General features: G+C 60.2%; 39 protein-coding genes and 1 other RNA gene. 31 read left to right on the plus strand and 9 right to left on the minus strand.

All coding sequences use genetic code 11. The features are described from left to right. The 19 genes from rnpB to VMV64_RS03955 form a co-directional block, all read left to right on the plus strand. Nucleotides 1-145: RNase P RNA component class A (gene rnpB, locus VMV64_RS03865), an RNA gene on the plus strand; the annotation flags it as partial. Between the two features lie 317 nt (nucleotides 146-462). Continuing rightward, nucleotides 463-906, plus strand: a complete 444-nt coding sequence (gene mraZ, locus VMV64_RS03870) for a division/cell wall cluster transcriptional repressor MraZ (protein WP_325328638.1) — start codon at nucleotides 463-465, stop codon at nucleotides 904-906. Then, the gene (gene rsmH, locus VMV64_RS03875) at nucleotides 903-1841 is read left to right on the plus strand and encodes a 16S rRNA (cytosine(1402)-N(4))-methyltransferase RsmH (protein WP_325328639.1); all 939 of its coding nucleotides are present in this window, start codon (nucleotides 903-905) and stop codon (nucleotides 1839-1841) included. Before mraZ ends, rsmH begins: the two co-directional genes overlap by 4 nt. Nucleotides 1842-2004: 163 nt before the next feature. Next, complete coding sequence (gene ftsL / locus VMV64_RS03880) at nucleotides 2005-2289, plus strand: cell division protein FtsL (protein WP_325328640.1); 285 nt, start codon at nucleotides 2005-2007, stop codon at nucleotides 2287-2289. Next, entirely contained in the window at nucleotides 2286-4034 is a 1749-nt protein-coding gene (locus tag VMV64_RS03885; protein WP_325328641.1) for a penicillin-binding protein 2, read from the plus strand. Before ftsL ends, VMV64_RS03885 begins: the two co-directional genes overlap by 4 nt. Continuing rightward, the gene (locus tag VMV64_RS03890) at nucleotides 4031-5551 is read left to right on the plus strand and encodes a UDP-N-acetylmuramoyl-L-alanyl-D-glutamate--2,6-diaminopimelate ligase (protein WP_325328642.1); all 1521 of its coding nucleotides are present in this window, start codon (nucleotides 4031-4033) and stop codon (nucleotides 5549-5551) included. The genes VMV64_RS03885 and VMV64_RS03890 overlap by 4 nt, the downstream gene beginning before the upstream one ends. A 34-nt stretch (nucleotides 5552-5585) precedes the next feature. Next, on the plus strand, nucleotides 5586-6947 hold the full coding sequence (locus VMV64_RS03895; RefSeq protein WP_325328643.1) for a UDP-N-acetylmuramoyl-tripeptide--D-alanyl-D-alanine ligase: 1362 nt from the start codon (nucleotides 5586-5588) through the stop codon (nucleotides 6945-6947). 87 nt (nucleotides 6948-7034) lie between these two features. Beyond that, nucleotides 7035-8120 carry a phospho-N-acetylmuramoyl-pentapeptide-transferase gene (mraY, locus tag VMV64_RS03900; protein ID WP_325328644.1) on the plus strand — a complete coding sequence of 362 codons (1086 nt, stop codon included), beginning with the start codon at nucleotides 7035-7037 and terminating at the stop codon, nucleotides 8118-8120. Nucleotides 8121-8208: 88 nt separating this feature from the next. Further along, nucleotides 8209-9597 carry a UDP-N-acetylmuramoyl-L-alanine--D-glutamate ligase gene (gene murD / locus VMV64_RS03905; RefSeq protein WP_325328645.1) on the plus strand — a complete coding sequence of 463 codons (1389 nt, stop codon included), beginning with the start codon at nucleotides 8209-8211 and terminating at the stop codon, nucleotides 9595-9597. Further along, complete coding sequence (gene ftsW / locus VMV64_RS03910) at nucleotides 9594-10757, plus strand: putative lipid II flippase FtsW (RefSeq protein ID WP_325328646.1); 1164 nt, start codon at nucleotides 9594-9596, stop codon at nucleotides 10755-10757. The genes murD and ftsW overlap by 4 nt, the downstream gene beginning before the upstream one ends. A gap of 17 nt (nucleotides 10758-10774) precedes the next feature. Beyond that, nucleotides 10775-11923 (plus strand): undecaprenyldiphospho-muramoylpentapeptide beta-N-acetylglucosaminyltransferase, encoded by a 1149-nt coding sequence (murG, locus tag VMV64_RS03915; protein ID WP_325328675.1) that lies wholly within the window; start codon nucleotides 10775-10777, stop codon nucleotides 11921-11923. Between the two features lie 98 nt (nucleotides 11924-12021). Further along, a complete protein-coding gene (murC, locus tag VMV64_RS03920) occupies nucleotides 12022-13410 on the plus strand; it encodes a UDP-N-acetylmuramate--L-alanine ligase (protein WP_325328647.1) in 1389 nt (462 codons plus the stop codon). A gap of 20 nt (nucleotides 13411-13430) precedes the next feature. Next, complete coding sequence (gene murB, locus VMV64_RS03925; RefSeq protein WP_325328648.1) at nucleotides 13431-14360, plus strand: UDP-N-acetylmuramate dehydrogenase; 930 nt, start codon at nucleotides 13431-13433, stop codon at nucleotides 14358-14360. A 103-nt stretch (nucleotides 14361-14463) separates the two neighbouring features. Then, on the plus strand, nucleotides 14464-15381 hold the full coding sequence (locus VMV64_RS03930) for a D-alanine--D-alanine ligase (RefSeq protein WP_325328649.1): 918 nt from the start codon (nucleotides 14464-14466) through the stop codon (nucleotides 15379-15381). A 38-nt stretch (nucleotides 15382-15419) separates the two neighbouring features. After that, nucleotides 15420-16226, plus strand: a complete 807-nt coding sequence (locus VMV64_RS03935; protein ID WP_325328650.1) for a cell division protein FtsQ/DivIB — start codon at nucleotides 15420-15422, stop codon at nucleotides 16224-16226. A 15-nt stretch (nucleotides 16227-16241) separates the two neighbouring features. After that, nucleotides 16242-17480 carry a cell division protein FtsA gene (gene ftsA, locus VMV64_RS03940; RefSeq protein ID WP_325328651.1) on the plus strand — a complete coding sequence of 413 codons (1239 nt, stop codon included), beginning with the start codon at nucleotides 16242-16244 and terminating at the stop codon, nucleotides 17478-17480. A gap of 46 nt (nucleotides 17481-17526) precedes the next feature. Then, nucleotides 17527-18675, plus strand: a complete 1149-nt coding sequence (gene ftsZ, locus VMV64_RS03945) for a cell division protein FtsZ (RefSeq protein WP_325328652.1) — start codon at nucleotides 17527-17529, stop codon at nucleotides 18673-18675. Nucleotides 18676-18809: 134 nt separating this feature from the next. Continuing rightward, on the plus strand, nucleotides 18810-19724 hold the full coding sequence (lpxC, locus tag VMV64_RS03950; RefSeq protein WP_325328653.1) for a UDP-3-O-acyl-N-acetylglucosamine deacetylase: 915 nt from the start codon (nucleotides 18810-18812) through the stop codon (nucleotides 19722-19724). 28 nt (nucleotides 19725-19752) lie between these two features. Continuing rightward, nucleotides 19753-19941, plus strand: a complete 189-nt coding sequence (locus tag VMV64_RS03955) for a hypothetical protein (protein ID WP_325328654.1) — start codon at nucleotides 19753-19755, stop codon at nucleotides 19939-19941. On the opposite strand, the gene VMV64_RS03960 is transcribed toward VMV64_RS03955, so the two are convergent. Next, nucleotides 19921-20361, minus strand: a complete 441-nt coding sequence (locus tag VMV64_RS03960; protein ID WP_325328655.1) for a DUF721 domain-containing protein — start codon at nucleotides 20359-20361, stop codon at nucleotides 19921-19923. The genes VMV64_RS03955 and VMV64_RS03960 overlap by 21 nt on opposite strands. A gap of 28 nt (nucleotides 20362-20389) precedes the next feature. On the opposite strand from VMV64_RS03960, the gene VMV64_RS03965 reads away from it, so the two are divergent. From VMV64_RS03965 to VMV64_RS03985, 5 genes are all read left to right on the plus strand, one after another. Further along, complete coding sequence (locus VMV64_RS03965; RefSeq protein ID WP_325328656.1) at nucleotides 20390-21304, plus strand: M23 family metallopeptidase; 915 nt, start codon at nucleotides 20390-20392, stop codon at nucleotides 21302-21304. Between the two features lie 119 nt (nucleotides 21305-21423). Continuing rightward, complete coding sequence (secA, locus tag VMV64_RS03970; protein WP_325328657.1) at nucleotides 21424-24144, plus strand: preprotein translocase subunit SecA; 2721 nt, start codon at nucleotides 21424-21426, stop codon at nucleotides 24142-24144. A gap of 301 nt (nucleotides 24145-24445) precedes the next feature. Next, nucleotides 24446-25675, plus strand: a complete 1230-nt coding sequence (argJ, locus tag VMV64_RS03975) for a bifunctional glutamate N-acetyltransferase/amino-acid acetyltransferase ArgJ (protein ID WP_325328658.1) — start codon at nucleotides 24446-24448, stop codon at nucleotides 25673-25675. A 9-nt stretch (nucleotides 25676-25684) separates the two neighbouring features. After that, nucleotides 25685-26623 (plus strand): Nudix family hydrolase, encoded by a 939-nt coding sequence (locus VMV64_RS03980; RefSeq protein ID WP_325328659.1) that lies wholly within the window; start codon nucleotides 25685-25687, stop codon nucleotides 26621-26623. Nucleotides 26624-26818: 195 nt separating this feature from the next. Further along, nucleotides 26819-27244 carry a hypothetical protein gene (locus VMV64_RS03985; RefSeq protein ID WP_325328660.1) on the plus strand — a complete coding sequence of 142 codons (426 nt, stop codon included), beginning with the start codon at nucleotides 26819-26821 and terminating at the stop codon, nucleotides 27242-27244. A 16-nt stretch (nucleotides 27245-27260) separates the two neighbouring features. Here VMV64_RS03985 and VMV64_RS03990 read toward each other — a convergent pair whose 3' ends face one another. The 8 genes from VMV64_RS03990 to VMV64_RS04025 all read right to left on the minus strand — a co-directional run bounded on the left by VMV64_RS03990 (nucleotide 27261) and on the right by VMV64_RS04025 (nucleotide 35227). Continuing rightward, nucleotides 27261-27458 carry a DNA gyrase inhibitor YacG gene (locus tag VMV64_RS03990; protein WP_325328661.1) on the minus strand — a complete coding sequence of 66 codons (198 nt, stop codon included), beginning with the start codon at nucleotides 27456-27458 and terminating at the stop codon, nucleotides 27261-27263. Nucleotides 27459-27489: 31 nt separating this feature from the next. Beyond that, entirely contained in the window at nucleotides 27490-28245 is a 756-nt protein-coding gene (zapD, locus tag VMV64_RS03995; protein ID WP_325328676.1) for a cell division protein ZapD, read from the minus strand. Between the two features lie 117 nt (nucleotides 28246-28362). After that, nucleotides 28363-28971, minus strand: coding sequence for a dephospho-CoA kinase (gene coaE, locus VMV64_RS04000; protein ID WP_325328662.1), 609 nt, complete (start codon nucleotides 28969-28971; stop codon nucleotides 28363-28365). 162 nt (nucleotides 28972-29133) lie between these two features. Further along, nucleotides 29134-29988: an A24 family peptidase gene (locus tag VMV64_RS04005; RefSeq protein ID WP_325328663.1), complete on the minus strand. Its 855-nt coding sequence runs from the start codon at nucleotides 29986-29988 to the stop codon at nucleotides 29134-29136. Nucleotides 29989-29994: 6 nt separating this feature from the next. After that, nucleotides 29995-31218: a type II secretion system F family protein gene (locus VMV64_RS04010; protein ID WP_325328664.1), complete on the minus strand. Its 1224-nt coding sequence runs from the start codon at nucleotides 31216-31218 to the stop codon at nucleotides 29995-29997. A gap of 10 nt (nucleotides 31219-31228) precedes the next feature. Continuing rightward, nucleotides 31229-32944 carry a type IV-A pilus assembly ATPase PilB gene (pilB, locus tag VMV64_RS04015; protein WP_325328665.1) on the minus strand — a complete coding sequence of 572 codons (1716 nt, stop codon included), beginning with the start codon at nucleotides 32942-32944 and terminating at the stop codon, nucleotides 31229-31231. A gap of 75 nt (nucleotides 32945-33019) precedes the next feature. Then, complete coding sequence (locus VMV64_RS04020; RefSeq protein WP_325328666.1) at nucleotides 33020-34288, minus strand: HlyC/CorC family transporter; 1269 nt, start codon at nucleotides 34286-34288, stop codon at nucleotides 33020-33022. A gap of 111 nt (nucleotides 34289-34399) precedes the next feature. Then, the gene (locus VMV64_RS04025) at nucleotides 34400-35227 is read right to left on the minus strand and encodes a cytochrome C assembly family protein (RefSeq protein ID WP_325328667.1); all 828 of its coding nucleotides are present in this window, start codon (nucleotides 35225-35227) and stop codon (nucleotides 34400-34402) included. 92 nt (nucleotides 35228-35319) lie between these two features. Here VMV64_RS04025 and ffh point away from each other — a divergent pair, with 92 nt between their 5' ends. From ffh to xerD, 7 genes are all read left to right on the plus strand, one after another. Further along, a complete protein-coding gene (gene ffh / locus VMV64_RS04030) occupies nucleotides 35320-36663 on the plus strand; it encodes a signal recognition particle protein (protein WP_325328668.1) in 1344 nt (447 codons plus the stop codon). Between the two features lie 351 nt (nucleotides 36664-37014). Beyond that, nucleotides 37015-37257: a 30S ribosomal protein S16 gene (rpsP, locus tag VMV64_RS04035; protein WP_325328669.1), complete on the plus strand. Its 243-nt coding sequence runs from the start codon at nucleotides 37015-37017 to the stop codon at nucleotides 37255-37257. A 13-nt stretch (nucleotides 37258-37270) separates the two neighbouring features. Then, the gene (rimM, locus tag VMV64_RS04040; protein ID WP_325328670.1) at nucleotides 37271-37750 is read left to right on the plus strand and encodes a ribosome maturation factor RimM; all 480 of its coding nucleotides are present in this window, start codon (nucleotides 37271-37273) and stop codon (nucleotides 37748-37750) included. After that, nucleotides 37747-38517, plus strand: a complete 771-nt coding sequence (gene trmD, locus VMV64_RS04045; RefSeq protein WP_325328671.1) for a tRNA (guanosine(37)-N1)-methyltransferase TrmD — start codon at nucleotides 37747-37749, stop codon at nucleotides 38515-38517. Before rimM ends, trmD begins: the two co-directional genes overlap by 4 nt. Before the next feature lie 18 nt (nucleotides 38518-38535). Beyond that, a complete protein-coding gene (gene rplS / locus VMV64_RS04050; protein WP_325328672.1) occupies nucleotides 38536-38919 on the plus strand; it encodes a 50S ribosomal protein L19 in 384 nt (127 codons plus the stop codon). A gap of 152 nt (nucleotides 38920-39071) precedes the next feature. Then, nucleotides 39072-39530: a methylated-DNA--[protein]-cysteine S-methyltransferase gene (locus tag VMV64_RS04055; RefSeq protein ID WP_325328673.1), complete on the plus strand. Its 459-nt coding sequence runs from the start codon at nucleotides 39072-39074 to the stop codon at nucleotides 39528-39530. Beyond that, entirely contained in the window at nucleotides 39520-40422 is a 903-nt protein-coding gene (gene xerD / locus VMV64_RS04060; RefSeq protein ID WP_325328674.1) for a site-specific tyrosine recombinase XerD, read from the plus strand. The genes VMV64_RS04055 and xerD overlap by 11 nt, the downstream gene beginning before the upstream one ends. Nucleotides 40423-40664: the final 242 nt, after the last annotated feature.

A 40664-nucleotide genomic window follows, 5' to 3' on the forward strand; every position in this document is an offset into this window, starting at 1 on the left:
AAACCCCATCCGGAGCAAGACCAAATAGGCAGGCGTTGAGGCGGCTCGTCGAGCCTGCGGGTAGGTTGCTTGAGTTCACGGGTAACCGTGCGCCTAGAGGAATGACTGTCCACGACAGAACCCGGCTTATCGGCCAGCTTCACCCCAATCAAAATAAGTGCCTTTCACCATTGCCCCTTCTCCCTCCGGGAGAAGGTTGGATGAGGGTTGCTTCCCTCCTTGCTCCACCCTTCACTCCACACCTCAAAGTCCTAATAATTTACTTTCGGTATTTTACGTATCTATTTGCTTTTTAAGCATATTGGTTTTTTGATGAATTGTTAATTAACTCGTTGTCACAAAAGAGAAAAACCCGAAGTTTAGCTTGACCCTCCGCTTTTTTTTGCCTATAGTGCAAAAAAGTGGTGAGAAGTGGGGATTTGTGGGAGCCTGCTTCGCCAATATGAATCTAAAGGGGGCGTCATGTTTCGCGGTGCAACAGCTTTGAATCTCGATGCGAAAGGACGCCTGGCAGTGCCAAGCAAGCATCGTGACGCGCTGCTGGTCCAGTCCGCCGGGCGGCTGGTAATGACCGCACACCCCCATCGCTGTGTGCTGCTCTATCCTCAGCCTGCCTGGCTGCCCATCGAAGAAAAAATCAATTCATTGCCGAGTTTCGATCCCGTGTCGAGTTCCTGGAAGCGCCTGCTGTTAGGCCATGCCGAGGAGCTGGAACTGGACGCATCCGGCCGCCTGCTGGTTTCCCCCGTGCTGCGTCAACTTGCCGGACTGGAGAAAGAAGCCATGCTGATCGGCCAGGGCGGATATTTCGAGCTGTGGAGCATGGAGGGCTGGCGTGCCCAGATGGAGCAGGCGCTGTCTCCCGACAATGCCATTCCGACCGCGCTGGAAAACTTCTCGCTGTGAGCGAGGGATTTCGCCACAAGACGGTTCTGCTGGACGAGGCGGTCGACAGTCTGAACATCCGGCCGGACGGGGTCTACGTGGACTGCACCTTCGGCCGTGGCGGCCACAGCCGGCTGATCCTGGAAAAGCTGGGCGAGCGGGGCCGGTTGATCGCATTGGACAGGGATTTGGCCGGTGTGGAAGAGGCCCGAAAAATAACCGACCCGCGCTTCCAGATCGTGCACAGCAGCTTCAGCCGCTTGCGCGATGTGTTGAAGGAACTGGGGGTGGCGCACGTCGATGGGGTTTTGCTTGACCTGGGGATTTCATCCCCGCAGATCGACGAAGCGGCACGCGGCTTCAGTTTTCGTTTTGATGGGCCGCTCGATATGCGCATGGACACGAGCCATGGACAAACCGCTGCGGAATGGTTGGCTGACGTAACTGAACAACAACTCGGGGAGGTGATAAAAAATTATGGTGAAGAACGGTATGCTAAACAGATTGCAAGAGCGATTGTTGCGGCTCGATCGGGGGAGCCTATCGTTACCACTCGCCAACTTTCCCAGATCGTGGCAAAGGCCTTCAAAAGCCGCGAGCCACATCAAGACCCGGCGACGCGCACCTTTCAAGCTATACGGATTTACCTCAATCAGGAGCTTGAGGAGTTGTCGCTAGTGTTACCTCAGTGCGTCGAGGTTCTGGCGCCGTTCGGCCGCCTCGTAGTCATCAGCTTTCATTCCCTCGAAGATCGTGTCGTCAAGCGCTTCATGCGTGATGGCGCGCAACCGTCTGTTTATCCGGCCAGGCTGCCGTTGCGCGCTGCGCAGCTACCGGCGCCGCGTTTGCGCCTGGTGGGCAAGGCCGCTCGACCTTCCGAGGCGGAAGTCTCCGCCAACCCGCGCTCGCGTAGCGCGACGATGCGCGTGGCTGAGCGTACGGAGGCAGCGGCATGAGCAGGGAGCAGTGCCTTCCGCAGGAAGGTGCGACCAGCCACGATTGCCCCACAAGGGGACTCCGACCCGCTGCGAGCCATGAAACCGGCTCGTGCGGGATCGTATGCAGCCGGGCGCTGACATACAGTCTTGCTGGTTCGTGCTGTCCGTTTGAGGGGGCGCCATGATCAAGCTCAACTTGCTGCTGGTGCTGGTTTTGGTGATGTGCGCGCTGGGGATTGTTACCGCCCAGCACAAGGCGCGCAAGATTTTCATCGAGCTGCAGCAGGAGCAGGAGCTGGCGAAAAAGATGGAAGTGGAGTGGGGGCAGCTACAGCTGGAGCAAAGCACCTGGGCGATGCACACCCGTATCGAGAAAATCGCAACTGCCTACCTGCAGATGCAGGTGCCTGACGCCTCGCGCATTCAGGTGGTGCCGCCGGCGACTAACAAGGCGGTGCGGCCATGAGCTACGGGCTGAACGGGGCTACGCGCGGACGCAGCGTGCCGATGCTGAAGCTGCCGACCGGGCGTGCGCGCATCCTGATCTGGCTGCTGCTGGCGTGGTTTCTGGCCTTGATTGTGCGAGCCCTTTACCTGCAGGGTCTGAACAACGACTTCCTGCGGCAGAAGGGCGACGCGCGCTACAGTCGGGTGATCGAACTGACTGCGCACCGCGGCATGATCACCGACCGCAACGGCGAACCGCTGGCGATCAGCACGCCGGTGGAGTCGGTGTGGGTCAGCCCGAAGGATTTTGAGATCACGCCGGAACGTATCCGTCAGTTGAGCAAGATTCTGGAAATGAGCGAAAGCGATGTGAAGAGCCGCTTCACTCACAGCCAGCGCGATTTCATCTACCTCAAGCGCCAGGTGCCGCCGGAAACCGCGGCGCGGGTGATGCAGGTCGATGCGCCGGGCGTGTTCCTGCAGCGCGAATATCGTCGCTATTACCCTGCAGGGGATGTGGTGGCCCATCTGCTCGGCTTTACCGGCGTCGACGACAACGGCCAGGAAGGGCTAGAACTGACCTACCAGGACTGGCTCGCCGGCAAACCGGGCAGCCGCCACGTGATCAAGGATCGCCTCGGACGCATCGTCGAGGACGTGGAAAGCATTCGCGCTCCGCAGGACGGTCACGACCTGGCGCTCAGCATCGACCGCAAGATCCAGTACCTGGCCTATCGCGAGTTGAAAGCGGCAGTCACCGAACACAAGGCCAAGGCCGGCGCGATCGTGGTGCTCGACGCGAAAACCGGCGAAATCCTGGCGCTGGCCAACCTGCCTGCCTACAACCCCAACAACCGTGCCAAGCTGAATCGCAACAGCACGCGCAACCGCGCGGTAACCGACACCTTCGAGCCGGGCTCGACGATGAAGCCGTTCACTGCCGCGGCAGTGCTGGAGTCGGGGAAATTCAAGCCTGATTCACTGGTTCAGACCGCGCCCGGCACCTTCACTATCGGTTCGGCGACAATACACGACGCCCATCCCAATGGCGTGCTGACGGTGGCGCAGGTGATCCAGAAGTCGAGCAACGTCGGCGCTGCCAAAATGGCGCTGGCACTGGAGCCGGAATACCTGTGGAATGCCTTCGACCATTTCGGGTTCGGCAAGCCGCCCCATGCGGGCTTCCCCGGCGAGGCGGCAGGCAGGCTGCGCCCCTACAAGACTTGGCGGCCGATCGAGCAGGCCACTATGGCTTACGGCCACGGCATTTCCGTCAGCCTGCTGCAACTGGCGCGTTCCTATATGGTGTTTGCCGGAGACGGCGAAATCAGGCCGGTCTCCTTGCTCAAGCTGGATGCCCCGCCGACAGGGGCGAAGGTGATCGCGGCGGAAACCTCGCAAGCAGTGCGCAGCATGCTGGAACTGGTGGTGATGCCAGGCGGCACGGCGCCGCGCGCCCAAGTGATGGGCTATCGCGTGGCGGGCAAGACCGGTACGGCGCACAAGGAAGAAAATGGCCATTACTCGTCGGATCGATATATCGCTTCATTCGTCGGCCTGGCGCCGGCGTCCAATCCGCGCCTGATCGTGGCGGTGATGATCGATGAACCTTCCAATGGCCAGTATTACGGTGGCGCTGTGGCCGCACCGGTATTCAGCCAGGTGATGTCGGGCGCGCTGCGCCTGCTCTCCGTGCCGCCCGATGCGCCGACCGGCAATATCCTGCCGCCGGAAGGCACTCCCGAAGTGAAGGAGGTGGTATGAGTGCTTCGGTGAGGGGTGAGGCGTCAGGGGTGAGGGGTGGCGTGGAAGCTTCTGTCCTTACTCAACTGGGCACAGAGGTGAAGCATCTGGTTGTCGATAGCCGACAAGCCCGGCAGGGAGATACCTTCGCCGCCTACCCCGGCGAGCGGCTGGATGGGCGCAAGTTCATTGCACAGGCGGTTGCCGCCGGCGCCAATGCGGTGCTGTGGGAGCGCGAGGGGTTCGAGTGGAATGACGAATGGAAAGTGCCGAATCTTCCGGTCGAGGGTTTGCGCGACAAAATAGGCGAGATTGCCAGCCAGGTTTACGGCGAGCCGTCGCGCCAATTGCGGACGATCGGCATTACCGGCACCAACGGCAAGACTTCGTGCTGCCACTGGATTGCTCAATGCCTGACCGATCTGGGCAGAAAAACCGCCATGGTCGGCACGCTCGGCAACGGTTTTCCCGGCGTGCTGGCGCCTTCCGCCAACACCACGCCGGATGCGGTCAGTCTGCATGCGTTGTTGCGCGACTACCTGGCTGAGGGCGCGGAGTGCGTGGCGATGGAAGTGTCGTCCCATGGTCTGAATCAAGGCCGGGTCAACGGCGTGCATTTTGACATCGCCGTGCTCACCAACCTGTCGCGCGACCATCTGGATTACCACGGCGACATGGCGTCCTACGCCGCCGCCAAGGCCGGCCTGTTTGCGTGGCCGGAGCTGCAATACGCGGTGCTCAATATGGATGACCCGTTCGGCGTCGAACTGGCTGGCAGGCTCGGTTGCAGCGGCGTGCAGACGGTGGGCTACAGCCTGGAAGGGAAGCATGAGGGCTGCCGCTTTGCCGTTCTGGCGCGCGATCTGGTGGCGGATGCGGACGGCATCCGCTTCAAGGTGGTTACGCCATGGGGAACGGCACAGCTGAGCAGCAAGATGCTCGGCCGCTTCAACGCTTCCAACCTGCTGGCTGCGCTGGCGGTACTGCTGGTGAGCGGCATCGCACTGGAAGACGCGGTGCGCGAACTGGGCAAGGTTGAATCGGTTGCGGGCCGCATGCAGCGCCTGGGCGGCGAGGGCAAGCCGCTGGTGGTGGTGGACTACGCTCACACCCCGGATGCGCTGGAAAAGGTACTTGGCACCCTGCGCGAAATCATGGGCGGCAAAAACAAGTTGATTTGCGTGTTCGGCTGCGGCGGCGAGCGCGACCGCGGCAAGCGCCCGCTGATGGGCGAGGTGGCATCGCGTCTCGCGGACAGCGTGATCGTGACCAGCGACAACCCGCGCGGCGAGGATGCCCACGCCATCATCGACGAAATCATCGCCGGCATGGGTGCCAACTACCATGTGATCGATGACCGCGCTGCCGCCATAGACGCCGCAGTGCGCGGGGCGCAGCTGGATGACGTGGTGCTGATCGCCGGCAAGGGTCACGAGGATTACCAGGAAATCAAGGGCGTGAAACTGCCCTTTGCCGATGCCGAGGTGGCTCGGCAAGTCTTGTCCCAAATCGGGACTCCGACTTTAGCGATGCGCTGAAGCGCATGAAAGATCGTATGCAAGGATATGCAACATGTTAAGTCTGAGTGCAGCAGCCAAGGCCCTGAACGCTGAAACCAGCGGTGCGGATGTGACGTTCTCCGGTGTCACCACCGACAGTCGTGCGGTGGCTGCCGGTGATTTGTTTGTGGCGCTGAAGGGTGAGCGTTTCGATGGCCATAATTACGTCAAACAGGTAATGGAACAGGGCGCAGTCGCAGCGCTGGTGGAGCGGCGCGACCCGTCCTGGGGCGATTTCCCGCTGCTGGTTGTCAAGGATGCGCGCCTTGCTCTGGGTGAACTGGCCGGTCACTGGCGCAGCCGATTCACCATTCCCGTGGTGGCACTTACTGGCAGCAGCGGCAAGACCACGGTGAAGGAAATGATCGCCGCGATCCTGCGGGCTCAGGTTGGCGCGGACGACCAAGTGCTTGCGACCAAGGGTAACCTGAATAACGACATCGGCATGCCGCTGACGCTGCTCGAATTGCGCGATACCCATCGCTACGCCGTGATCGAGATGGGCATGAACCATCCGGGTGAGATCGCACATCTGTCCATGATCGCCAGGCCCGATGTGGCGCTGATCATCAATGCCCAGGCCGCCCATCTGGCAGGTTTGGGCACGGTGGAGGCGGTGGCTCGCGCCAAGGGAGAGATTTTCGAGGGTTTGGCCGCTAACGGCACCGCCGTGATCAACGCCGACGACCCGCATGCGGCACTGTGGCAGGAACTGGCCGGGGCTCATCGCGCCATTCGCTTCGGCCTCGAGCAGTCAGCAGAAGTGTCGGCCAGCTTCAAATTGCAGCCCTTCGGCAGCGAAATCGAGATGACCACGCCCACCGGTAAATTTGCCGTCGCATTGCCGGTGCCGGGCGAGCACAACGTGCGCAACGCCCTGGCGGCAGCTGCCGTGACTCAGGCCCTGGGGGTCGATAACGCAATCGTTGCCGAAGGCCTGGCAAAGGTTTCCAGCGTCAAGGGCCGGCTGCAGAAAAATCCCTGCCTGCATGGCGCCACCCTGATCGACGATACCTACAACGCCAATCCCGGCTCGGTGCGGGCGGCGATCGCCGTGCTCGCCGGCTTGCCGGGCAAGAAGGTGCTGGTGCTCGGCGACATGGGCGAACTGGGCGAAAACGCGCGTGCGCTGCATGCCGAAATTGGCGCGGCGGCGAAGGCGGCCGGGATCGACTGGCTGCTCACCCTGGGCGATCTGAGTGCCGCAGCTGCACAGGCTTTCGGCGCGGGCGGACGGCATTTCGAATATATCGAGGACCTGCTGCACGATATCGAAAACCTGCTGGCGCCGGATGTGACGGTACTGGTGAAAGGGTCGCGTTTCATGCAGATGGAGCGGGTGGTTAAAAGCTTTGAGGTAAGGGGTGATGAGTAAGTGGTATGAGGCATTGGCGAGCATCGCGCGAGGTGTTTCACTCATTGCCCATCCCTCATTACCCTTCACCATCAAGAGGGAGAAGACATGCTGCTCGCACTGACCCAGTGGCTGGGGCACGACATTCGCGCCTTCAACGTGTTTGGTTACATCACGCTGCGTGCGGTGCTGGCGATGCTGACCGCGCTGATGATCTCGTTCATCATCGGTCCGACCATGATCCGCAAGCTCACCGCCTACAAGATCGGCCAGTCGGTGCGCGACGACGGCCCGCAGACGCACCTGGTCAAGGCGGGAACGCCGACCATGGGGGGTGCGCTGATCCTGGTTGCGATGGCAATTTCCACCCTGCTCTGGGCGGACCTGAGAAACCCTTATGTCTGGGTAGTGCTGGCCACCACGTTGGGATTCGGTGCAATCGGCTGGGTCGATGACTGGCGCAAGGTGGTGCATCGCAATCCCAAGGGGCTGTCGGCCAAGGCCAAGTATTTCTGGCAGTCGCTGATCGGTGCCGGTGTTGCCGTGTTCCTTGCCATGACTGCCACGCTGCCGGCCCATACCGAACTGATCGTGCCCTTCTTCAAGCTGCTGACGATTCCTCTCGGCGGAGTGGGCTTCGTCGTGCTGACCTATTTCGTCATCGTCGGCAGCAGCAACGCGGTCAACCTCACCGACGGGTTGGACGGCCTGGCGATCATGCCGACGGTGATGGTGGCGGGTGCGCTGGCGCTATTCGCCTACGTTGCCGGTCACTTCGTTTTTTCGCGTTACCTCGGTGTTCCTTACGTGCCCGGCGCCGGTGAATTGGCCGTGTTCTGCACCGCCCTGGCCGGAGCCGGCCTGGGTTTTCTCTGGTTCAATGCCTACCCCGCCGAAGTGTTCATGGGCGATGTGGGCGCGCTGGCGCTGGGTGCGGCGATCGGCGTGGTGGCGGTGATCGTGCGGCAGGAGATCGTCCTGTTCGTGATGGGCGGGGTGTTCGTGGTGGAAACCCTGTCGGTGGTGCTCCAGGTGGGGTCGTTCAAACTCACCGGCAAGCGCATCTTCCGCATGGCGCCGCTGCATCACCATTATGAGTTGAAGGGCTGGAAAGAGAATCAGGTTGTGGTTCGCTTCTGGATCATATCGATGATGCTGGTACTGGTTGGGCTTTCGACGTTGAAGTTGAGATGAAAGTGAATAACCGCAAAGACGCAGAGACGCAAAGAAATTCAAAGTCTTCACACCTTTGCGCCTTTGCGTCTTTGCGGTTAAGAAAAAAATGATAAACCTAGAACATAAAAAAGTGCTGGTGGTGGGGCTGGGCGACACCGGCCTCTCCATGGCGCGCTGGCTGGATGCGAGAGGCGCGGTGGTGGCTGTCGCCGACTCGCGCGACCATCCGCCCCATGCCGCACACCTTCAGGCTGAACTGCCTGGTGTGCCGCTGTTCACCGGCAAGCTCAGGGAAGAGGTCTTTCGCAATGCCGACCTGCTTGCGGTCAGTCCGGGCGTTTCCTTGCGCGAACCGGCTGTTGCCGATGCGCTGGCGCACGGCGTGGAGGTGGTCGGGGATATCGAGTTATTCGCCCAGGCGCTCAGCACTCAGGATTTGACGCTCAGGACCCAGGTGATCGCCATCACCGGCGCCAACGGCAAGAGCACGGTGACCGAGATGGTCGGTGCGATGTGCAGGAAGGCCGGCCTGCATACGGTAGTGGCGGGAAACATCGGCCTGCCGGTGCTGGATGCATTGAGCGATCTGGATCGGCGCGGCGAGACTGCCGACGTGTTCGTGATCGAACTCTCCAGTTTCCAACTGGAAACCACGCACACCCTGCATCCGGCTGTAGCAACCGTGCTCAACGTGACCGAAGACCACATGGACCGCTACCGCGACATGGATGAGTACGCCGCAGCCAAGGCGCGCATTTTTGCCGGCAACGGCGTCCAGGTACTGAACCGGGAAGACCGCTACAGCTTGGCGATGGCGAAGCCCGATCGCAGGGTGATGACATTTGGCCTGGACGCGCCACAAAAACCCGAGGACTGGGGGGTGCAGGAAGGCGAGAACGGTCCATGGCTGGCGCAGGGCGGGAACCGGCTGATGTCGGTAGCCGATCTGCCGCTTGCCGGCTTGCACAACGCCGCCAATGCGCTGGCTGCTCTGGCCTTGTGCCGCGCCATCGACCTGCCGATCCAGCCCCTGCTCGAGGCGCTGCGCGAATTCAAGGGGCTGCCGCACCGGGTGGAGAAAGTGGCGGAGATTCATGGGGTTACTTTCTATGACGATTCCAAGGGAACCAATGTAGGGGCCACGGTGGCGGCGCTCAACGGCATGCCGTGCAAAGTGGTGCTGATTGCCGGCGGCGATGGCAAGGGCCAGGATTTCAGCCCGCTAGCACCGGCGGTGTCTGCCCATGCCCGTGCCGTCGTGCTGATTGGCCGCGACGGCCCAATAATCGGCGCTGCCCTGGCTGGCTGTGGCGTGCCTCTGCTCACCGCGGCGAACATGGAGGAGGCGGTGATCCTGGGGTTTGAGCAGGCCCAGTCGGGTGATGCGGTGCTGCTGTCGCCGGCCTGCGCCAGTTTCGACATGTTCCGCAACTACGAACATCGCGCCCAGGTATTCATCGCCGCAGTCAAAAAACTGGAGGGGGACGAAGCATGAACTCCTATTCGCCAGTAGCCGCCCAGCACGCCAGACCTGACTACGACCGCACTTTGCTGTGGCTGGCGATCCTGCTGCTCGGCTTCGGGCTGGTGATGGTGTATTCGTCCTCGATCGCCATCGCCGCGGCGGATAAGCACGCCAATTTTCAGGAAAGCTATTACCTGGTGCGCCAGGCGGTTTACCTCGGTGTCGGCACCCTGTTCGGCCTGTTTGCCTTCCAGGTGCCGAACAAGGTGTTGCAGGAAATCGCGCCCTATTTGTTCCTTTCCGGCCTGGTGCTGCTGGTGCTGGTGCTGATTCCCGGCATCGGCCGCGAGGTCAACGGCAGCCGGCGCTGGCTGTCGCTGTTGGTGATCAATTTGCAGCCGTCCGAGTTCATGAAGCTGTTCGCAGTGCTCTACGCCGCCGATTACACGGTGCGTAAGGCGGCTTACATGGACAACATCAAGAAGGGCTTCATGCCGATGTTCATGGTGATGCTGCTGGTCGGCGGCCTGCTGCTGCGCGAACCGGACTTCGGCGCCTTTGCCGTGATCACCAGCATCGCCATGGCGATTCTGTTCCTCGGCGGCATGAACTGGCGGCTGTTCGCCGGACTCATCGCCATGCTGCTGATAGGCTTCCTGGTACTGATCTGGACCTCGCCCTACCGCATGCAGCGCATTATCGGCTTCATGGACCCCTGGGCCGACCCCTTCGGCAAGGGCTACCAGCTTTCCCACGCGCTGATCGCCTTCGGCCGCGGCGAATGGTACGGCGTCGGTCTGGGCGCGAGTGTCGAAAAACTGTTCTATCTGCCGGAAGCGCACACCGACTTCCTGCTCGCTGTGATCGCCGAAGAGCTCGGGTTCGCCGGCGTGGCAGTGGTGATCCTGCTGTTTGTCTGGCTGACTGTCCGTGCTTTCTCCATCGGCCGCCAGGCGGCCGGGATCGACCGTCATTTTGCCGCACTGGTGGCCTATGGCATCGGCATCTGGCTGGCGGTGCAGGCGATCATCAACATGGGCGTGAACATGGGCCTGTTGCCGACCAAGGGCCTGACCCTGCCCCTGCTGTCATTCGGCGGCAGCGGAATCGCCGCAAATTGCACCGCGATCGGAGTGCTGCTGCGGGTGGATTGGGAGAACCGGCAGGTTATGAAGGGGTACTCCGTATGAGTAATGGGTCAGGGGTGATGAGTGATGAAAGGCGCATCGGTGTTGATCCATCGCCCATCGCCCATCACCCATCACGCACCATCCTGATCATGGCGGGCGGCACCGGTGGGCATGTGTTCCCGGCCCTGGCCGTGGCCGACTACCTGCGGCAGAAGGATTGGAAAGTGGTGTGGCTGGGCACCCGCGCCGGCATGGAAGCGCGGTTGGTGCCGGAAAAAGGTTACGAAATGGCCTGGGTCAAGTTCGCCGGCATGCGCGGCAAGGGCGTGCTGCGCTGGGCGGCACTGCCGCTCATGCTGCTGTTGGCGATGTGGCAGAGCGCGGCGGCGATTTTGCGCGTCCGCCCCGATGTGGTGCTCGGCATGGGCGGTTTCACGGCTTTTCCCGGTGGCCTGATGGCTTCCCTGCTGGTCAAGCCCCTGGTGATCCACGAGCAGAACTCGGTGGCCGGTCTGACCAACCGGGTGCTGGCCTGCCTCGCCGATCGTGTCCTGGTGGCCTTCCCGTCGGCCTTCAATAATCCCGGCGACAAGCCGATCGGCTGTCGCAAACCGGCTTTTGGCTGGTGTGGCAACCCGGTGCGCGCCGATATCGCCGCCCTGCCTGCACCGGAACAACGGCTGGCCGGCCGTCAGGGCAAGCTGCGCTTGCTGGTGGTGGGCGGCAGCCTGGGTGCGGCGGCGTTGAACGATGCGGTGCCGCAAGCGCTGGCGCTGATCGCAGAAGCCGACCGCCCCGAGGTAATCCATCAGTCCGGCGCCAGGAACCTGGATAAGCTCAGTGCCAACTATGCCGCTGCCGGCGTCGCCGCCGACGCCCGCGCTTTCATCGACGACATGGCCCAGATGTATGCCTGGTGCGACGTGATCGTGTGCCGGGCGGGCGCGCTGACCCTGGCCGAAGTGACTGCCGCCGGTGTGGCCAGCGTGCTGGTGCCTTATCCGCACGCGGTGGACGATCACCAGACCGGCAACGCCCGCTTCCTGAGCGAGAATGGCGCGGCGGTGCTGCTGCCACAGCAGGACCTGACCCCAGCGGGGCTGGCTGATTTGTTAACGGGTTTCAGCCGCGAAAAGCTGCTGGCGATGGCGCAGGCGGCGAAAAAATTGGCCAAGCCAGAAGCCACGGCGGACGTGGCGAGGGTGTGCATGGAGCTGGCGAAATGAATATTTACTTGAACCGCAGAGACGCGGAGGCGCAGAGGATTCTCATGAGGAAAGGATTTTATCCGCGTCTCCGCGCCTCTGCGGTGAAAGGTTTATAGATGAAACATAAAGTCAAACACGTTCATTTCGTAGGCATCGGCGGCGTTGGTATGAGCGGAATCGCCGAAGTACTGCTCAATCTGGGTTACGAGGTGAGCGGTTCCGATCTGGGCGACAACGTCGCCACGCGCCGGCTGAAGAGTCTGGGTGCGCAGGTGTATCAGGGCCACGCCACCGAGAATCTGGAGCGCGCCGATGTGGTGGTGATCTCCACCGCGGTCCAGGCCGACAACCCGGAAGTCGCGGCAGCGCGGGAGCGCAACATCCCGGTGGTGCCGCGCGCCATGATGCTGGCGGAGCTGATGCGCTTCAAGCAGGGCATTGCGGTGGCCGGTACCCACGGCAAGACCACGACCACCAGCCTGATCGCCAGCATACTCGGCGAGGCGGGCATGGACCCGACCTTCGTGATTGGCGGCAAGCTGGAGGCGGCCGGCGCCAATGCGCGGCTGGGCCAGGGCGAATTCATCGTCGCCGAGGCGGACGAGTCCGATGCCTCCTTCCTCTACCTGACTCCGGTGATGGCAGTGGTGACGAACATCGACGCCGACCACATGGAAACCTACGGCCACGATTTCGGCAGGCTGAAGCAGGCCTTTGTCGATTTCATCCAGCGCCTGCCGTTCTACGGCATGGCGGTGCTGTGCGCCGACGACGCCAACGTGCGCGAGATCATGCCGCGCATCACCAAGCAGGTAACCACCTACGGCGTGTCGGAAACGGCGCAGGTGCGCGCTACCGACATCAGCCATTGCGGTGGCCAGATGTGCTTCAAGGTGCAGCGCGCCGGCCAGCCGGAACTGGCGGTCAGGCTCAATTTTCCCGGCCAGCACAACGTCCTGAATGCGCTGGCGGCGATCGCAGTAGCGATGGAAGTGGGCGCGCCGGATGCGGCCATCGTCAAGGGATTGGCCGAATTCCGCGGCGTCGGCAGGCGTTTCGAACGGTATGGCGAGGTTTTCCTGCCGGGCGGCGGCAGCTTCACCCTGATCGACGATTACGGTCACCACCCGGTGGAAATGGCGGCAACGCTGGCGGCTGCGCGCGGCGCCTTCCCGGGCCGGCGGCTGGTGTTGGCATTCCAGCCGCACCGTTACACCCGCACTCGCGATTTGTTCGAGGATTTCGTCAGGGTGCTGTCTACCGTCGACGCCCTGCTGCTGACCGAAGTCTACCCGGCCGGCGAAGTGCCGATCGTGGCCGCAGACGGTAGAGCATTGGCGCGTGCCATCCGAGTAGTGGGCAAGGTCGAACCGATTTTCGTGGAAACGGTGGCGGAACTGCCGCAAGAAATTCTGAATGTGGTGCGTGACGGCGATGTGGTGCTGACCATGGGGGCCGGCTCGATCGGCCAGATACCAGGCCAGCTGGCGCGGGGCGGTGCGTGAACGGTGAGGAGGACAAGGACATGAATACGGCATTGGCGCTTGCGCCTCAAAAGTTGCGTGGCATGTTGAAGTACAACGAGCCGATGAGCAAGCACACCAGCTGGCGCGTCGGCGGGCCGGCTGAGCGTTTTTATATTCCGGCGGATATCGCCGATTTGTCGCAGTTTTTGCAGGGGCTGGCGGCTGACGAGCCGGTGTACTTCATCGGCCTGGGCAGCAATTTGCTGGTGCGCGACGGCGGGGTGCGCGGCACGGTGGTGCTTTTGCACAGTGCACTCAACCAGATCACGCTTTGGTACGAAAAGCCGGGCGCGCCGGCCGGTGTTTACGCCGAGGCGGGCGTGGCCAGTCCCAAGGTGGCGCGATTTGCAGCCCTGAACGGTTTCGAGGGTGCCGAGTTTCTCGCCGGCATTCCCGGCACGGTGGGCGGTGCGCTGGCGATGAATGCCGGCTGCTACGGCGCCGAAACCTGGCAACACGTGACCGAAGTGCTGACCATCGACTGTTTCGGCGAGTTGCGCCGCCGCACACCGCAGGATTTCGATATTGGCTACCGCCACGTGGCGCTCCAGGCGGGGATCGGCAGCGAGTGGTTCGTCGCCTCCTGGTTCGCTTTCAAGCACGGCAACGGTGAGGAATCGCGGAAAAAGATCAAGGGCCTGCTGGAAAAGCGGGTGGCGAGCCAGCCGATCGGCACGCCCAATGCCGGCTCGGTGTTCCGTAACCCGCCCGGCGATCATGCGGCGCGGCTGATCGAGGCGTGCGGCCTGAAGGGAACGACGATCGGCGGGGCGATGGTGTCGCCCAAGCACGCCAATTTCATCGTCAACGCCGGCGGAGCCACGGCGGCGGACATCGAGGCGCTGATCGCCAGGGTGCGGCAAACGGTCAAGGAGCAGCACGGCGTGGAATTGGTCACGGAAGTGCGGGTTATTGGAGAAGCAAAATAATGTTTTCACCGCAAAGGACGCAAAGTAACGCGAAGGAAACCCCTTGCTTTGCTTTCCTTTGCGCCCATCGCGTCCTTTGCGGTGAAGAAAAGGTTTTCGAATAATGCAAACACACAATTTTGGAAAAGTCGCAGTGCTGCTGGGCGGAAAATCCGCCGAGCGCGAGGTGTCGCTGAAGAGCGGCAATGCGGTACTGGCTGCGCTGAAGCGCAGCGGCGTCGATGCGCATGCGTTCGACCCGGCCGAGCGGGAGCTGGGTGAGCTGAAGCGGGATGGCTTCGAACGTGTCTTTATCACCCTGCATGGCGGCCAGGGCGAGGACGGTACGGTGCAGGGCGCGCTGGCCCTGCTGGGCATTCCCTATACCGGCAGCGGTGTGCTGGCGTCTGCCCTGGCGATGGACAAATGGCGCAGCAAGCTGGTTTGGCAGGCGGCGGGGTTGCCGGTTCCCGCCTACGAGCTGCTCGATGCCGGCAGCGATTTTACGGCGGTCGCCGCGCGCCTCGGCTTGCCGTTGTTCGTCAAGCCGGCTAACGAAGGCTCCAGCGTCGGCATCAGCAAGGTGAAGACAGTCGCAGATCTGCGTGCCGCTTACGAATTGGCGGCGCGCTACGACGATCTGGTGATTGCCGAACAGTTCGTCGGCGGCGGCGAGTACACCGTCGCGATCCTCGGCGAAGAAGCGCTGCCGGTGATCAAGATTGAGCCGGCCAACGAGTTCTACGATTACGAGGCGAAATACCTGCGCGACGACACTCGCTACCTTTGCCCGTGCGGGCTGACGGCAGAACAGGAGAGCGAAATCCAGCGTCTGGCAAAGCGGGGCTACGCGGTGATCGGCGGCGCCGGTTGGGGGCGGGTGGATTTCCTGCTCGACGCGGCGGGCAAGCCGTACCTGCTGGAAGCCAACACCTCGCCCGGAATGACCGACCATAGCCTGGTGCCGATGGCGGCGCAGGCAGCGGGCCTGAGCTTTGAAGATTTGGTGATCAAGGTTCTTGAGCTGGCTAGCGCGGGATGAGCGCCATGAACTCTGCACTCAGGAACTGGAACTGAACCGTGTGGGATAAAACGCAGATGACCTTGTGGCTGGCAAACATGCTTTACGCCCTGGCGGCAGTGCTGCTGGTGTATGCCGTGCTGTTCATGGTGGTGCATCTGCCGGTGTTTCCGCTGCGCAAGGTGGACGTCAAGGGAGAGTTGCAGCACGTCAACCGCGAGCAGGTGAAGTTCATCGTTGCACGCGAGATGAGGGGGAACTTCTTTACCCTCGATCTGAACCGTACCCGCGCGGCGTTCGAGAAGCTGCCCTGGGTGCGCAACGTGAACGTGAGGCGGCGCTGGCCGGACAGGCTGGAAGTGGCGATCGAGGAGCATGTGGTACTGGCGCGTTGGGGCAGTTCGGCGCTGGTCAACACCCATGGCGAGCTGTTCAGGGCGGCCTCGAATGCGGTGCTGCCGGAGTTCAATGGCCCGGAAGACGCGGCCGGGGAAGTGACGGGGCATTATGAGGAATTCAGTCGGTTGCTCAAGCCGTTCAACCTGGCTTTAACCCGTATGACCCTGTCAGACCGCCGTGCGTTGCAGCTCAAGCTGAATAATGGGCTGGTAGTGGAATTGGGCAGGGACAAGGTGCGCGAGCGTCTGGAGAAATTCGTCGGGGTGTACGACCAGACCGTCGCCAAGCTCCCGAAATCCGTTGCTTACGCCGACCTGCGCTATCCCAACGGGTTCGTGGTGCGCTACCCGGAGATTGCTTCAAAGCCAGCGAAGAAGGCGCAGCCGGCAACAAGGCCGGGTCAGGAAAGTTCGAAGAAAAAAGTCGGGTGGCGGCGTGATGTCAATTATCTGGCAACCGCCGCTTGACATGGGAGACAAGGGATGAGCAAGGCTAAAGAGCAAAAAAATCTGATCGTGGGGCTGGACATCGGCACCTCGAAAATCGTCGCCATCGTCGCGGAGATCCTGCCGGAAGGGCGGCTGGAGGTCATCGGCATGGGGCAGACGCCGTCGCGCGGTTTGAAGAAGGGCGTGGTGGTGAATATCGAGTCCACCGTCAACGCCATCCAGCGCGCGCTGGAGGAAGCCGAGCTGATGGCCGATTGCAAGATCCGCGAGGTCTACACCGGCATCGCCGGCAGCCATATCAGGAGCATCAACTCGCATGGCATGGTGGCGATCAAGGACAAGGAAGTGGGTCAGAGCGACGTCGACCGGGTGATCGAAACGGCGCGCGCTGTGATCATCCCGACCGACCAGCAGGTGCTGCACATCCTTACCCAGGAATTCATCATCGACGGGCAGGAAGACGTGCGCGAGCCGCTCGGCATGAGCGGGGTAAAGCTGGAGGTCAAGGTGCATATCGTCACCGGCGCGATCAGCGCAGCCCAGAACATCATCAAGTGCGTGCGCCGCTGCGGTCTGGAAGTGCGCGACCTGATCCTGCAGCCGCTGGCATCCAGCATGGCTGTGCTGTCGGAGGATGAAAAAGACCTGGGCGTATGCCTGGTGGATATCGGCGGCGGCACCACCGATATCGCGGTATTCACCGGCGGCGCGATTCGCCACACCTCGGTGATCCCGATCGCCGGCGACCAGATCACCAACGATGTGGCCATGGCGCTCAGGACGCCGACGGCGGACGCCGAGGATCTGAAGGTGAAATACGGCTGCGCCCTGCGCCAGCTGGCCGACGCGAAGCAAATGATCGAGGTGCTCGGCGTCGGCGACCGGCCTGCGCGCCAGTTATCCCGCCAGACTCTGGCCGAGGTAATCGAGCCGCGCGTCGAGGAACTGTACAGCCTGGTGCAGGCGGAATTGCGCCGCAGCGGTTTCGAGGAACTGCTTTCTTCCGGAATCGTCATCACCGGCGGCAGCAGCGCCATGGAGGGCATGGCGGAGCTGGGCGAGGAGGTGTTCCACATGCCGGTGCGGCTGGGGATGCCGCAGTACGTGGGCGGGCTGGCTGAGGTGGTGCGCAATCCGCGCTTCGCTACCGGCGTCGGCCTGTTGCTCGCAGGGATGGATCAACACCAGCGTCATCATCTGGCCACGATGCAGAACGGCTCGATGACACAGATTTTTAATCGGATGAAGAGTTGGTTTCAGGGGAACTTCTAATTTTTTGGTTTTTTGAACTTTGGGTGTAACAAAAAAGGAGGCAGGCATGTTTGAGATCATGGACACACAAACACAGGAAGCGGTAATCAAGGTGATCGGCGTGGGCGGCTGCGGCGGCAATGCGGTGGATCACATGATCGCCAGTGGTCTGGGCGGCGTCGAGTTTATCTGCGTCAACACCGATGCGCAGGCGCTGAAGCGCAATCAGGCTGGCGTCACCGTGCAACTGGGCACGGCCATCACCAAGGGTCTGGGTGCGGGAGCAAATCCCGCAGTCGGGCGCGAGGCGGCGCTGGAGGATCGCGAGCGCATCGCCGAGCTGATCGACGGTGCCGACATGCTGTTCATTACCGCCGGTATGGGCGGCGGCACCGGTACCGGTGCCGCGCCGGTGGTGGCCGAAGTAGCCAAGGAACTGGGCATCCTGACCGTAGCGGTGGTGACCAAGCCGTTCGGCTTCGAGGGCAAGCGCATGAAAGTCGCGCTCGAGGGCATCGAGGCGCTGACGCAGCATGTCGATTCGCTGATCGTGATTCCCAACGACAAGCTGATGGAAGTGCTGGGCGGAAAAATCGGCTTCCGCGACGCGTTCAAGGCGGCGGATGGCGTATTGCATGGCGCGGTGGCGGGTATAGCCGAGTTGATCAAATGCACCGGCATGATCAACGTCGACTTTGCCGACGTACGCACGGTGATGTCGGAGATGGGTATGGCGATGATGGGTTCGGCCCAGGCGTCCGGCGCCGAGCGCGCCCGCATGGCAGCGGAACAGGCAGTAGCCAGCCCGCTGCTGGAGGATGTCAACCTGTCCGGCGCGCGCGGCGTGCTGGTCAATATCACCGCCAGCGATGACATGAACCTGGAGGAAGTTTACGAAGTGATGAACACCATCCGCAGCTTCACCGCCGAGGATGCAACCGTAATTTTTGGTACCGTGCTCGACAGCACACTGCGGGACGAATTGCGCGTGACAGTGGTGGCTACCGGCCTGGGTTCGCCGGTCAACCGCCAGCAAAGCAAGCCGTTAAGCATAGTGAAGACCGGTACCGACAATGAGCCGATGATGGTGGACTACACCGAATTGGAACAGCCCGCAGTGATGCGGCGCAGGCGTGATGCCCAGGTCGAGGCGATGAAACAGTCCGGCGTGGAATTGCTCGATATTCCGGCATTCTTGCGCAAGCAGGCTGACTGACCCGCGCTGAGGAGCTGAATGGCGGCGCCCACGGGGCGCGCAGGGTGTCGGTTTCGGCGTGAGGGTTGGCCTGCCACGCCCGCCGTGCTAAACTGTCGGCCCCTGACAACACCATGATGCTCATGGGAAATTTCGTGATTAGACAGCGGACACTGAAAAATATCATACGCGCCACCGGGGTGGGGCTGCATACCGGCGAGAAGGTGTACCTCACCTTGCGTCCGGCCGCGGTCGACACCGGCATCGTGTTTCGTCGCGTCGATCTGGCTGAGCCTGTGGACATCAAGGCGGAGCCGTACAGTGTCGGAGAAACCCGGTTGTCCTCGACGCTGGTGCGGGATGGCGTCAAAGTGTCTACCGTCGAGCATCTGATGTCCGCCTTTGCCGGCCTGGGCATCGACAATGCCTATGTCGACCTGTCCGCGTCGGAAGTGCCGATCATGGATGGCAGCGCCTCGCCCTTCGTGTTTCTGCTGCAGTCAGCCGGTATCGAAGAGCAGTCGGCAGCGAAGAAATTCATCCGCGTCAAAAAAACGGTGGAGGTCAGGGACGGCGACAAATGGGTGCGCTTCGATCCACATCCGGGTTTCCGGGTGAACCTCACCATCGCTTTCGATCACCCGGTATTGTCCAATTCCGGCCAGTCCGTCACGGTGGATTTTGCCGACACTTCCTACATCAAGGAAATTGCCCGTGCCCGCACCTTCGGCTTCATGCACGAGGTGGAGGCAATGCGCTCGCAGGGTCTGGCGCTGGGCGGCAGCCTCGACAATGCGATCGTGATGGACGAGTTTCGCGTTCTCAACAGTGATGGCCTGCGCTACGAGGATGAGTTCGTCAAGCACAAGGTGCTGGATGCCATCGGCGATCTTTACCTGCTCGGCCACCCGCTGATCGGCGCGTTTACCGGCTACAAATCCGGACACGCCATGAATAACCGTCTATTGCGCTGCCTGATGGCGGATGCCGAGGCGTGGGAATTCGTCAGTTTCGAGCGCCAGGAAGATGCGCCGGCCGCATTGCTACGGTTTAACAGCCTGGCTGTTTGAATCTAGAAATCGCTTCTAGGTTGAGCACTTGTTCCTACTCAGGTTATTTGTCTATCTCGGCCTGATTGCCATCGTTGTTGCCGTGGCGATGTTCCTGTTCACCCGCGATGTCCGCTACCTTCGCTTCGCCTGGCAGATTTTCAAGTTCTCCCTGATGTTCCTGCTGGTTTTCGCGATCCTGCTGATGATGGGGCGTTTAATCCTTTATCGCGTCTGAATGCCTCTGGATTAGGGTATGAAGGGCGTTTTTCAGCGGCGAATCCGCCAAGCTTCGTTCCAGTTTCTCCAGACTGCTCAAGGCGTTATGGCTCACCGTCAGGTCTTTCTGTTTTTTTTCTGGAGGCGGGGTCTCGACTTGCACGTCTACCCGAATTGCAGTAACCTCAACCCCCCGCTTTTGAATTTTTTCCAGCAGGCTGGGGACGAGCTGCCGAAGTTTGCCGGCAACCGCGCCATTGTTCGCATAGACGATCAGCGTTTGCTGGCGGACCGCGCCGACCCTGGATGCTGCGGCCAGCGGTTTGGGGGTGACTTCGTTCCAGGCCTTCTGCAAGGCCAGCAGTTTTTGCGCTTGCTGAAGGAGCCCTTGCAGGTTGGGCGCGGCGCTCAGGAATGAATGTGCTGGATGGGCGGGCATAAGAAACGAACAAACTAAAGGGAGAACTGTGAATATTATTCTAGTTTCCGGTAAGTTGGCAAAGGGAAAGACCGTGGCGTTGAGCCATGCCCAGGTGATGACCCTGGGAATGGCGCTTCTGGTTTTTCCGCTGTTGCTGGCGATGGTCTTCACCTATCTGCTGTTGTTTCATGCCGCAGACATTCCCCACCCTTACCTGCAATCCCTGGTGTTAAGCGCGCAGCGCACCGAGGCGGCGAAGAACCAGATATATTTGCGGGAGAATCTCAACGCCATGGCGGTGAAGCTTGGCCAGATGCAGGCGCATGTGCTGCGCCTCGACTCCCTGGGCGAGCGATTGGCGACGCTGACGGGCATGGGTAAACAGGAATTCAATTTTGACAAAAAGCCGGGCCAGGGTGGCGCGGAGTCCAGTCGGTCGGCGCGCGACATGACCATGAGCGAGTTTGGCCAGCAGCTTGACGGTTTAATGAAAAAACTCGATGACCGATCCGACCAGCTCGGGTTGATGGAGGCGATGCTGGTTCAGCAGCAGGCAAAGAAAGTCGCCATGCCTTCCACTCGACCGGTGACCACAGGTTGGTATTCCTCCAACTACGGCTGGCGCATCGACCCTTTTACCGGCCAGAAAGCTTTCCACGAAGGCGTGGATTTCATGGCTGATTCAGGTGCGGCTATCCTTGCGGCAGGGGGCGGCATCGTGGTTTATGCCGATACTTATGCCGGCTATGGTAATATGATTGAGATTGATCACGGCAATGGGCTGATCAGCCGTTACGCACATGCTTTAAAAGTGCTGACCAAGGTCGGTGACGTGGTGATGAAAGGGCAAAAAATCGGAGAGGTCGGCAGCACGGGGCGCTCCACCGGGCCGCACTTGCACTTTGAGGTGCGCCGCCAGGGCGCTCCACAGAATCCGGAGGATTACCTGCATCAGGGCTGACTTGGTGCTTTATGGGAGCCTCTGGAAATTCAGAGTTCGACAAGAGGCACATTTTTGAAATTGATGGCCATCGCCAGGCACGGCGCTGGCTTTTTGTTTATTTTACTTCCTGAAAATTCATGATATCCCGTCTGGTCAGAAAAATCTTTGGTAGCCGCAACGATCGGCTAATCAAGCAATACACGCAAACGGTACTAGCCATCAACGCGCTGGAACCGAAGATCGCGCCACTGTCCGATGCGGAATTGCGCGCCAAAAGTGATGAATTCAGGCAGCGTTACCAGAATGGGGAGTCCCTGGATGCACTGCTGCCGGAGGCTTTTGCTGTTGTGCGCGAGGCCGGCAAGCGCGTGCTCGAGATGCGCCACTTCGATGTGCAGCTGATCGGCGGCATGGTGCTGCATTACGGCAAGATTGCTGAAATGCGCACCGGCGAGGGCAAAACCCTGGTGTCCACCTTGCCCGCGTATCTCAATGCGCTTTCCGGCAAGGGTGTGCATGTGATTACGGTGAACGACTACCTGGCCAAGCGCGATGCCGAGTGGATGGGCCGCATCCACAATTTCCTCGGACTCACCGTCGGCGTCAACCTGTCGCAGATGGACCACGAAGAAAAACAGGCTGCCTATGCCGCCGACATTACTTACGGGACCAACAACGAATTCGGCTTCGACTACCTGCGCGACAATATGGTGTACCAGCCCACGGAGCGGGTGCAGCGCAGCCTGAATTACGCGATCGTCGACGAGGTGGATTCGATCCTGATCGACGAGGCGCGCACCCCGCTGATCATCTCCGGCCAGGCCGAGGACAACGTCGACCTGTACTACCGCATCAACGATCTGGCGCCGAAACTGGTCAAGCAGGAACAGGAAGATGGGCCGGGCGATTACAGTGTCGATGAAAAGTCGCACCAGGTGCTGCTCAGCGAAGAGGGACACGAGCACGCCGAGCAGATGTTGACGCAGGCCGGCCTGCTGCTGCCCGGCACCAGCCTGTATGATGCCGCCAACATCAGCCTGGTCCATCACCTTTATGCGGCGCTACGCGCCCATGCGCTTTACCACCGCGACCAGCACTATGTGGTGCAGGATGGTGAAGTGGTCATCGTCGACGAATTCACCGGCCGCCTGATGTCCGGACGGCGCTGGTCGGATGGCCTGCATCAGGCGGTGGAAGCGAAGGAAGGCGTGGCGATCCAGAAGGAAAACCAGACGCTGGCCTCGATCACCTTCCAGAATTACTTCCGCATGTATTTGAAGCTCTCCGGCATGACCGGCACGGCCGAAACCGAAGCTTACGAATTCCACCAGATCTATGGGCTGGAAACCGTGGTGATCCCGCCCCATCGACCGATGGTTCGCGAGGACCGGATGGACCAGGTTTTTCGCACCGCCAAGGAAAAATACCAGGCGGTGATCAACGACATCAAGGATTGTCAGGAGCGCGGCCAGCCGGTGCTGGTCGGAACGACCTCGATCGAAACTTCGGAATATATTTCCAATCTGCTGGAGAAAGAAAAACTTGCGCATCAGGTGCTCAACGCCAAGCAGCACGCGCGCGAGGCCGAGATCGTGGCGCAGGCGGGTCGGCCGCAAGCGATTACCATCGCCACCAACATGGCGGGCCGCGGCACGGATATCGTGCTGGGCGGCAGCATCGAAGGCGAATTTGAAAAGATTCGCCACGACGAGAGTCTGAGCGAAGAGGAAAAGATCAAGCGCCACGACGCGATCAAGGGCGAATGGCAACCCGTGCATGACCAGGTTCTGGCTGCGGACGGCCTGCACATCATCGGCACCGAGCGCCACGAGTCGCGTCGCGTCGACAACCAGTTGCGCGGCCGTGCAGGGCGCCAAGGCGATGCCGGCTCAAGCCGTTTCTATCTATCCTTGGAAGATCCACTGCTGCGCATTTTCGCCTCCGACCGCGTGGCGGCGATCATGGATCGCCTGAAAATGCCGGAGGGCGAGGCAATCGAGCATCCTTGGGTGACTCGCGCTATCGAGAATGCCCAGCGCAAGGTGGAGGCGCGCAACTTCGACATCCGCAAGCAGTTGCTGGAGTACGACGATGTCTCCAACGACCAGCGCAAGGTGATCTACGCCCAGCGTAACGAGTTGCTGGAGGCCGCCGACATTTCCGAAACCATCCAGGCGATGCGCGAGGATGTGGTCAACGACCACATCAGCCAGTACATCATGCCGGAAAGCATGGAAGAGCAGTGGGACGTGGCGGGGCTGGAGAAGTCGCTGCACGCCGAATGGCAGCTGGTTCTGCCGCTGCGCGAGTGGCTGGATCAGGAATCCGGTCTGGACGAACATGGCCTGCGCAAACGCATCATCGATGCAGCCAACACTCAGTACCAGCACAAGCTGGAGTCGGTCGGCGTCGAAACCATGCACCACTTCGAACGCGCAGTCATGCTGCAAAGCCTGGACACCCACTGGCGCGAGCATCTCGCGGCGCTGGACCATTTGCGTCAGGGTATCCATCTGCGCGGTTACGCCCAGAAAAATCCGAAGCAGGAATACAAGCGCGAAGCGTTCGAGCTGTTCTCCGACATGCTCGACCGCATCAAGCGCGAAGTCACCCAGATCGTGCTGACTGTGCAGATCCGCAGCGAGGAGGATGTGGAAGCGGTGGAAGCCCAACCGCAACCGTCCAATGTCCAATACCACCATGCCGATTACGACGAGGCGCTAGGCGGGGCTGACGAGGATGCAGAGGGTGAGGAGCATCATCCCTTCGTCCGTGCCGGCGACAAGGTTGGCCGCAACGATCCCTGTCCGTGCGGTTCGGGCCGGAAGTACAAGCAGTGCCATGGCAAGCTCAGCTGATCATTGAGGTTGTGGCAAGACAGAAAGGCCGGCTAGATGCCGGCCTTTCTGTTTCTTCTGCGGGCGTCGGTTAAACCTGGAAAAGCAGTTTATCCACGGATTACCAAAAGTAGGCGCCTCTAGGCGACACGGATGTACACGGATTATCAATGGGTTACATAGAGTGCGTAGCCCACCCTTCGGGTAGCTAGCGGCTCATGCTTAACCATCTGTTTTATCTGTGTTAATCTGTGTTCATCCGTGGATAATAGCGGTTTTTAGGTTAAAATGTCGCAATCGCAATGACCTTTCTGGAAGCGCCATGCCCGTCAATCTCACTCCTCCCAACCCCGATCAACTGCTGCCCGTCAAAGGCATCACCCTCGGCATCGCCGAAGCCGGTATCAAGAAGGCCAATCGCAAGGATTTGCTGGTGATGCGACTGGGCGAGCAGGCCCGGGTGGCAGGGGTGTTCACGCAGAACCGCTTCTGCGCCGCGCCGGTGACCTTGTGCAAGGCGCACCTTGCTGCGGGTAAAGGCATCCGCGCGCTGGTGGTGAACACCGGCAACGCCAACGCCGGCACTGGCGATGAGGGTTTGAATCGCGCCCGGCGGACCTGCGCCGAAGTGGCGAAGCTGCTGGGTTGCGCGGAGGAACAGGTGCTGCCTTTTTCCACCGGCGTGATCCTGGAGCCGCTGCCGGTAGAGAAGATTGTCGCCGGCCTGCCGGCGGCGATTGCCGACCTTAAGGAAAGCAACTGGTTCGACGCTGCACAGGCGATCATGACCACCGACATCGTGTCCAAGGCGGTGTCGAAGCAGATCAGGCTGGGCGCCGCGACGGTCACCCTCACCGGCATCGCCAAGGGCTCCGGCATGATCCATCCCAACATGGCAACCATGCTCGGCTATGTCGCCACCGACGCGGCGCTCAGCCAGCCCCTGCTGGAGGCGCTGGTGCGGCATGCCGCCGATCGTTCCTTCAACTGCATCACGGTGGATGGCGATACTTCCACCAACGATTCCTTCATGCTGATCGCGACCGGCGAGTCCACCGTGCCGGAAATCAGCGATGCGGCAAGCGCTCACTACGCGGCTCTGCGCGATGCCGTCACCGAGGTGGCGCAAGTGCTGGCCCAAGCCATTGTCCGGGACGGCGAGGGTGCGACCAAGTTCATCACCGTCGCCGTCGAGGGTGGGGCCTCGGAAGCGGAATGCCGCCAGGTGGCGTATGCCATCGCACACTCACCCCTGGTCAAGACCGCCTTCTTCGCTTCGGATCCCAATCTGGGGCGGATACTCGCCGCCATCGGCTATGCCGGTATCGCCGATCTGGATGTGGACAGGCTCAAGCTCTATCTGGGCGATGTGCTGGTAGCAGAAAATGGCGGCCGCGCGGCAAGCTATCAGGAGCAGGACGGCCAGCGGGTGATGAAGGAGCCCGAGATCACCGTGCGAGTTCTGCTCGGCCGGGGTTCGTCCGTGGCCACGGTATGGACCTGCGACTTCTCTTATGATTACGTCAAGATCAATGCCGAGTACCGAAGCTAGGGCCTGTCAATGAATAACCCGAACATTCTGGAGGTCGCCGCTGCCGTCGTGCAGCGGCCCGATGGCGAGTTTTTATTGGCAGAGCGCCCGGCTGGCAAACCTTATGCCGGATGGTGGGAATTTCCCGGCGGCAAGATCGAAGCGGGCGAGTCGCCCTACCATGCGCTGGTTCGTGAGCTGCACGAGGAACTGGGGATAGCGGTGGATGTGGCGCATCCTTGGCTGACCCGCGTTTATTCCTACCCCCATGCCACGGTGCGGCTGCATTTCTTTCGCGTGGTGAACTGGCACGGCGAGCCTCACGGCAAGGAAAACCAGCGCCTTTCCTGGCAATATCCCGATGCGGTGACCGTAACGCCGCTATTGCCGGCCAATGGACCGGTTCTGCGCTCGCTCAATTTACCCCCGGTGTGTGCGATTACTCATGCCGCCGAGCTTGGCGTTGGGGTGTTTCTGGAGCGGTTGCAGGTTGCGCTGCAGCAGGGGGTCAAACTGATCCAGGTGCGGGAGAAAGCCATGGAAGCGGCGGCATTGCGCGCTTTCGCCGCCGAGGTGGTGCGGCGGGCGCATTCTCACGGCGCGCGCGTGGTGATCAACGGCGATGCGATCCTGGCCCGGGAGGTTGGGGCGGATGGGGTGCAACTGAATTCGGCACAGCTGATGGCGTTGACGGCCCGGCCGGAAATGGAGTTGGTGAGCGCTTCCTGCCATGACAGACGAGAGCTGGATAGGGCTGTCGAACTGGAGCTGGATTTTGCGTTGCTGTCGCCGGTGTTGCCGACCTTGAGCCATCCTGGAGCGCCGGTTCTGGGCTGGGAGGGTTTTGCGCGCTTGGCAAAGGATTTGCCGATGCCGGTCTATGCGCTGGGCGGGATATCCCGCGCAGACCAGGACGAAGCGTGGCGGCATGGCGCTCATGGAATCGCCATGTTGCGTGGGGCATGGTAGACGATGATTGCTTGAACCTTAAAAACTCAATTGAACCGCAGAGACGCAGAGGCGCCGAGGAAAAACGATGAGTTATAGCATTGTGCGACCTCACCCATTTGGAGAGGCAAAAAATTGCTGCACCCCATTTATTTCTCTGCGTCTCTGCGCCTCTGCGGTTAAGCAATTGCCGTTTTTAGGATGAATGGAATGAACATGAAAAAAATCTGGCCTTTCCTGCTATTGCTCCTGCCGGTGCTGCTGGCATTGGGCTTGCCCCGCTTTATTGGCGGCGATGTCGGCGGGCCGATATTAACGGCGCACTGCCCAGACCTGGTTCAAGGTTGCCAAGTGCCGTTCGGGGAGAGGAGGGTGGAAGTCAGATTCCTGTCCGCCCCAACACCGCTCAAGCGGTTCGATCTGGTGGTGAAGGCGCCCGATGCCGGGCAGGTCGCCGCCGATTTCTCCATGCAGGGCATGGACATGGGGCCAAATCGTTACGTGTTGCAACGTACGGCCGACGGGGCATGGCATGGAAAGATCGTATTGCCGGTATGTGTTAGCGGCACCAGCAATTGGACCATGACGCTGGAACTGGATGGCGTAAAGCGGCAAATCCCCTTTGTCGCGATCAAGCAGTAGGGTTTAGCCCATTGGGCTAGTTGAGATCCTCGCCCTTTTCCGTCTCTTCCTCGGCTAGCGGGATACGATAGTCCTCCTTTGCCCACTGACCGAGGTCTATCAGCTTGCAGCGCTCCGAGCAGAAAGGGCGGAATGGATTTTCCGGGCTGAAGGGCGCGGGATTGCCACAGATCGGGCAGGGGACGGAGGGTGGGGGCTTGGCAGGGGTAGTCATGTGCGGTAATACCAAGTATTGATTGCCTGGCTTAAAGATTGCAAAGGGTCAGATCAAATTCGACATCGGTGTCGCATCCCCGTGGTTTCTGGGTGCCGCCCAGAGCGGTGAAGCGGATGTTGATCGCGTATTTGTTGGCACTGATTTCGGGGAAGCAGGGCAAGTTGCGTGCGACCGAGATGCGCAGCATTTGTGCCACCCTGCCGCTCAGCATCTGTTGAAATGCGCCTTGCTGTGCGGTGTGGTGGCTGGACTTGCCGCTGTCGCGCAGCATGCGCAGGATGATCCTCAATCCATCCCGGATCGGCAGCATCGGCGCCAGCCATTCCGTCAGAATCTGACGGCGCAGATTTTCATCCTGGTTTAGCCAGAAATGATAGGAGGGCAGGTCGAATTCGCATACCCCGCCGGGGATGGAAGTGCGCTGCTTGATGCCCATCAGCCACTCATTCTCGCGCAGGTGCTGGCCGACCTTGCCAGGCAGGCTGTGCAGACGGCCGGCGACAGTGTCGATATCGCGCAGCACCTCATTCAAGGCTTCTTCCGAAATGGCGGGATTGTTGCGCAGGGCTTCCAGGGTTTGCTTCTGTCGCTCCAGTTCCTGGAGCAGGTCGGATTTCAGATCGGCACGGCAGGAAACTTCCAGAATTTCGAACACAACCAACAGTGCGGCGTGGTGATCCATTTGATGCGACTGGGAGGAAAAGTAATGTGCTTTGGCATAGAGATCCTCCAATCGCAGGAGAGTGCGAATCCGCTCATTAAGAGGGTGGTCGTAGGTGATCACTGTCGGGTCTGGAATCGGCAAAGTTCAATTCTGCCGAATTATAAGCGATATGACAATAACTTGTATTAACATAATTACATGAAACTTTGAATTATTTCGATTTTTAGTGAAGCGGCTTCAGGCCTGCCGCCGTAATGCCAGTGCCAAGTAATGCTGATGCAGTTCATTGACATGCTCTTCGAGATCTGCGTGGTTACCCCGGTTGGACAGGATATCATCGGCTTGTTTGATGCGCTCCGCGCGAGGAGCCTGGTGAGCCATGACGGTACGCACATCTTCGGCGGAAAGCTTGCTGCGGGACATGGTTCGGGAGATTTGCTGATTTTCATCGCAATCGACTACCAGTACCCTGTCAACCAGATCGCGGTACGCACCGGTCTCAAAAAACAGCGGGATTACCAGCACCAGATAGGGCCCCTGCGCCTCAGCCATTTCCGAGACGACCTGCTGTTTGATCAGAGGGTGGAGTAGCGTTTCCAGTTTTTCCTTGGCAGCATGATCGGAAAACACCCGGTTGCGCAACCTGGCACGGTCGAGGTTTCCATCCGGTAACTGGTAGCTGGAGCCGAACTGCTCGATGATGGCGGCAAGGGTCGGGGCACCTCTTGCTGTCAGGCGATGCGCGATTTCATCGGTGTCGATGACGGCGGCGCCCAAGGCGGCAAAAATTCTGGCGACGCTGCTTTTGCCGCAGCCGATGCCGCCGGTGAGGCCGATCACCAGCATCGCCTAAGCCGGCAGAGCCGGAACCCAAATGGAGTGATGAGTAATGGGGGATGAGTGATGATCGAAGGTTTTCATTACCCATTCCTCATCACCCATTACCGTATGGCTCATTTCAACCCTAAATTCTTGTCGGATTTCGACATCATTTTTTCAGTAAGAGACTTAAAGCCCGAGATAAGCCTGGGTGATTTGCTTTCCCCACAGCAGGGCGATCAGGCCGCCACCCGCGAGGTAGGGGCCGAAGGGGATCGGAATCTGGCGGCCATGGCCGGCGAACAGGATCAGTGAAAGGCCGACCACCGCACCGACCAGCGAAGAAAGCAGGATGACCAGCGGCAGCATCTGCCAGCCCAGCCATGCGCCGATCGCGGCAAGCAGCTTGAAATCACCGTAGCCCATGCCTTCCTTTTTTGTAACCAGCTTGAACAGCCAGTAAACGCACCAGAGCGTCAGGTAGCCCGCCACCGCCCCGACCAAGGCGGAGTCCAGGCCGGTGAAGAAGACGTTGAGATTCAGCAACAGACCGAGCCAGATCAGGGGTTGGGTGATGCTGTCCGGGAGCAACTGGGTGTCGAAGTCGATGAAGGTCAGTGCGATCAGTGCCCAGGCGAATAGCAGGGCGGCCAGGGCGGCCGGCCCAAAGCCGAAATGCCAGGCGACGTATCCGCTGATGATGCCGGTAAGGGCTTCGACGATGGGGTAACGCGGGCTGATCGGGGTCTTGCAGTGCGCGCAACGGCCACGCAAGATCAGCCAGGAAATCACCGGAATGTTTTCCCATGCCGAAATCATGTGACCGCAGGTCGGGCAGGCCGAGCGAGGAATAACCAGGTTGTAGGGTGCGGCGGGCGGGGCTCCTTCTCCGTCCATGGTGGTGCATTGCTCGCGCCACTCGCGCTCCATCATCCTGGGCATCCGATGGATGACGACATTCAAGAAGCTGCCGATCATCAGGCCGAGGAGTGCGGCCCCACCGACGTACAGCGCAGGGGAGGATTGCAGGGGTTCGAAGATCATTTGTTTTTAAACGACCTGGCCCATCTTGAAGATCGGCAGATACATGGCGACGACCAGGCCGCCGATCAGCGTGCCCAGAACCACCATGATCATCGGCTCCATCAGGCTGGCAAGCGCGTCCACGGAGTCGTCCACTTCGGCTTCGTAAAAATCGGCCACCTTGGAGAGCATGGCATCCAAGGCGCCGGACTCCTCACCGATGGAGACCATTTGCAGCACCATATTGGGAAACAGATCGGTGTTCTGCATCGCCATGGTCAGGCTGGTGCCTGTGCTGACTTCGCTCTGGATTTTTTTCGTGGCGTCCAAATACAAGGCGTTGCCGGCAGCGCCGCCGACCGAGTCCAGTGCCTCGACCAGCGGTACGCCGGCGGCAAACATGGTGGATAGGGTACGAGTCCAGCGCGCGATAGTGGCTTTTTCGATCACCGCGCCGAAAACAGGCAGCTGGAGAGACAAGCGATCCATGAAATACTGCATCTTTTTCGAGCGTTTCCAGGTGTAGAAAAAGAACTGGAGACTGCCCCAGATTACACCGAAAATCGCCCACCAGTAGGCAACGAAAAAGTCGGATATGGCCATCACCACCAGAGTCGGAGCGGGCAGGTCGGCGCCGAAATTGGTGAACAGTTCCTTGAACGCCGGCACCACGAAGATCATGATGATTGCCGTGATGACGAAAGCCACAACAAGGATGGATATCGGGTAGAACAGCGCGGATTTGATCTTGCCTTTGATGGCGAGGATCTTTTCCTTGTAGGTCGCGAGGCGATCCAGCACCGTGTCGATGATGCCGGCCTGTTCGCCAGCATTGACCAGGTTGCAGTACAGCGCGTCGAAATACAAAGGGTATTTGCGGAATGCCTGGCTCATGCTGCTACCGGTTTCGATATCGGCCTTGATGTTGCCAAGCAGCCGCGATACGGATGGGTTGCTGTGCCCTTTGCCGACAATGTCGAAGGCCTGGAGCAGCGGCACACCCGCCTTCATCATGACGGCCAACTGCCGTGTGAACAGGGAGATGTCTTTTTCAGTGACTTTCTTGCCTTTTTTGAAGCCGCCTTGTTTTTTAACCTTGAGAACGGTGATGCCTTGGCGCCGCAGCATGGTATGGACTACCGCCGCGCCCGGTGCGCTCATATCGCCCTTTACGGTTTTGCCTTTTTTGTCCGTACCCTCCCAAGCGAAGAGAAGGTCTTTCACTGCTGCCCTTTTTTTTGCGACTTCCATGCTTATCCCTTTACTCGTTGGTGACGGCTTCGATTTCTTCCAGCGTTGTCAGTCCGGCCTTCACCTTGAGCAGGCCGGATTGACGCAGATCACGTACGCCTTCGCGTTTTGCCTGGTCGGCGATGTCATGCGCGGTGCCGTTTTTCATGATGATACGGCTCATTTCGTCGCTGATCGGCATGACTTGGTAGATGCCGACTCGCCCCTTGTAACCGGTGCCCTTGCAGATTTCGCAACCGACATGGCCATAAGGCTGCCAGTTGCCGTCGAGATCTTCTTCGGTATAGCCTGCGCGCAATAGTGCCTCCCTGGGAATGTCGATGGGCTGTTTGCACTTGCAGAGGCGCCGCGCCAGACGCTGTGCGGTAATCAGGATTACTGCAGAGGCGATGTTGAAAGGGGCGACTCCCATGTTCATCAGGCGGGTCAAGGTGCCGGGCGCATCGTTGGTGTGCAGGGTGGACAGGACCATGTGGCCGGTTTGCGCTGCCTTGATCGAGATGTCAGCAGTTTCCAGATCGCGGATCTCGCCCACCATGATGACATCCGGATCCTGGCGCAGGAAGGACTTGAGTGCTGCAGCGAAAGTCAGTCCGGCCTTGTCGTTGACGTTGACCTGGTTGACGCCGGGAAGGTTGATCTCGGCAGGGTCTTCCGCGGTGGAGATGTTAACGCCCGGTTCGTTCAGGATATTCAGGCAGGTATACAGCGATACGGTTTTGCCGCTACCGGTCGGCCCGGTCACCAGCACCATGCCATAGGGACGGCGGACGGCGTTGAGCAGGAGTTCTTTCTGGCCCGGCTCGTAGCCCAATGCGTCAACTCCCAGCGTGGCGATGGTCGGGTCGAGAATCCGCATCACGATTTTCTCGCCGTACAGAGTAGGCAGGGTGCTGACGCGGAAATCGATGGCGCGGTTTTTGGACAGCACCAGTTTCATGCGGCCGTCCTGGGGCACCCGTTTCTCCGAAATATCGAGCTTGGAGATCACCTTGATGCGGGAGGAGAGTTTATCCTTGATCGCCAGGGGAGGTTGCGCTGCTTCATAGAGGATGCCGTCGAGGCGGTAGCGGATACGGTAGTATTTTTCGTAGGGTTCGAAGTGGATATCGGATACCCCGGCATTGATCGCGTCCAGCAGGATTTTCTGGAGAAAACGGACGACTGGGGCGTCATCTATTTCTGCGCTGGCGCTCTCATCTTTCTGCGCCAGTGCTTCATCGTCGGTGAATTCGAGGTTGATGTCTTCGCCGGCTAGATTCTGTAGTGTAGTGTCGGTGGCCTCGGCAATTTTTTCTATCAGTATGCCGAGCTTGTCGTCCTCCACCACCACCGGTTCAACCGTGAGGCTGGTTTTGAAACGTACATCATCCAGGGCGCGCAGGTTGGCTGGATCGGAGGTGGCGATGAACAGGCGATTGCCGCGCTTTTGCAGGGCCAGAACGCGCCGGCTTCTGATCAGCTTGGCATCGAGCACGTCATTGGGCAGGTGATTCACATCGATGGCAGCCAGGTCCAGCAGAGGGAACCCGAATGTCCGCGCAGCAAATTCTGCAACTTCCAGAGAGCTCATTTTTTTGCTTTGTACCAACTGGGCGACAAAGCCGGTCTCATTGGCGCCGGCCTGGGACTGAATGGCTTCGGCATCGGCCTCCAGCAGGCGTCCGCTTTGTACCAGTGCGTTGGCCAGTCCGCTGAGCTTGGTCGAAGTTGTTGCAGCTGCCATCTGGGGTTGTCCGTTTAAGGATTAAAAACAGGCCAATAATGCACTTGGCAAATTTTTTTGTAAAGGCGGCGGAGTCTATTCCGAGGCGGATAAAAGCGGGAAAATACGTACGACTTTGACGATGCGATCCTGAGTCTGGACGATTTCCAGTGTATGCCCGTCAATTTTAAAGCTGGTGCCCGCTTCCGGGATATCCTCGAAATGCTCGAGAATCAGGCCGTTCAGGGTTTTAGGGCCATCCAGCGGTAAATTGAGCTTGAGCTTGCGATTCAGGTCACGCAGAGAGCAGCCGCCATCGACCAGCCAGCTGCCATCGTCCTGCGGGTAGATGCCACCGTGGGCAGTAGGGCGCGAGGCGAATTCACCGACGATTTCTTCCAGAATGTCCTCCAGGCTCACCAGCCCGAGCAATTCGCCATACTCGTCCACCACCAGGCCGATATGGTGGCGATTTTCCTGGAAGTGCTGCAGTTGGGAAAAAAGCGAGGTTCCTGCCGGGATGAAATAAGGTTCGCGGACAATCTCTTGCAGCATTTCGGTGTTGATCTCGTTGTTGCGAACCTGGTGCAGGACATGGCGGATATGAATCACGCCGACGATATTGTCCAGCCTCCCTCGGTACACAGGTAACCGTGTGTGGTGGCTGGTCGCTAGCTGTTCGCGGATCATTTCTTCGGGCGCATCGAGGTCGATCGCTTCGATCTGGTTGCGCGGGATCATGACATCGTCCACGCTGACGTTTTCCAGCTCGAACAGGTTGAGGAATATGCTTTGGTGCTTGGGCGGAATGTAATGGCCCGCTTCCAGCACCAGCGTGCGCAGCTCCTCCATGTTGAGGGCGGTGGTGACGGAGGAGGGGGTCAGGTGCAGCAGCCAGAGCAGGGAACGAACGAACAGGTTGACGAACCAGACCACTGGATAAAATAGCTTGAGCAAAGGCGCGAGGATGTAACTCGCGGGTATCGCAATGCGCTCTGGATAGGCGGCTGCAAGCACCTTGGGGGTGATTTCGCTGAACACCAGTATCAGGAAGGTGACGGACAGGGTGCCGATGGTGAGTGCGAATTCGCTCTCGCCCATCAGGCGGACAGTGATCACGGTGACCAGTGCGGCGGCGGCGGCGTTGAGGAGGTTGTTGCCAAGCAGGATTACGCCGAGGAGTTTGTCGGTTTTTTCGAGCAGTTGCATGGTCAGCTTGGCGCCGCGGTGGCCGCGTTTGGCCATGTGCTTTAGCCGGTAACGGTTGAGCGCCATCATGCTGATTTCAGCGATGGAAAAGAAGCCGGAACCGATCAGCAACAGCAGCAGCGTGACAAGCAGCAGGCTGGTTGAGATGTCATCCAAGATAGAGAACCTTAAAAAGCGTGATGGGTGATGGGTGATAGGTGATGGGTAAATCGGCGACGGTATTGCTTTTGACTTTTCTCATCACCCATCACTCATCCCCAAATTGGGTCAGCGTTGCAGAATCACTTCCAGCACGAACTTGCTGCCGAGATAGGCCAGCAGCAGCATCGCAAACCCGGCGAGCGTCCAGAGGATGGCGGTGCGACCGCGCCAGCCGTAAATTTGCCGCCCCCCCAGCAGGGCTGCGTAAATACCCCAGGAAAGCAGCGCGAACAGCGACTTGTGGCTGAACTGCAGGGGTTTGTGGAAGAGTTCCTCGGAGAACATCACGCCGCTCAGGATAGACAGGGTGAGCAGGACGAATCCCACCGTGATGATGCGAAAAAGCAGCGATTCCATCGCCAGCAAGGGCGGCAATTTCCCCAGGATGCGCGACAGGGCGTGGCCGTGCAGACGGCGTTCCGCCAAGGCCATCAGCACCGCGTGCACTGCCGCGATAGTGAACAGGCTGTAGGCGAGCAGCGAAATCAGCAAGTGCACCTTGAAAAGCGGTAGCTCGGTATGGGCGATGGCGTGCGCTTCCGGAAAAACCAGCGGCAGTAGCAGGCAGATTGCAGCGCCGGGCAATACCAGCGTTTGCAGGCCTTCCATGTTGTAACGGAAGCTGGCGAGCCAGTAGACCAGTACGGTGAGCCAGGAGATCGCCGATACCGTATTGCCGATGCCGAGGTTCAGGCCTGCGCCGGGAAACAGGGAGGGGTAAAGCAGTGCGCCATGCAGCGCGAGTGGCACCAGTATGGCGAGACGCCCGACCGCCGAGGTTTCGGCAGCGTGTTGCGCTATTTCCGGGTCGGCGGGGCGCCAGACCGAGCGCCAGAAAAGCAGACCGAGCGCGCTGTAAAGCAGAAAGGCGAGGAAATGGAGTGAACCGCTCATTGTGTTGTAAACTTGTCGGCGTATTGTTTCTCTAAACACCAAGTCTACACTATCCAAATTCGGATTAACATTCAGCAGGACATTTTGCCTCCATGTTCGACAATCTCACCAATCGCCTTTCTGGCGTAATCAAAACCCTGCGCGGCCAGGGCCGCCTGACAGAAGCCAACATTCAGGACGCCCTGCGCGAGGTGCGCATGGCTCTGCTCGAAGCGGACGTCGCCTTGCCGGTGGTGAAGGATTTCATCGCCCACGTCAAGGAGCGTGCACAGGGCCAGGAGGTGCTGGCCAGCCTGACGCCGGGCCAGGCCGTGATCGGCATCGTCCATCAGGAAATGACCAAGCTGATGGGGGGGCAGAACGCCGCGCTCAACTTCGTGACGCAACCGCCTGCGGTGATCCTGATGGCGGGTCTGCAGGGTGCGGGCAAGACCACCACCTCGGCCAAGCTGGCCAAATACCTGCGCGAGCAGATGAAGAAAAAAGTGCTGCTGGCGAGTTGCGACGTTTACCGCCCGGCGGCGATGGAGCAGTTGCGTGCCTTGGCGCAGCAGATTGATACGGATTACTTTCCCGCCGAGGCGGGTCAGAGCCCGGAGCAGATCGCGCTGGCGGCGCGGGATTACGCCGACAAGCATTTTCACGATGTGCTGATCATCGACACCGCGGGTCGCCTGGCGATAGACGAAGCCATGATGGCCGAGATCCAGCGCCTGCATGAAGTGCTCAAGCCGATCGAAACCCTGTTTGTGGTCGACGCCATGCAGGGTCAGGACGCGGTCAATACCGCCAAGGCTTTCAGCGAGGCGTTACCGCTGACCGGCGTGGTGCTCACCAAGCTCGACGGCGATGCGCGCGGTGGCGCGGCGCTGTCGGTGCGCCAGGTCACCGGCAAGCCGATCAAGTTCGCCGGCGTCGGCGAGAAAGTTGGCGGCCTCGAAGCCTTCCATCCGGAGCGCATGGCGTCGCGCATCCTCGGCATGGGCGATGTATTGTCCCTGATTGAGGAAGCCCAGCGCGGCGTCGACCAGGAAGAAGCGGTCAAGCTGGCAAAGAAAATCAAGTCCGGCAAGAATTTCGATCTCGAAGATTTCAAGGCGCAGCTGCAACAAATGAAAAAAATGGGCGGTGTCGCCGCCCTGATGGACAAGTTGCCGGCACAGATGGGGCAGGCAGCGGCGGGCATGGCGGACGACAAGTCGATCAATCGTATCGAGGGCATCATCAACTCGATGACCCCGGGAGAGCGCCGCAATCCGGCACTCCTCAAGGCTGCGCGCAAGCGCCGCATCGCCGCTGGCGCCGGGGTGCAGGTGCAGGAGGTGAACCGTTTGCTGAACCAGTTCGAGCAAACCCAGAAAATGATGAAGATGGTCGCCAAGGGCGGGATGGCGAAGATGATGAGAGGCATGAAAGGCATGTTGCCCGGCATGTAGAGCTTGTCCGTAACTAATTCAGCCCCGCGCCGGGGTCGATTTGAGATGCAGCCCGCGAAGCAAGACGCGCGGTTGTGTCATTCACAACAAGCGGCTTGCGACAAAGGGGGGCGCTCAAATCGGCCCCGGCCCGGGGTTGCTGCGTATCCGCGCGTCTGCTGCGTTGCGAGCCTTGCCCAATGAATGACATTGGGCGGCGCCTCGCGTCTTGCATCCATCGCGGATACGCAGCAACGCGGGGCTGAATTAGTTACGGACAAGCTCTCAAATAATGTTTCTTGCTTTTATTCCAAAACTTAGCGTAAAATTGCCGGCTTTTTAGACCGAATTTTTGAAGGGTGACATTTAATTATGGTTGTGATTCGACTTGCCCGTGGTGGTGCCAAGAAGCGCCCGTTTTTCAACGTAGTCGTGGCTGATTCCCGTAATCGCCGTGACGGCAGGTTCATTGAGCGCGTGGGTTTCTACAACCCGGTTGCGCGTGAAGGTCAGGAGGCTGTGCGCCTCGACAACGAGCGTATCAGCTACTGGCAGGGGCACGGCGCGTTGCTGTCCGACGCTGTGGCCAAACTCGTCAAGCGTGCCGCGGTCTAAAAATCTGGTGGTAATGGGGCGCATCGCCGCCCCATTCGGTGTCCTCGGCTGGGTCAAGGTGCAACCGTTTACCGAAGAAATCGGCGGGCTGCTGGATTTTCCGGTCTGGAATCTTGGGCGAGGTGAGCAGTGGCGCGAAGTCAATGTTCTGGAGACGGAGGCCCACCACAAGACCCTGGTTGCCAGGCTGGACGGGTGTAATGACCGCGATGCCGCGGCGGCGCTGAAGGGCCTTGAAGTCGCAGTGCCGCGCGAAGCGCTGCCGGAAGCGGCGGAAAATGAATATTACTGGTCCGATCTGATCGGGCTGGAAGTGGTGAATGTTCAGGGTGAAGGGCTGGGCAAGGTGGCGGATATTCTGGAAACCGGCGCGAACGACGTGCTAGTGGTAGAGGGGGAGCGCGAAAGGCTGCTCCCGTTTACCGCTCAGGTCATCCTCAAAGTCGACTTGGCGGCGGGACGGATCAACGTGGACTGGGGCGCGGATTATTGAATTTCGACGTCATCACCTTGTTCCCGCCGATGTTCGACGCGCTTGCCAAACACGGCATCACGCGGCGCGCGCTGGAGCAGGAGCGTTTCCAGCTGCAGTTGTGGAATCCGCGCGATTTCACTGAGGACAACTATCGTACGGTGGATGATCGCCCCTACGGAGGCGGGCCAGGCATGGTGATGCTGGCCGAGCCGCTGGAAAAGGCGATCCTGGCCGCGAAAGAGCGGCAGAGGCAGGCCGGTGTGGCGAATCCGAGGGTGATTCATCTTTCACCCCAAGGCAAGGTGCTTACCCATCAGCGGGTGATGGAGCTGACCCGGGAGCCCGGTTTGGTGCTGCTGGCGAGCCGTTACGAAGGCGTAGACGAGCGCTTGTTGCGCCATCAGGTAGATGAGGAAATCTCGATCGGTGACTACGTACTGTCCGGCGGGGAACTGGCGGCGATGGTGCTGATCGACGCCATCGTCAGGCAGTTACCGGGCGTACTCGGCGATGCCGAATCGGCAGTGCAGGATTCATTCGTGGACGGGCTGCTGGATTGTCCCCACTATACCCGCCCCGAGGTTTATCAGGGCGAGGCGGTGCCGGAAGTGCTGATGTCCGGGCACCACGCAGAAATTCAACGCTGGCGGTTAAAGCAGGCGTTGGGCAGGACCTGGTTGAGGCGACCGGATTTATTGGCCGCCCGTCAGTTGACAAAAGAGGAATCCGGGCTGCTGGCTGCATTTAAAGCAGAAAACCAGCAGGAACAGGAATCCAATAAATAACGAAGCAAGGAGTTTTAAATGGATATCATCAAGCAGCTGGAACTGGAAGAAATCGCCCGCCTGGGCAAAACCATCCCGGATTTCGCCCCGGGCGACACGGTGATCGTCGGCGTCAACGTCGTGGAAGGTACCCGCAAGCGGGTGCAGGTTTTTGAAGGTGTGGTGATCGCCAAGCGCAACAGGGGCCTCAACTCCGCATTCATCGTCCGCAAAATTTCCAACGGCGAAGGCGTGGAGCGTACCTTCCAGACCCACTCCCCGCTGATTGCCAGCATCGAGGTGAAGCGCCGCGGCGACGTGCGCCGCGCCAAGCTGTACTATCTGCGTGAGCGTTCCGGCAAATCTGCACGTATCAAGGAAAAGCTGGTCGCCCGTACTCAGTCGGCGAAGTCGGCACAGTAAGCCTATACGCTGTAGTCCAAAGGCCACGAAGGCATTGCCTTCGTGGCCTTTGTTATTTTGATCGGCTAGAATGACGTTATGCGCAATCTGGTCATGCTGTTCCCCCTTTTTTTCCTGTTCATCAGCGCCGTCTGCGGCGGGGTTGTGAAGTAATGGCTTACCAGGCGAGATTCCCTGCGCTGTTTGCGGTGCTCGGCATCAAGACCGATGGCACGGCACTGACCGCCCTTGATTTTCTGCCGCTTGGAACCCCGGTTCTGGAACCGCAGGATGCTGTTTCCAGACAGGTTTGCACACAGTTGCAGGCCTATCTCGCCGATCCCCTTTTTCGCTTCGACCTGCCTCTCGCGTTGCACGGCACCGCGTTCCAATCCAAGGTATGGCAGGCGCTGCGGCAGATTCCGAGCGGTTCGACGCAAAGCTACGGCGAGTTGGCCAAGCTGCTCCACTCCGCGCCGCGCGCGGTGGGGCAAGCCTGCGGCGCCAATCCCATTCCCGTGATCATCCCCTGCCACCGTGTGCTGGCGCGAGACGGTCTGGGCGGGTTCATGAACAGCACCGGCGGCGATTCGCTGGCGATCAAACGTTGGCTGTTACAGCATGAGCGCTGACAATCAAAGCCTGCTTGACGAGTTCTGCGATGCGCTGTGGCTGGAGGACGGCCTGGCGCGCAACACCCTGGAAAGCTACCGGCGCGATTTGCAGCAGTTCGCCGCGTGGCTAAAGGAAAAATGCGGCAAGGGGCTGCCCGATGCCGGTCATGCCGAGCTGGAAGGTTATCTGTCGCACCAGTACAACGTCGCTAAGACCAGCGCCAGCACGGCCAGTCGCGAACTTTCCAGTCTCAGGCGGTTTTACCGCTACTTGTTGTGCCAGGGCCGGCTCGATGCCGACCCGACGCTCAACATCTCTTCGCCGAAGCAGGTCAGGGCTCTGCCGAAAAGTCTGACCGAAGCCGACGTCGAGGCGCTGCTGAATATCCCGGATACCCCAGATCCGCTCGGGCTGCGCGATAAGGCCATGCTGGAAACACTCTATGCCACAGGCTTGCGGGTGTCCGAGCTGGTGGCGATGAAAGTGATGGAAGCGAGCCTGGACATGGGGGTGGTGCGGGTCATGGGCAAAGGCGGCAAGGAAAGGCTGGTGCCGCTGGGCGAGGAGGCGATCGCCTGGATCAAGCGCTACTTGGCCGAGGCGCGGCCATCGCTGCTTGACGGCAGACCGAGCGATGCGCTGTTCGTCACCGCGCGCGGCAAGGCCATGACGCGCCAAGGTTTTTGGTATCTGATCAAGCGCCGCGCCGTCGCGGGCGGTGTTGGCAAACCCTTGTCGCCGCACACGCTGCGCCACGCTTTCGCCACCCACCTGCTCAACCACGGCGCCGATTTGCGCGTGGTGCAAATGCTGCTGGGGCACGCCGACATTTCCACTACCCAGATCTATACGCACGTGGCGCGCGAGCGGCTGAAGCAGCTGCACGCCATGCATCACCCGCGCGGTTAAGAAGCTGTCTCAATCAATATCATGGGTGCGACTATGGCATTTGGCCCTCCGGCGCGACATAGCCGGAGGGCCAAATGCCGACGTCCCGAAGGGTTGCTGCCAGAAAGCCCGGCAGCGTCAGCCCTCCCCTCAATCCCCTCCCGCACGCGGGAGGGGAGGCGATCGCCCCTTCCCCCGCCCGCGGGGGAAGGTTGGGATGGGGGTTGGCGCTACTTGGCATCGTAGACCCAGCTACGACCTGC

The organism is Sulfuricella sp., from assembly GCF_035531155.1.
In the GTDB taxonomy this organism is placed as follows: domain Bacteria; phylum Pseudomonadota; class Gammaproteobacteria; order Burkholderiales; family Sulfuricellaceae; genus Sulfuricella.

What these genes read in the sequence shown, in the direction of transcription:
- ftsZ (WP_325328652.1), top strand. Translation starts at nt 17,527, where the DNA reads ATGTTTGAGATCATGGACACACAAACACAGGAAGCGGTAATCAAGGTG.
- VMV64_RS03890 (WP_325328642.1), top strand. Translation starts at nt 4,031, where the DNA reads ATGAGTGCTTCGGTGAGGGGTGAGGCGTCAGGGGTGAGGGGTGGCGTG.
- murB (WP_325328648.1), top strand. Translation starts at nt 13,431, where the DNA reads ATGAATACGGCATTGGCGCTTGCGCCTCAAAAGTTGCGTGGCATGTTG.
- VMV64_RS04025 (WP_325328667.1), bottom strand. Translation starts at nt 35,227, where the DNA reads ATGAGCGGTTCACTCCATTTCCTCGCCTTTCTGCTTTACAGCGCGCTC.
- rplS (WP_325328672.1), top strand. Translation starts at nt 38,536, where the DNA reads ATGGATATCATCAAGCAGCTGGAACTGGAAGAAATCGCCCGCCTGGGC.
- VMV64_RS04010 (WP_325328664.1), bottom strand. Translation starts at nt 31,218, where the DNA reads ATGGAAGTCGCAAAAAAAAGGGCAGCAGTGAAAGACCTTCTCTTCGCT.
- VMV64_RS03985 (WP_325328660.1), top strand. Translation starts at nt 26,819, where the DNA reads ATGAAAAAAATCTGGCCTTTCCTGCTATTGCTCCTGCCGGTGCTGCTG.
- pilB (WP_325328665.1), bottom strand. Translation starts at nt 32,944, where the DNA reads ATGGCAGCTGCAACAACTTCGACCAAGCTCAGCGGACTGGCCAACGCA.
- murD (WP_325328645.1), top strand. Translation starts at nt 8,209, where the DNA reads ATGATAAACCTAGAACATAAAAAAGTGCTGGTGGTGGGGCTGGGCGAC.
- secA (WP_325328657.1), top strand. Translation starts at nt 21,424, where the DNA reads ATGATATCCCGTCTGGTCAGAAAAATCTTTGGTAGCCGCAACGATCGG.
- VMV64_RS04005 (WP_325328663.1), bottom strand. Translation starts at nt 29,988, where the DNA reads ATGATCTTCGAACCCCTGCAATCCTCCCCTGCGCTGTACGTCGGTGGG.
- VMV64_RS03885 (WP_325328641.1), top strand. Translation starts at nt 2,286, where the DNA reads ATGAGCTACGGGCTGAACGGGGCTACGCGCGGACGCAGCGTGCCGATG.
- ftsW (WP_325328646.1), top strand. Translation starts at nt 9,594, where the DNA reads ATGAACTCCTATTCGCCAGTAGCCGCCCAGCACGCCAGACCTGACTAC.
- xerD (WP_325328674.1), top strand. Translation starts at nt 39,520, where the DNA reads ATGAGCGCTGACAATCAAAGCCTGCTTGACGAGTTCTGCGATGCGCTG.
- murC (WP_325328647.1), top strand. Translation starts at nt 12,022, where the DNA reads ATGAAACATAAAGTCAAACACGTTCATTTCGTAGGCATCGGCGGCGTT.
- ffh (WP_325328668.1), top strand. Translation starts at nt 35,320, where the DNA reads ATGTTCGACAATCTCACCAATCGCCTTTCTGGCGTAATCAAAACCCTG.
- ftsL (WP_325328640.1), top strand. Translation starts at nt 2,005, where the DNA reads ATGATCAAGCTCAACTTGCTGCTGGTGCTGGTTTTGGTGATGTGCGCG.
- argJ (WP_325328658.1), top strand. Translation starts at nt 24,446, where the DNA reads ATGCCCGTCAATCTCACTCCTCCCAACCCCGATCAACTGCTGCCCGTC.
- rpsP (WP_325328669.1), top strand. Translation starts at nt 37,015, where the DNA reads ATGGTTGTGATTCGACTTGCCCGTGGTGGTGCCAAGAAGCGCCCGTTT.
- mraZ (WP_325328638.1), top strand. Translation starts at nt 463, where the DNA reads ATGTTTCGCGGTGCAACAGCTTTGAATCTCGATGCGAAAGGACGCCTG.
- VMV64_RS03990 (WP_325328661.1), bottom strand. Translation starts at nt 27,458, where the DNA reads ATGACTACCCCTGCCAAGCCCCCACCCTCCGTCCCCTGCCCGATCTGT.
- coaE (WP_325328662.1), bottom strand. Translation starts at nt 28,971, where the DNA reads ATGCTGGTGATCGGCCTCACCGGCGGCATCGGCTGCGGCAAAAGCAGC.
- murG (WP_325328675.1), top strand. Translation starts at nt 10,775, where the DNA reads ATGAGTGATGAAAGGCGCATCGGTGTTGATCCATCGCCCATCGCCCAT.
- VMV64_RS03930 (WP_325328649.1), top strand. Translation starts at nt 14,464, where the DNA reads ATGCAAACACACAATTTTGGAAAAGTCGCAGTGCTGCTGGGCGGAAAA.
- rimM (WP_325328670.1), top strand. Translation starts at nt 37,271, where the DNA reads ATGGGGCGCATCGCCGCCCCATTCGGTGTCCTCGGCTGGGTCAAGGTG.
- VMV64_RS03980 (WP_325328659.1), top strand. Translation starts at nt 25,685, where the DNA reads ATGAATAACCCGAACATTCTGGAGGTCGCCGCTGCCGTCGTGCAGCGG.
- mraY (WP_325328644.1), top strand. Translation starts at nt 7,035, where the DNA reads ATGCTGCTCGCACTGACCCAGTGGCTGGGGCACGACATTCGCGCCTTC.
- ftsA (WP_325328651.1), top strand. Translation starts at nt 16,242, where the DNA reads ATGAGCAAGGCTAAAGAGCAAAAAAATCTGATCGTGGGGCTGGACATC.
- VMV64_RS03960 (WP_325328655.1), bottom strand. Translation starts at nt 20,361, where the DNA reads ATGCCCGCCCATCCAGCACATTCATTCCTGAGCGCCGCGCCCAACCTG.
- VMV64_RS03895 (WP_325328643.1), top strand. Translation starts at nt 5,586, where the DNA reads ATGTTAAGTCTGAGTGCAGCAGCCAAGGCCCTGAACGCTGAAACCAGC.
- VMV64_RS04055 (WP_325328673.1), top strand. Translation starts at nt 39,072, where the DNA reads ATGGCTTACCAGGCGAGATTCCCTGCGCTGTTTGCGGTGCTCGGCATC.